This is a genomic window from Streptomyces tailanensis, assembly GCF_008386495.1.
Lineage (GTDB): Bacteria > Actinomycetota > Actinomycetes > Streptomycetales > Streptomycetaceae > Streptomyces > Streptomyces tailanensis.
In genome coordinates this window covers 36697-86913 of sequence record NZ_VTHJ01000041.1, presented here as the reverse complement: position 1 = coordinate 86913, position 50217 = coordinate 36697, and the positions used below count along the sequence as shown (strand labels likewise).

34 protein-coding genes, 1 tRNA gene, 1 rRNA gene and 5 pseudogenes are annotated in these 50217 nt (G+C 69.6%); 27 read left to right on the top strand and 14 right to left on the bottom strand.

What is annotated here, in order from left to right:
• From rrf to F3T56_RS29140, 3 genes are all read left to right on the top strand, one after another.
• Positions 1–66: ribosomal RNA gene (gene rrf, locus F3T56_RS50175) — 5S ribosomal RNA — on the top strand; the annotation flags it as partial.
• 114 nt (positions 67–180) lie between these two features.
• A complete protein-coding gene (locus F3T56_RS29145) occupies positions 181–843 on the top strand; it encodes a DegT/DnrJ/EryC1/StrS family aminotransferase (protein WP_149828358.1) in 663 nt (220 codons plus the stop codon).
• A gap of 106 nt (positions 844–949) precedes the next feature.
• Positions 950–1025: transfer RNA gene (locus F3T56_RS29140), tRNA-Thr, on the top strand.
• A gap of 56 nt (positions 1026–1081) precedes the next feature.
• On the opposite strand, the gene F3T56_RS29135 is transcribed toward F3T56_RS29140, so the two are convergent.
• Positions 1082–3826 carry a SpoIIE family protein phosphatase gene (locus tag F3T56_RS29135; protein WP_149828347.1) on the bottom strand — a complete coding sequence of 915 codons (2745 nt, stop codon included), beginning with the start codon at positions 3824–3826 and terminating at the stop codon, positions 1082–1084.
• Between the two features lie 407 nt (positions 3827–4233).
• On the opposite strand from F3T56_RS29135, the gene F3T56_RS29125 reads away from it, so the two are divergent.
• The 9 genes from F3T56_RS29125 to F3T56_RS29085 all read left to right on the top strand — a co-directional run bounded on the left by F3T56_RS29125 (position 4234) and on the right by F3T56_RS29085 (position 18955).
• On the top strand, positions 4234–9729 hold the full coding sequence (locus F3T56_RS29125; RefSeq protein WP_149828346.1) for a HAMP domain-containing protein: 5496 nt from the start codon (positions 4234–4236) through the stop codon (positions 9727–9729).
• A gap of 297 nt (positions 9730–10026) precedes the next feature.
• Positions 10027–10710: a response regulator gene (locus F3T56_RS29120; RefSeq protein ID WP_149828345.1), complete on the top strand. Its 684-nt coding sequence runs from the start codon at positions 10027–10029 to the stop codon at positions 10708–10710.
• 217 nt (positions 10711–10927) lie between these two features.
• Positions 10928–13654, top strand: coding sequence for a DNA translocase FtsK (locus tag F3T56_RS29115; protein WP_425473643.1), 2727 nt, complete (start codon positions 10928–10930; stop codon positions 13652–13654).
• Positions 13655–14011: 357 nt separating this feature from the next.
• Positions 14012–14878 (top strand): helix-turn-helix domain-containing protein, encoded by an 867-nt coding sequence (locus tag F3T56_RS29110; protein ID WP_149828343.1) that lies wholly within the window; start codon positions 14012–14014, stop codon positions 14876–14878.
• Positions 14879–14996: 118 nt separating this feature from the next.
• Positions 14997–16469 carry a 30S ribosomal protein S12 methylthiotransferase RimO gene (rimO, locus tag F3T56_RS29105; protein ID WP_149828342.1) on the top strand — a complete coding sequence of 491 codons (1473 nt, stop codon included), beginning with the start codon at positions 14997–14999 and terminating at the stop codon, positions 16467–16469.
• Positions 16466–17251: a CDP-diacylglycerol--glycerol-3-phosphate 3-phosphatidyltransferase gene (gene pgsA, locus F3T56_RS29100; protein ID WP_149828341.1), complete on the top strand. Its 786-nt coding sequence runs from the start codon at positions 16466–16468 to the stop codon at positions 17249–17251. Before rimO ends, pgsA begins: the two co-directional genes overlap by 4 nt.
• Entirely contained in the window at positions 17248–17793 is a 546-nt protein-coding gene (locus tag F3T56_RS29095) for a CinA family protein (RefSeq protein ID WP_149828340.1), read from the top strand. Before pgsA ends, F3T56_RS29095 begins: the two co-directional genes overlap by 4 nt.
• Before the next feature lie 109 nt (positions 17794–17902).
• Positions 17903–18280 (top strand): helix-turn-helix domain-containing protein, encoded by a 378-nt coding sequence (locus F3T56_RS29090; RefSeq protein ID WP_149828339.1) that lies wholly within the window; start codon positions 17903–17905, stop codon positions 18278–18280.
• A gap of 204 nt (positions 18281–18484) precedes the next feature.
• On the top strand, positions 18485–18955 hold the full coding sequence (locus F3T56_RS29085; RefSeq protein WP_149828357.1) for a Dps family protein: 471 nt from the start codon (positions 18485–18487) through the stop codon (positions 18953–18955).
• A 501-nt stretch (positions 18956–19456) separates the two neighbouring features.
• On the opposite strand, the gene F3T56_RS29075 is transcribed toward F3T56_RS29085, so the two are convergent.
• The 3 genes from F3T56_RS29075 to F3T56_RS29065 all read right to left on the bottom strand — a co-directional run bounded on the left by F3T56_RS29075 (position 19457) and on the right by F3T56_RS29065 (position 26185).
• Positions 19457–20221, bottom strand: a complete 765-nt coding sequence (locus tag F3T56_RS29075; RefSeq protein WP_149828337.1) for an SDR family NAD(P)-dependent oxidoreductase — start codon at positions 20219–20221, stop codon at positions 19457–19459.
• Between the two features lie 73 nt (positions 20222–20294).
• Positions 20295–21143: an Fpg/Nei family DNA glycosylase gene (locus F3T56_RS29070; protein WP_149828336.1), complete on the bottom strand. Its 849-nt coding sequence runs from the start codon at positions 21141–21143 to the stop codon at positions 20295–20297.
• Positions 21144–21325: 182 nt separating this feature from the next.
• Complete coding sequence (locus F3T56_RS29065; protein ID WP_149828335.1) at positions 21326–26185, bottom strand: ATP-dependent helicase; 4860 nt, start codon at positions 26183–26185, stop codon at positions 21326–21328.
• A gap of 153 nt (positions 26186–26338) precedes the next feature.
• Here F3T56_RS29065 and F3T56_RS29060 point away from each other — a divergent pair, with 153 nt between their 5' ends.
• The 3 genes from F3T56_RS29060 to F3T56_RS29050 are packed head-to-tail and all read left to right on the top strand — an operon-like array spanning position 26339 to position 28343.
• A complete protein-coding gene (locus F3T56_RS29060) occupies positions 26339–27379 on the top strand; it encodes an AraC family transcriptional regulator (RefSeq protein ID WP_246203978.1) in 1041 nt (346 codons plus the stop codon).
• Positions 27331–28038: an AzlC family ABC transporter permease gene (locus F3T56_RS29055; protein ID WP_246203981.1), complete on the top strand. Its 708-nt coding sequence runs from the start codon at positions 27331–27333 to the stop codon at positions 28036–28038. Before F3T56_RS29060 ends, F3T56_RS29055 begins: the two co-directional genes overlap by 49 nt.
• The gene (locus F3T56_RS29050; RefSeq protein WP_149828333.1) at positions 28035–28343 is read left to right on the top strand and encodes an AzlD domain-containing protein; all 309 of its coding nucleotides are present in this window, start codon (positions 28035–28037) and stop codon (positions 28341–28343) included. The genes F3T56_RS29055 and F3T56_RS29050 overlap by 4 nt, the downstream gene beginning before the upstream one ends.
• A gap of 95 nt (positions 28344–28438) precedes the next feature.
• On the opposite strand, the gene F3T56_RS29045 is transcribed toward F3T56_RS29050, so the two are convergent.
• The gene (locus F3T56_RS29045) at positions 28439–29401 is read right to left on the bottom strand and encodes a hypothetical protein (protein ID WP_149828332.1); all 963 of its coding nucleotides are present in this window, start codon (positions 29399–29401) and stop codon (positions 28439–28441) included.
• Positions 29402–29480: 79 nt separating this feature from the next.
• Between F3T56_RS29045 and F3T56_RS29040 the strand changes: the two genes are divergently transcribed.
• The 6 genes and pseudogenes from F3T56_RS29040 (at position 29481) to recX (ending at position 34675) form a co-directional block, all read left to right on the top strand.
• Complete coding sequence (locus F3T56_RS29040) at positions 29481–29675, top strand: DUF3046 domain-containing protein (protein WP_149828331.1); 195 nt, start codon at positions 29481–29483, stop codon at positions 29673–29675.
• Positions 29676–29876: 201 nt separating this feature from the next.
• On the top strand, positions 29877–31175 hold the full coding sequence (locus F3T56_RS29035; protein ID WP_149828356.1) for an AI-2E family transporter: 1299 nt from the start codon (positions 29877–29879) through the stop codon (positions 31173–31175).
• A 365-nt stretch (positions 31176–31540) separates the two neighbouring features.
• Positions 31541–32389: pseudogene (gene recA / locus F3T56_RS49445) on the top strand (recombinase RecA); the annotation flags it as partial.
• A 57-nt stretch (positions 32390–32446) separates the two neighbouring features.
• Positions 32447–33004: pseudogene (locus F3T56_RS50170) on the top strand (LAGLIDADG endonuclease); the annotation flags it as partial.
• A 123-nt stretch (positions 33005–33127) separates the two neighbouring features.
• Positions 33128–33760, top strand: a pseudogene (locus F3T56_RS49435) (intein-containing recombinase RecA); the annotation flags it as partial.
• A 3-nt stretch (positions 33761–33763) separates the two neighbouring features.
• On the top strand, positions 33764–34675 hold the full coding sequence (gene recX, locus F3T56_RS29025) for a recombination regulator RecX (RefSeq protein WP_149828329.1): 912 nt from the start codon (positions 33764–33766) through the stop codon (positions 34673–34675).
• 37 nt (positions 34676–34712) lie between these two features.
• Here the strand turns inward: recX and F3T56_RS29020 are convergent, their stop codons facing one another.
• Together F3T56_RS29020 and tnpA are read right to left on the bottom strand one after the other, a co-directional pair.
• Positions 34713–35252, bottom strand: a complete 540-nt coding sequence (locus tag F3T56_RS29020) for a cupin domain-containing protein (protein WP_149828328.1) — start codon at positions 35250–35252, stop codon at positions 34713–34715.
• Between the two features lie 226 nt (positions 35253–35478).
• Positions 35479–35907, bottom strand: a complete 429-nt coding sequence (gene tnpA, locus F3T56_RS29015; RefSeq protein ID WP_149828327.1) for an IS200/IS605 family transposase — start codon at positions 35905–35907, stop codon at positions 35479–35481.
• A 51-nt stretch (positions 35908–35958) separates the two neighbouring features.
• On the opposite strand from tnpA, the pseudogene F3T56_RS29010 reads away from it, so the two are divergent.
• Positions 35959–37172 (top strand): annotated as a pseudogene (locus F3T56_RS29010) (RNA-guided endonuclease InsQ/TnpB family protein).
• A gap of 172 nt (positions 37173–37344) precedes the next feature.
• Here F3T56_RS29010 and F3T56_RS29000 read toward each other — a convergent pair.
• The 5 genes from F3T56_RS29000 to F3T56_RS28980 form a co-directional block, all read right to left on the bottom strand.
• Entirely contained in the window at positions 37345–39036 is a 1692-nt protein-coding gene (locus tag F3T56_RS29000) for an FAD-dependent monooxygenase (RefSeq protein WP_149828325.1), read from the bottom strand.
• Between the two features lie 199 nt (positions 39037–39235).
• Positions 39236–40159, bottom strand: a complete 924-nt coding sequence (locus F3T56_RS28995; protein WP_149828324.1) for an amino acid ABC transporter permease — start codon at positions 40157–40159, stop codon at positions 39236–39238.
• Entirely contained in the window at positions 40156–40830 is a 675-nt protein-coding gene (locus F3T56_RS28990) for an amino acid ABC transporter permease (RefSeq protein WP_149828355.1), read from the bottom strand. Before F3T56_RS28990 ends, F3T56_RS28995 begins: the two co-directional genes overlap by 4 nt.
• Positions 40831–40952: 122 nt before the next feature.
• Positions 40953–41807: a glutamate ABC transporter substrate-binding protein gene (locus F3T56_RS28985; RefSeq protein ID WP_172639189.1), complete on the bottom strand. Its 855-nt coding sequence runs from the start codon at positions 41805–41807 to the stop codon at positions 40953–40955.
• 106 nt (positions 41808–41913) lie between these two features.
• Entirely contained in the window at positions 41914–42690 is a 777-nt protein-coding gene (locus F3T56_RS28980; protein WP_149828322.1) for an amino acid ABC transporter ATP-binding protein, read from the bottom strand.
• Positions 42691–43010: 320 nt separating this feature from the next.
• Between F3T56_RS28980 and F3T56_RS28975 the strand changes: the two genes are divergently transcribed.
• Both F3T56_RS28975 and F3T56_RS28970 read left to right on the top strand, forming a co-directional pair.
• Positions 43011–43697 (top strand): response regulator transcription factor, encoded by a 687-nt coding sequence (locus F3T56_RS28975; protein WP_149828321.1) that lies wholly within the window; start codon positions 43011–43013, stop codon positions 43695–43697.
• Between the two features lie 10 nt (positions 43698–43707).
• Complete coding sequence (locus tag F3T56_RS28970; RefSeq protein WP_149828320.1) at positions 43708–45123, top strand: HAMP domain-containing sensor histidine kinase; 1416 nt, start codon at positions 43708–43710, stop codon at positions 45121–45123.
• A 106-nt stretch (positions 45124–45229) separates the two neighbouring features.
• On the opposite strand, the gene F3T56_RS28965 is transcribed toward F3T56_RS28970, so the two are convergent.
• Together F3T56_RS28965 and F3T56_RS28960 are read right to left on the bottom strand one after the other, a co-directional pair.
• Complete coding sequence (locus tag F3T56_RS28965) at positions 45230–46228, bottom strand: TAXI family TRAP transporter solute-binding subunit (RefSeq protein WP_149828354.1); 999 nt, start codon at positions 46226–46228, stop codon at positions 45230–45232.
• A 150-nt stretch (positions 46229–46378) separates the two neighbouring features.
• The gene (locus F3T56_RS28960) at positions 46379–47518 is read right to left on the bottom strand and encodes a peptidoglycan recognition protein family protein (RefSeq protein ID WP_149828319.1); all 1140 of its coding nucleotides are present in this window, start codon (positions 47516–47518) and stop codon (positions 46379–46381) included.
• Positions 47519–47739: 221 nt separating this feature from the next.
• Between F3T56_RS28960 and F3T56_RS28955 the strand changes: the two genes are divergently transcribed.
• From F3T56_RS28955 to F3T56_RS28935, 3 genes and pseudogenes are all read left to right on the top strand, one after another.
• Complete coding sequence (locus F3T56_RS28955; protein ID WP_149828318.1) at positions 47740–48135, top strand: pyrophosphohydrolase domain-containing protein; 396 nt, start codon at positions 47740–47742, stop codon at positions 48133–48135.
• Between the two features lie 647 nt (positions 48136–48782).
• Positions 48783–49202, top strand: coding sequence for a DoxX family membrane protein (locus tag F3T56_RS28945; protein WP_149828317.1), 420 nt, complete (start codon positions 48783–48785; stop codon positions 49200–49202).
• 501 nt (positions 49203–49703) lie between these two features.
• Positions 49704–50123: pseudogene (locus F3T56_RS28935) on the top strand (redoxin domain-containing protein); the annotation flags it as partial.
• Positions 50124–50217: the final 94 nt, after the last annotated feature.

Below are 50217 nucleotides of genomic sequence, written 5' to 3'. Positions count from 1 at the left end.
GCTAAGCCTTACAGCGCCGATGGTACTGCAGGGGGGACCCTGTGGGAGAGTAGGACACCGCCGAACAATTATTGATAGAGCTGGTCCCTGAACTTCGGTTCGGGGACCAGCTCTTTTTTGTCGTGCGTCACTTGGCGTTCACGTTGCGCGACCATGATCCGAAGTATGAGTACTGTTGCAATGCTCAGGGCCGCAGGTGTCGGCGTCGGCGACGAGGTGGTCGTGCCGGCGTTCGGGAACGCCGAGGTCGCCCAGGCGGTGAGTCTGGCAGGGGCAGTACCGGTCTTCGCCGATATCGACCCGGTGACGTACTGCCTGGATGCCTCGGCCGTCGAGGCCGCAGTGACGTCTCGGACGGTGGCTGTCGTCGTCGTCCACCGGTTCGGTCGGTCGGCCGACATCGCCGGACTGCACCGGCTTGGGCAGCGGCATGGGTTGCTGGTGCTTGAGCAGGGTGAGTCGGAGGCGCCGTACAGCGAAGTCGGGGAGCGCAGGCAGCGGGCCGCGTATCTCAGGGCGAAGCTGAAGGGCGTGCGGACCCCTGACGGGGGCGACGGGCACACGTTTCAGCAGTACGTCGTGCGGGTGCCGGGCAATGGGCGGCCCGATCGGGACGCCTTCGCACGGGCCATACGGGCCAAGGGAGTTGAGTGCAGTGTGCCGGTGAAGACACCGGTGCACCGGATGCCAGGGTTCCGGCAGGACGTGTGCCTGCCGGAGACCGAGCGGGCCGCCGACGAGACGCTGGCTCTGCCCATCGCCGGTGCGATGTCGCGGCGGCAACTGCACCGGATGGTGTCCGCGTGCAACGCGCTCGGTGGCCTGCTGCAGCCGGCGTTCTAGGTCGACTCCGCTCTCGGCGCCTGTTCGCTCGGGTGGTTCGAGGCAGCCGCGGATTCGGGGTATGATCTATCCCGTTGCCGCGAGGGAAACCTCGAACAGGTAACAGGCCCCTATAGCTCAGTCGGCAGAGCGTCTCCATGGTAAGGAGAAGGTCAACGGTTCGATTCCGTTTGGGGGCTCCAGCCAAAAGGCCCCGCCCAATCGGGCGGGGCCTTTTTCGTGTCTTCAGGGTTCTCGCTCAGTCCTTGTGGAGGCCCGGGACGCGCATCGCCAGGATTGCCATGTCGTCGGACGGGGCGTCGGAGGCGAAGCGTTCGACCGCGCGCATCACGCGGGCCGCGACCGCGCCGGCCGTGAGGCCCGTGCAGGTCGTGAGGACCTCGGTGAGGCCGTCGTCGCCCAACATGCGGGTGCCTTCGCGGCGTTCGGTGACGCCGTCCGTGACACAGAGGAGGACGTCGCCCGGGTCGAGGGTGACCGTCTGCTCGTACAGCTCCAGGTCCTCCATCACGCCGAGGAGGGCCTGGGGCTCGGCGGCGGGCTCGACCGTGCCGTCCTGGCGCAGGCGCAGGGGGAGCGGGTGGCCGGCGCAGACGACCTTCAGCAGGGCGCTGCCGTCGTCCTGAGGCCACAACTCGCCGTACAGGAGCGTCAGGAAGCGGCTGCGGGCGCCCTCGTCGATGATCGCGGAGTTGAGGCGCTCCAGGACCGCGGGGCCGGCGTAGCCCTCGCGGGCCAGCAGGCGCAGGGCGTGGCGGGCCAGGCCGGTGACGGCGGCGGCCTCCGGGCCCGTGCCGCAGACGTCGCCGATGGCGAAGCCGTACGCGCCGTCGCGGATGGGGAAGACGTCGTAGAAGTCGCCGCCGACCTCGTTGCCCTCGCCGGCCGCGCGGTAGATGACTTCGACCTCGACGCCGTCGATCTGCGGGAGTTCGGGCGGGAGGAGGCTGCGCTGGAGGGACTGGCTGATGGCCATGCGCTCCGAGTACAGGCGGGCGTTGTCCAGGGCGAGGGCAGCCCTGCGGGAGAGGTCCTCGGCCAGTTCCAGGATCTCCTGGCGGAAGTGCTCGTCCGTCGGCTTGCCGAGGGTCAGCATGCCGATGACGCGGTTGCGGGCCACCAGTGGGAGGACGACCGTCTCGCCGCCCACCGCCGAGGCGGTCGCCAGGGTCGTGCCGATGCCCGAGCTGACCGTGGCGGGCTCGCCGAGGCCCAGGCTGCGCATGGAGGTGCGCAGGGCCGCGCGGTGGGCCGCCTCGGCCGGAGCCGTCCAGACACGGGCTCCCGGGGTCGGGATCGGCTCCGGTGGGGGGATCTTGGCGAGGAGTGCCTTGAGGCCGTCGATGAGGTCCTCGTCCTCGTGGAGGACGTAGGAGAGGTACGGGTCCGAGGCCTGGTCGGCGATCGTGTAGACCGCGCACCAGGTGGCGAGGGTCGGGATCGTCATCTGGGCCATCAGCGCCAGGGTCTGGTCGCGGTCCAGGGTGCCGGCGAGGAGGTCGGAGGCCTCGACGAGGAACGACAGGGAGCCTCGGCGCAGGCGTTCCAGCTCGCCCAGGCGGGCCGACTCGACGGCGAGCGCGATGCGGTCGGCGGCGAACTGGAGGCGCAGGGCCTCCTCGTTGGAGTAGCGGCCCGGGGCCTCGGCGGCGACGCCGAGGGAGCCGGTGAGGCGGCCCTCGACCTTCAGCGGGACCGTGACGACCGAACGCATGCCCGTGCCGCTCAGCAGCGGTACGGCGCCGGGGACGGCCGCGAGGTCGTCGTGGACGGCGGGCATGCGGGCAGAGCCGTAGCGGCCGGGGCCGGCCTCGACGGGGACGCGGGCGAAGCGCTGGCGGGCCGAGGGCAGGCCGGTGGAGGCCCGTACCTCCAGCTCGGTCTCGTCGTCGGTGGCCAGGAGCAGGAAGGCCGAGTCGCCGTCGAGCATGTCGCGGGCGCGCTCGACCGTGCGCTGGAGGAGGCCGTCGAGGTCGTCCGGGGCCGGGGAGCCGATGAAGACCTCGAAGGGGTCCGTGGCCTGGCCCTCGCCGGAGCCGGACGAGTCGCCGGACGGGACGCGGATCGGAGTCTGGAGGACGGCGCGCTCGTGGTCCCGTACGAGAAGGCAGACCGTCGAGGGGTCGCCGGTCGTGTCGCGTACCCGGAGGTGGGAGGCGTAGACCGGCGTCACACGGCCGTTGGCGCCGCGGATGCCGTAACTGCCCTCCCAGCGCGAGAGTTGGAGGGCCTCGGCGACGCCGGTGCTGGTGCCGGGGGTGTGGGGCCAGGCGGCGAGATCGGTGAGGGGTTTGCCGATGACCTGGTCGGGGGCGTATCCGAAGAGTTCCTCGGCGTCCTCGTTCCAGGCGCCGATCGCACCCGTGCGGTCGATCTGGACGACGGCGACGCGGACGCGGCCGTCGGCGAGCGGGAGCAGGTCGGCGGGGAGGGACGGGCCGGCCGTGCGGGTGCCCACCGGGCGGTCGGGGAGGTCGAGTTGGAACCAGACCTGCTTGTGGGTGGAGGTGTACTCGACGCCCCAGCGGGAGGCCATCGCCGCGCACAACTGGAGGCCGCGGCCGCCCTCGCGGTCGGGGTTGCCCATGTTGATGTGGTTGCCCTGGAGGGGAATCTCACGCTCGGGGTATCTGTCGGCGACCTCGATGCGGGCGCCGTCCTCCGTACGCAGACAGAGGACGTCGGCGGAGGTGCCCGCGTGGACGACCGCGTTGGTGACCAGTTCGCTGGTCAGGACCACGGCGTCGTCGACGATGTCGGCGAATCCCCAGCCCTGGAGAGTGTCGCGGACGAAACTGCGGGCGGTCGCGACGGATCGTGAGACGGGGTCGAAGCTGGCGGCCGCGCGCGCGGTGATCACAGAACTCCTTGTCCGGTTCTCGACGTGCGGGGACCTTCGGTCGACCTCCTGCCGTGGCAGAGCCTGGTTCTCCGTCGGCCTGGGGTCCCGGGGGGCTTCCCCAGGATGCAGTCCGGTGGTCATGGTGCGGCCGCCCCTCCGATGCCTGCCCGCTCGTGCTCGTGCGCCACCGCCCAGGCCGGACGGGACCGGCATGGCTGGACAGCCGCATGCAAGGTTACTTACCTTCGCCGTCCATGCGGATGCCGGTCGTCTGTGTTTCCGCCCGGAGGTGTGCGGACCGTGTGCGAAGCTGCCGAACTGTTATGGCCTGGTTCAGGCATGGTGAAACACTGGGCAGGCTTCCAGGAGAGCGTCTCGGCAGGCCGAGTACCTTCCGAGCGTGCCCGGGAGTGGCACCCGGTTCGGCGAGCATAAGTATCTGAGTACGAAGTAGTACGAGTGGTACGAGCAGTGCGAGGCGTCCGAGCACGGCGAAGTACGGCGAAATACGGCGAGCAGGAACGGTCGACCCTTGCGGGAGGGACACAGTGGAGTCTGGCGCAGCGACGCGGGGCACTAAAGCGCGCGCGAAAGGCGGACAGTCCCTGAACGATCAGCGCAAAACACGCAAACCGCGCAATGGGACCACCACCGTGGACACGGCTGCCCTGAACCGCCTGTTGGCGGCGTTGGAGGCGATGCGGGACGGCAACTTCCGCAAGCGTCTGACCGTTTCGGGTGACGGCGTGATGGCCGAGATCGCCGCCGTGTACAACGAGGTGGCGGACCGGAACCTGCATCTGACCGGTGAGTTGTCGCGGGTGCGGCGAGTGGTCGGGCGTGAGGGCAAGCTCACCGAGCGGCTGGAGACGGGAGCGACCGAGGGCTCCTGGGCGGCCGCGATCGATGCGTCGAACGCGCTGGTCGACGACCTCGTACGGCCTGTTTCCGAGGTCAGCCGGGTGCTGTCGGCCGTCGCGGAAGGTGATCTGTCGCCGCGTATGGAGCTGCGGACGCAGGGTCCGGACGGGACCGGGCATCCGCTGCGCGGGGAGTTCCTGAAGGTCGGGCGCACGGTCAACAACCTGGTCGACCAGCTGTCCACGTTCACCGACGAGGTCACCCGGGTGGCCAGCGAGGTGGGCACCGAGGGCAAGCTGGGCGGGCAGGCCAAGGTGCGCGGAATGTCCGGTTCTTGGAAGGATCTGACGGAGTCCGTCAACACCATGGCGCACCGGCTCACCGCACAGGTGAGGGATATCGCACTGGTGACGACCGCGGTCGCGAAGGGCGACTTGTCCCGGAAGGTCACGGTTCATGTGGCCGGCGAGATGCTGGAGCTGAAGGAAACCGTCAACACGATGGTGGACCAGCTCTCCGCGTTCTCCTCCGAGGTGACGCGAGTCGCCCGCGAGGTGGGCACCGACGGACAACTCGGTGGTCAGGCCGAGGTGCCGGGTGTGGCCGGTGTGTGGAAGGAGCTCACCGATTCGGTGAACACCATGGCCGGCAATCTCACCGCGCAGGTGCGGGGGATCGCCCAGGTCACCACCGCCGTCGCCAACGGTGATCTGTCGCAGAAGGTGACCGTTCCCGCACGTGGCGAGGTCGCGAAGCTCGCCGAGACCATCAACCAGATGACCGAGACGCTGCGGATCTTCGCCGACGAGGTCACCCGTGTGGCCAATGAGGTCGGTGCCGAGGGCCGGCTGGGTGGTCAGGCGCAGGTGCCGGGCGCGGCGGGAACGTGGAAGGACCTCACCGATTCGGTGAACACGGTCTTCCGGAACCTCACCATTCAGGTGAGGGACATCGCGGCGGTGACGACCGCCGTGGCCGACGGCGACCTCTCGCAGAAGGTCACCGTCGACGTGGCCGGCGAGATGCTGGAGCTGAAGAACACCGTCAACGGGATGGTCGACCAGCTCTCGTACTTCGGCGCCGAGGTCACCCGTGTGGCCAATGAGGTCGGTGCCGAGGGCCGGCTGGGTGGTCAGGCGCAGGTGCCGGGTGCGGCCGGTACGTGGAAGGACCTGACGGACTCCGTCAACACGGCGTTCCGGAATCTCACCGGACAGGTGAGGAACATCGCGGCGGTCACCACAGCCGTGGCCAACGGTGACCTCTCGCAGAAGGTCACCGTCGATGTCGCGGGCGAGATGCTCGAACTGAAGAACACCGTGAACACGATGGTCGACCAGCTGTCGTCCTTCGCCGACCAGGTGACGCGGATGGCCCGGGACGTGGGCACGGAGGGCCGCCTCGGCGGTCAGGCCCGCGTGGACGGTGTGTCCGGCACGTGGAAGGAGCTCACCGACTCCGTCAACTCGATGGCCGGCAACCTCACCTCGCAGGTGCGGAACATCGCGCAGGTGACGACCGCCGTGGCCCGCGGTGACCTCTCGCAGAAGATCGACGTCGACGCGCGCGGCGAGATCCTTGAGCTCAAGAACACCATCAACACGATGGTCGACCAGCTGTCGTCCTTCGCCGACCAGGTGACCCGCGTTGCCCGCGAGGTGGGTACGGAAGGGCGGCTGGGCGGTCAGGCGCAGGTGCCCGGTGTCGCCGGTGTGTGGCGCGACCTCACCGAGTCGGTGAACGGCATGGCCGGCAACCTGACCGGCCAGGTGCGGAACATCGCGCAGGTGGCGACCGCGGTGGCCCGGGGTGACCTGTCCCAGAAGATCACCGTGGACGCGCGCGGCGAGATCCTGGAGCTGAAGAACACGCTGAACACGATGGTGGACCAGCTGTCGTCGTTCGCGGAGGAGGTCACCAGGGTCGCCCGTGAGGTGGGTACGGAGGGCCAGCTCGGCGGTCAGGCCGAGGTGCAGGGCGTCTCCGGCACCTGGAAGGACCTCACGCAGTCGGTGAACTTCATGGCGAACAACCTGACGATCCAGGTGCGTCAGATCGCCGAGGTCACGACCGCCGTCGCCAAGGGCGACCTGTCGAAGAAGATCACCGTCGACGCCAAGGGCGAGATCCTCGAACTCGTCACCACCGTGAACACGATGGTCGACCAGCTGTCGTCCTTCGCCGAGCAGGTGACCCGGGTGGCCCGAGAGGTGGGCACCGAGGGCATCCTCGGCGGCCAGGCGCACGTGCCGGGCGTCACCGGCATCTGGAAGGACCTCAGCGGCAATGTGAACCTGATGGCCAAGAACCTGACCATGCAGGTGCGAAACATCTCCCAGGTCGCCGCGGCCGTCGCCAACGGCGACCTCACCCGTACGGTGACGATCGAAGCGCGCGGCGAGGTCGCGCAGCTCGCCGACACCTTCAACAGCATGGTGAAGACGCTGAGTTCGTTCGCCGACCAGGTCACCAAGGTGGCCCGTGAGGTGGGCACGGACGGCATCCTCGGCGGTCAGGCGCACGTCCCGGGCGTGGCCGGCACGTGGAAGGACCTCACCGAGTCCGTGAACTCGATGGCGTCCAACCTCACCGGACAGGTCCGCAACATCGCGATGGTCACGACCGCCATCGCCAAGGGTGACCTGACCAAGAAGATCGACATCGACGCGCGCGGCGAGATCCTGGAGCTCAAGACCACCATCAACACGATGGTCGACCAGCTCTCTTCCTTCGCCGAGGAGGTCACCCGCGTGGCCCGCGAGGTGGGCACCGAGGGGCAGTTGGGTGGTCTGGCACGTGTGCGTGACGTCGACGGCACCTGGCGCGACCTCACCGAGTCGGTGAACGAGATGGCCGGGAACCTGACCCGGCAGGTGCGCGCCATCGCGCGCGTGGCCACCGCGGTGACCCGGGGCGACCTGAACCTCAAGATCGACGTCGATGCGTCCGGCGAGATCAAGGAGCTGCAGGACTACATCAACAAGATGATCGCCAACCTGCGCGACACCACGATCGCCAACCAGGAGCAGGACTGGCTGAAGGGCAACCTCGCCCGTATCTCCGCGCTGATGCAGGGCCGCCGGGACCTCGACGACGTGGCCTCGCTGATCATGAGCGAGCTGACGCCGGTGGTCTCCGCCCAGCACGGCGCGTTCTTCCTGGCGATGCCGCTGGTCGACGGTCAGGATCTGGCCCCGAACAGCGAGGACCAGTACGAGCTGCGCATGCTCGGCTCGTACGGGTACTCGATGGGCTCCATGCCGACGTCGTTCCGGCCGGGGGAGGCGCTGGTCGGTACGGCCGCGAAGGAGAAGCGCACGATCCTGGTGGAGAACGCGCCGAGCGGCTATCTGAAGATCTCCTCCGGGCTCGGGGAGGCGCCCCCGGCACAGGTCATCGTGTTGCCGGTGCTCTTCGAGGGGAAGGTGCTGGGCGTCATCGAGCTGGCGTCGTTCAACTCGTTCACGCAGATCCAGAAGGACTTCCTGAACCAGATCGCCGAGATGATCGCGACGAGCGTCAACACCATCTCCGTCAACACCAAGACCGAGGTGCTGCTGAAGCAGTCGCAGGAGCTCACCGAGCAGTTGCGTGAGCGCTCGGACGAACTGGAGGTCCGGCAGAAGGCCCTGGAGGCCTCTAACACCGAACTGGGCGAGAAGGCCGAGCTGTTGGCCCGGCAGAACCGCGACATCGAGGTCAAGAACACCGAGATCGAGGAGGCGCGGCAGGTCCTGGAGGAGCGCGCCGAGCAACTCGCCGTCTCCATGCGCTACAAGAGCGAGTTCCTCGCCAACATGTCGCACGAGCTGCGCACCCCGCTCAACTCGCTGCTGATCCTCGCCAAGCTGCTCGCCGACAACGCCGAGTCGAACCTGACGCCCAAGCAGGTCGAGTTCGCCGAGACGATCCACGGGGCGGGTTCCGACCTGCTCCAGCTGATCAATGACATCCTGGACCTGTCGAAGGTCGAGGCGGGCAAGATGGACGTCTCGCCGACCCGGATCGCGCTCGTCCAGCTCGTCGACTATGTGGAGGCCACCTTCCGGCCGCTGACCGCGGAGAAGGGCCTCGACTTCTCCGTACGCGTGTCGCCGGAGCTGCCCGCCACGCTGCACACGGACGAGCAGCGCCTGTTGCAGGTGCTGCGGAACCTGCTGTCCAACGCGGTGAAGTTCACCGACTCCGGGGCTGTCGAGCTGGTCATCAGGCCGGCCGGGGCGGATGTGCCGGTGGCCATCCGGGAGCAGCTGCTGGAGGCGGGCTCGCTGAGCGACCCGGACGCCGACATGATCGCATTCTCGGTGACGGACACCGGGATCGGTATCGCGGCCAGCAAGATGCGGGTGATCTTCGAGGCGTTCAAGCAGGCGGACGGCACCACGAGCCGCAAGTACGGCGGTACGGGTCTGGGGTTGTCCATCTCAAGGGAGATCGCCCGCCTGCTGGGCGGCGAGATCCACGCCCAGAGCGAGCCGCGCCGCGGCTCCACCTTCACCCTGTATTTGCCGCTGCACCCGAGTGAACTGCCCCCGCAGGGCTACGCGCAGACCGCGCCCGCCCTGGAGGCAGGGGAGCTGCTGGCCTCCGAGAACGAGCTGGCCGAGCCCGCCGAGACGCCAGCCGAGGTGAAGTCGTACCGCGAGACCCAGAACGGGGCCGCCGCGCTGTTCAGGCGGCGCCGCAGGGGTATGTCGGCGGGTTCCCCGTCCGCCCTGCCCGGTCAGGGCAACGGGCAGGCACAGGAGCACTGGGCGCAGCAGGCCGCTCAGGAGGCGGCCTCGCAGTCGCGCCGGACGATCCGGTTCGAGGGCGAGAAGGTGCTCATCGTCGACGACGACATCCGTAATGTCTTCGCGCTCACCAGCGTCCTGGAGCAGCACGGCCTGTCCGTGCTGTACGCCGAGAACGGCCGGGAGGGCATCGAGGTGCTGGAACAGCACGACGACGTGACGGTCGTGCTGATGGACATCATGATGCCCGAGATGGACGGTTACGCGACGACCACGGCGATCCGCCGGATGCCCCAGTTCGCGGGACTGCCGATCATCGCGTTGACGGCCAAGGCGATGAAGGGCGACCGGGAGAAGGCGATCGACTCGGGCGCCTCCGACTATGTGACGAAGCCGGTTGATCCCGATCATCTGCTGTCGGTCATGGAGCAATGGATGCGGAGTGAGTGACGCGAGGGATGGCCTGTGGTCACAACCCGGAGCGCCGGACGCCGAGTTGCTGACAGAGTGTGGCCGGGGTCGTGTAGAAGTGCGGGATTCGGGGAACCTTCTGGTCCCCTGCCGCGTTTCTGCTACGAGCACAGTGACATCACGGTGACAGGGTGTGGCGACAGGCGGGGTGCGGCTACGATGACCGGCACAAGGACGGGCGGCGCAAGGGAGTCGTCCCCGGGGGTGGCTCCGCGTGGTGCCACCTCTGGTCCTGTGGACAGGGGAGGCCCCAAGCCGGGGCGAGGAGGGTGGGCCATGGTGCAGAAGGCCAAGATCCTCCTGGTCGATGACCGGCCGGAGAATCTGTTGGCGCTGGAGGCCATCCTCTCCGCGCTCGATCAGACGCTGGTGCGGGCATCGTCCGGGGAGGAAGCGCTCAAGGCGCTGTTGACGGACGACTTCGCGGTCATTCTGCTGGACGTCCAGATGCCGGGCATGGACGGATTCGAGACGGCCGCGCACATTAAGCGGCGCGAACGGACCCGGGACATCCCGATCATTTTCCTCACCGCCATCAACCACGGCCCGCATCACACGTTCCGTGGGTACGCGGCGGGTGCGGTCGACTACATCTCCAAGCCGTTCGACCCGTGGGTGCTGCGCGCGAAGGTCTCCGTTTTCGTCGAGCTGTACATGAAGAACTGCCAGCTCAGGGAGCAGGCGGCGCTGCTGCGGCTCCAGTTGGAGGGTGGCGGCAAGGGCGCGGCGGGCGGTTCCAAGGAGCCCTCCGGCGGCATCCTCGCCGAGCTCTCCGCGCGGCTCGCGGCCGTCGAGGAGCAGGCCGAGGCGCTCTCCAAGCAGCTCGACGACGAGTCCGCGGACGCCGCCGCGGTGGCGACGGCAGCCCATCTCGAACGCAAACTCACCGGCCTGCGCAGGGCGCTGGACGCGCTGGAGCCGGGCGCGGGCGGACCCACTGCGGTGCCGTCGCAGAACTGAACGCGTGCCGGCCGTCAGAACTCAGCGCGTGCCGGCCGCATGGCCGAGTGGGGCCGGGTCACCGAAGTGGTCGGGCCCCACGTCGAGTTGTCCTCGGCCCACATCGGGGGCGAAGGCCGTAAGGCCCGTCAGCTTTGGGACTTCAGGCATGCGACACGAACGGGTGAAGCAGTAGGCACACGTGTCCGCTGTGGCCTCCACCGGTAACCTCACACCCATGGCCTCACGTCAGTCCGCAGCGAAGAAGCCGCCCGCGAAGAAGGCGGCCGCTCCGACGAAGGCTCCGGCGAAGAAGGCCACCGCGAAGAAAGCCGCCGCCAAGAAGGCACCCGCCAAGAAGGCGACGGCGAAGAAGACGGCCCCTCCGAAGCCGGCGCCCAACCCCACCGGGGGCGTGTACAAGCTCGTACGCGCCATCTGGCTCGGTGCCGCGCACGCCGTCGGCGCCGTCTTCCGCGGCATAGGGCAAGGCGCGAAGAATCTCGACCCGGCGCACCGCAAGGACGGCATCGCCCTGCTGCTGCTCGCCTTCGCCCTGATCGTCGCCGCCGGCACCTGGTCCAATCTGCGCGGACCGGTCGGCGACCTCGTCGAGATGCTCGTGACCGGCGCCTTCGGCCGGCTCGATCTGCTCGTGCCGATCCTGCTCGCGGTCATCGCCGTACGGTTCATCCGGCACCCCGAGAAGCTCGACGCCAACGGCCGTATCGTCATCGGGCTGTCCGCGCTCGTCCTCGGTGTGCTCGGCCAGGTGCACATCGCCTGCGGGTCGCCCGCGCGCACCGAGGGCATGCAGGCGATAAGGGACGCCGGCGGGCTCATCGGCTGGGGCACGGCCACCCCGCTGACGTACACCATGGGCGAGGCTCTCGCCGTGGCGATGCTCGTCCTGCTTACGCTATTCGGGCTGCTCGTCGTCACCGCGACCCCGGTCAACGCGATTCCGCAACGGCTGCGGCTGCTCGGGCAGAAGCTCGGCATCGTCGCGGACGACGAGGAGTACAGCGAGGACGACGCGCGCTACGACGAACAGTGGCGTGAGTCGCTTCCGGTGCGCCCCCGCAGGCGCCGATCCGCCCCTCAGCAGTACGACCCCGACGGCGCCGAGCAGGAGGCGCTCTCCAAGCGCCGTCCCCGGCGCTCCGCCGTACGGCAGCCCGACCCGGACCGGCCCATGGACGCCGTGGACGTCGCCGCCGCGGCCGCCGCCGCGCTCGACGGGGCCGTGCTGCACGGGATGCCGCCCTCGCCGGTGGTCGCCGACCTCACCCAGGGGGTGAGTGTGGGGGACCGTGAGGAGACCACGCCCGTCCCGGCCGCGCGCAGCAAGGCACCCAAGCAGGAACCGACGGCCGTCAAGCCGCCCAAGGGGGCCAAGCAGGAAGCCCTGGTGCCGGACCTGACCAAGCAGGCCCCCGACGAGCCCCGCGACCTGCCGCCGCGTGCCGAACAGCTCCAGCTCTCCGGCGACATCACCTACGCCCTGCCCTCGCTCGACCTTCTGGAGCGCGGCGGCCCCGGCAAGACGCGCAGCGCCGCCAACGACGCGATCGTCGCCTCGCTCACCAACGTCTTCACCGAGTTCAAGGTCGACGCCTCCGTCACCGGCTTCACCCGCGGGCCGACGGTCACGCGCTACGAGGTCGAACTCGGCCCGGCGGTCAAGGTCGAGCGGATCACCGCGCTGACCAAGAACATCGCCTACGCCGTCGCCAGCCCGGACGTACGGATCATCAGCCCGATCCCCGGCAAGTCGGCCGTCGGCATCGAGATCCCCAACACCGACCGTGAGATGGTCAACCTCGGCGACGTGCTGCGGCTCGCGGACGCGGCCGAGGACGACCACCCGATGCTGGTCGCGCTCGGCAAGGACGTCGAGGGCGGCTATGTGATGGCCAACCTGGCGAAGATGCCGCATGTGCTCGTCGCAGGTGCGACCGGTTCGGGTAAATCGTCGTGCATCAACTGCCTGATCACGTCGATCATGGTGCGGGCGACCCCCGAGGACGTGCGCATGGTCCTCGTCGACCCCAAGCGCGTCGAGTTGACGGCCTACGAGGGCATCCCGCACCTGATCACGCCGATCATCACCAACCCCAAGCGGGCCGCCGAGGCACTGCAGTGGGTCGTGCGCGAGATGGACCTGCGCTACGACGACCTGGCGGCGTTCGGCTACCGGCACATCGACGACTTCAACGAGGCCATAAGGAACGGCAAGGTCAAGCTGCCCGACGGCAGTGAGCGCGAGCTCCAGCCGTACCCGTATCTGCTGGTCATCGTGGACGAGCTGGCCGACCTGATGATGGTCGCGCCGAGGGACGTCGAGGACGCGATCGTCCGCATCACCCAGCTCGCGCGTGCGGCCGGCATCCACCTGGTGCTCGCCACCCAGCGGCCGTCGGTGGACGTAGTTACCGGTCTGATCAAGGCGAACGTCCCCTCGCGGCTCGCGTTCGCCACGTCGTCCCTCGCCGACTCCCGCGTCATCCTCGACCAGCCCGGTGCGGAGAAGCTGATCGGCAAGGGCGACGGGTTGTTCCTGCCGATGGGGGCGAACAAACCGACGCGTATGCAGGGCGCGTTCGTGACCGAGGACGAGGTCGCGGCGATCGTCCAGCACTGCAAGGACCAGATGGCGCCCGTCTTCCGGGACGACGTCACCGTGGGCACCAAGCAGAAGAAGGAGATCGACGAGGAGATCGGCGACGACCTCGATCTGCTGTGCCAGGCGGCCGAACTCGTCGTCTCCACCCAGTTCGGGTCGACCTCCATGCTCCAGCGCAAGCTGCGCGTCGGTTTCGCCAAGGCCGGGCGGCTGATGGACCTCATGGAGTCCAGGGGCGTCGTGGGGCCGAGCGAGGGCTCCAAGGCGCGTGATGTCCTTGTGAAGCCCGATGAGCTGGACGGGGTGCTCGCGGTGATCCGGGGGGAGACCGAGGCATAGGAGGGGCGCGACGGGGGCGTGAGGCGGCCACGTCGCGTGAAATCCGGTTGCTCGGCGGGCGAAACACGGGTGGGATGGTGGAGGGAACGAGGGTGGACGGCGGGGGAACTGGGATGGCATTGAGGCGCCCGGGTATTCGAACGTGACTCACCCGTAAGGAATTCGTGAGCAACCGTTTCCCTTTGGCGTACGTCAAGTTGGAGGAGGGGACAATCTCTTCCCCCACCATCACCATCAGCAGGATGACCGGCCATTCTGATGGCGTACAAAGTCCCACCGCCCGGTTGCCCCACCCTTTCGTACCCCCCCTAGACTGAACTTCCAGCACAGGTGGCTACACGCTCGAAAGGCGCCCCCGTGTCCATCGGCAACTCCCCTGACGGCAACTTCCCCGAAGACGAGCGTCCGTTCGAAGACGACCGTGACGAACGCTCGGCGGAACGCCCCTCGATCGGCCGTGCCCTCCAACAGGCACGCATCGATGCCGGGCTGACCGTCGACGACGTCAGCAACGCCACCCGGGTCCGCATCGCCATCGTGCACGCGATCGAGCAGGACGACTTCGCCGCCTGCGGCGGGGACGTCTACGCGCGCGGTCACATCCGCACCCTCGCGCGCGCGGTGCGCATCGATCCCGCACCGCTGCTCGAACAGTTCGCGGACGCCCACGGCGGGCGCCCCGCGCCGACGCCGGCGGCCCCGCTGTTCGAGGCGGAACGGATCCGCCCCGAGCGCCGCGGCCCCAACTGGACCGCCGCCATGGTCGCCGCGATCGTCGCGGTGATCGGTTTCGTCGGCTTCACCGCGTTCAACGGCGGCGACGAGGACGGCGACAGCACGCAGGTCGCCGAGGGCTCCACGCCGACCACCAGCAAGCCCGGCTCGCCCACCCCGAAGAACGACAAGCCCGACGTCGACCCCAAGCCGGAGCCGTCCGACAGCGCCATCGCGGCCGCGCCCCGTGACAAGGTGACCGTCCAGGTCAGCGCCGCCGACGGCCGCAGCTGGATCTCCGCCAAGGACCACAACGGCCAGCTTCTGTGGGACGGCCTCCTCAAGCAGGGCCAGACCAAGACCTTCCAGGACAGTTCCAAGATCGACCTCGTCCTCGGCGACGCCGGAGCCATCCAGCTCTACGTCAACGGCAAGAAGATCGAGGATGACTTCCAGCCCGGCCAGGTCGAACGCCTCACGTACACGAAGGGCGACCCCGAAGTCGGATAGACGGTGCCGGGCGGGCATACGCACAGGCACCGCAAAGGAAAACGAACGCACGGGGTTGGCCAAGATCGGCCAACCCCGTCGACGTGGGCTGTCAGTGGGACGAAGTAGTCTTGAGCCCATGCCTGAACGCCGTACCGTCGCACTCGTCACTCTTGGCTGCGCCCGTAACGAGGTGGACTCGGAGGAGCTCGCAGGCCGCTTGGAGGCGGACGGCTGGGAGCTCGTCGAGGACGCCGAGGAAGCGGACGTCGCGGTCGTCAACACCTGTGGCTTCGTCGAAGCCGCCAAGAAGGACTCCGTCGACGCGCTCCTGGAGGCCAACGACCTCAAGGGACACGGCAGAACCCAGGCCGTCGTGGCGGTCGGGTGCATGGCCGAGCGGTACGGCAAGGAGCTGGCGGAGGCGCTTCCCGAGGCCGACGGCGTGCTCGGCTTCGACGACTACGCGGACATCTCCGACCGCCTCCAGACCATTCTGAACGGAGGCATCCACGCTTCGCACACCCCGCGCGACCGGCGCAAGCTGCTGCCGATCAGCCCGGCCGAGCGGCAGGAATCCGCGGCCGAGGTCGCGCTTCCGGGGCACGCCCCCGTCGATCTTCCGGACGGCCTCGCTCCGGCTTCCGGGCCGCGCTCGCCGCTGCGCCGCCGCCTCGACGGCTCACCCGTCGCCTCGGTGAAACTCGCCTCCGGCTGCGACCGCCGCTGCTCCTTCTGCGCCATCCCCTCCTTCCGCGGCTCTTTCATCTCGCGCCGCCCCTCGGACGTACTGAACGAGACGCGCTGGCTGGCCGAGCAGGGCGTCAAGGAGATCATGCTGGTCTCCGAGAACAACACCTCCTACGGCAAGGACCTGGGCGACATCCGGCTGCTGGAGTCGCTGCTGCCCGAGCTCGCCGAAGTCGACGGCATCGATCGGGTGCGGGTGAGCTATCTGCAGCCCGCCGAGATGCGGCCCGGCCTCATCGACGTGCTCACCTCCACGCCCAAGGTCGTGCCCTACTTCGATCTGTCCTTCCAGCACTCCGCGCCCGCCGTGCTGCGCTCGATGCGCCGCTTCGGCGACACCGACCGCTTCCTGGAACTGCTCGACACCATCCGCTCCAAGGCCCCCGAGGCCGGCGTGCGGTCCAACTTCATCGTGGGATTCCCCGGCGAGACCGAGGACGACCTCGCCGAGCTGGAGAGGTTCCTGAACGGCGCGCGACTGGACGCCATCGGTGTCTTCGGGTACTCCGACGAGGAGGGCACCGAGGCGGCGACGTACGAGAACAAGCTGGACGAGGACGTGGTCGCCGAGCGGCTCGCACGCGTCTCGCGGCTGGCCGAGGAACTGGTCTCGCAGCGCGCCGAGGAGCGCGTCGGGCAGACCGTGCAGGTGCTGGTCGAGTCGGTCGACGGCGACGAGGGCGCGTACGGGCGTGCCGCGCACCAGGCGCCCGAGACGGACGGCCAGGTGCTGTTCACGAGCGGTCAGGATCTGAGCGTCGGCCTTGTGGTCGAGGCGAAGGTGATCGGCACGGAAGGCGTCGACCTGGTGGCCGAGGTGCTTCCGGGGTCGCTCGCATGTACCGAGGAGGCGGCCAGATGACCGGAGTCCCGGCATCCGCGGCGGGCGGCTCCTCCGGCGCCAAGAGCGCCACGAATGCCAAGAGCGCCACGAATGCCCAGGGCGCTGTGGGTGCTCAGGACGTCGCGAGAGCCTCCGGCGATTCCGGCACTCCCGGCGTTCCTGAAGGTGCGCGGCCCGTGCGCGGAGGGAAGCTGGGCGCTGCCGCCGTCAACCAGGCCAGCCTCTGGAACATCGCGAACATCCTGACCATGATCCGCCTGGTCCTGGTCCCGGGCTTCGTCGTGCTGATGCTCATGGACGGCGGGTACGACCCGGCCTGGCGGGCCTGGGCCTGGGCCGCCTTCGCCGTCGCCATGATCACCGACATCTTCGACGGCCACCTGGCGCGGACGTACGACCTCGTCACCGACTTCGGGAAGATCGCAGATCCCATCGCCGACAAGGCGATCATGGGAGCCGCGCTGATCTGCCTGTCCTCCCTGGGCGATCTGCCGTGGTGGGTGACCGGAGTCATCCTCGGGCGGGAACTCGGGATCACGCTCCTGCGTTTCATCGTCATCCGGTACGGAGTGATCCCGGCGAGCCGCGGCGGCAAGCTGAAGACGCTCGCCCAGGGCACCGCCGTCGGGATGTACGTCCTGGTGCTGGAGGGGCCCCTGGCCACCCTGAGATGGTGGGTGATGGCTGTGGCGGTCGTCCTCACCGTCGTCACCGGACTCGACTATGTGAGACAGGCCATTGTGCTGCGCCGACGCGGAATCGCCGAGCGCGAGGCCGCGACGGAGGGAGCGGAAGGGTGACGTCCACCGCCGCCGACGTGCTGCGACTACTGAGGGTGAGGGGCGAGACGCTCGCCGTCGCCGAGTCGCTGACCGGTGGTCTGGTCGCGGCCGCGATCACCGCGGCCCCGGGCTCCTCCAAGTCGTTCCGGGGCTCGGTGACGGCGTACGCCACTGACCTGAAGCACCAGTTGCTCGGCGTCGACGCCACTCTCCTGGATCAGCGCGGAGCGGTGGACCCGCAGGTCGCGGCCCAGATGGCGGACGGCGTACGCAAGGCGCTCGGCGCCGACTGGGGAATTTCGACCACCGGCGTCGCGGGCCCGGAAGAGCAGGACGGCCAGCCCGTCGGCACGGTCTACGTGGCCGTCGCCGGGCCCTCCGCAGCGGATTCGGGCGTCTCGGGTGGCGGGAAAGTGGCGTCGTTGAGGTTGAACGGCGCCCGGACGGAAATCCGTATGGAGAGTGTACGGAGCGTACTCGCACTGCTCCTCGAGGAGCTCGCGGGCGAACAGACCGGGAATGAGCGGGCACAGAATACGGAACAGAACGGGGGGACTTGATGTTTGCAGCCCTGAGTGAACACAACAGCGCTCCCCGCACGGCCGCAGCGCAAGGCGGTACGGTGGGGCGTGAAGGATGCGGCTACACGGTCCGAGGAGGGAGCCACCGATGATTCTGCTCCGTCGCCTGCTGGGTGACGTGCTGCGTCGGCAGCGCCAGCGCCAGGGCCGTACTCTGCGCGAAGTCTCCTCGTCCGCCCGAGTCTCACTCGGCTATCTCTCCGAGGTGGAGCGGGGGCAGAAGGAGGCTTCCTCCGAGCTGCTCTCCGCCATTTGCGACGCGCTGGACGTACGGATGTCCGAGCTCATGCGGGAAGTGAGTGACGAGCTCGCCCTTGCCGAGCTGGCCCAGTCCGCAGCGGCCACCGAGCCGGTGCCAGCACCAGTGCGTCGAACCATGCTCAACTCCGTGTCGGTGGCCGGTGTGCCGCCGGAGCGGGTCACGATCAAGGCGCCCACGGAAGCGGTGGACGTCGTGGCGGCGTGACGATCACGACCACGCTTGCGTGCGTGAGGTTCGGCACGCGCCGATGAAGTGAAGCGAAGCCCCGGGCTGGGGCCTCCAGGGAGACCTGGGGGTGCCGGCCCGGGGCTTTCGCATGGGCCCGGGCCTGCTGGGGGCGTCCCCGTTTGCCGGGGTGGTGGCGTGCGGTCATGGTGGAGGGGTCGTATCAAGAACCGGAGCGTGCTGATGTACGTGGTGAAGAGCCCGCTGTCCGAGGCTGGTCTCAAGACCGTTTCCGAGGCGCTGCAGGGTGCCCTGGTCGATCTTGTCGACCTCTCCCTCGCGGCCAAGCAGATCCACTGGAACGTGGTCGGGCCGCGCTTCCGCTCCGTCCACCTTCAGCTCGACGAGGTCGTGGACACCGCGCGACTGCACTCCGACACGGTCGCCGAACGCGCCGCCACCCTCGGCGTCTCACCGGACGGGCGGGCCGCGACGGTCGCCGGGAGCAGCGGCATCGGCAAGGTCCCCGACGGCTGGGTCAAGGACACGGACGCCGTGGGGACACTCGTGGACGCGCTCGGCGCGGTGATCACACGGATGCGGGCGCGGGTGGAGAGCACTGCGGAGGCGGATCCGGTGAGTCAGGACATCTTCATCGGGATCACTGCGGATCTTGAGAAGCACCATTGGATGTTCCAGGCGGAGAACGGGTAGCGCGGGCGATCGTCGTGGCTGGTGGCTGGTGGCTGGTGGCGGTCGGTGGGTGCGCCGGGGGCGTGGTGAGGGCGGGGTGGTGCCGCGGGGCGCGCAGGGTGTCGTGTGCGTGCGGGCTTCGTGAGTGAGCCGTGCGTCTCTGTGCCGGTGGTGCGCCCTGCCTGGCCGTGTCGAGGGCCGTCTAGCGTCGTTCTTGGGGGCCCGAAGGCCTGGAGGTGGCGGCTATGCGGATAGTGCGCTGGGGGGCGGCTCTGGGATTCGGTGCGCTGTGGTGGTGGGGAGTGCTGCGGCTCGCGCTGGCGCCGGATGCCGGTGCGGTGGAGGGGGCGGTCGCGGCCGGGGGGTGGGGGCTGAGTCTCCTGCCCGTGCACTGCGTGCCGAAGGGATCGGGATCGGGGTGGGGCGCGGGGGTGTTCAGGGGGCGCACGGCTGGTCCGGTTCGGGGGAATGCGGTCGATACGGGGAGCGCCGCGGCATCCGGTACGGGTGGTAGTACGGGGATCACCACGGCATCGCCACCCCGCCGTTCGGGCGGATGATCTGGCCCGTGGTGAACGCCGAGGCGTCGGAGGCCAGGTGCAGCACGGCGTGCGCGATGTCGTCGGGCTCGCCGACCCGGCCCAGCGGTGAGAGACGGGCCATGAAGGACTCCGTCCGCTCCTGTGCCGCACTGTCGTGGCGGTCGGTCATGGGCGTACGGATCCATCCCGGTGCCACCGCGTTGACGCGGATGCCGTGTGGGCCGGCCTCGGTCGCCAGGGTCTTCGTCAGCTGGACCACGGCCGCTTTCGTCACGCCGTAGCAGAGGAGTCCGGGGCCGCCGGTGTCGACGGCGCCGGAGGCCATGGTGACGATGCTGCCCCGTGTCCCGTCGGCGATCATCCGGCGGGCGGCCTCCTGGCAGGCGTACAGCACGCCCTTGAAGTTGACGCTCCACACCCGGTCGAGATCCTCGTCCAGGGTCTCCAGTACCGAGCTGCTGTACATGATCCCGGCGATCGCCGCCATGACGTGGAGGGACTCACATGCGGCCACCGCTTGCGCCAGTTGAGCGCGGTCGGTGACGTCGAGATGGTGGGTGTGGGCGGTGCCGCCGGTGGATTTGATCAGCGTCGCGGTCTCGTGCAGGCCCTGCGCGTCGCGGTCCGCGCAGTGCACGGTGGCGCCCGCCTCGGCGAGCAGCACGGCCGACGCACGGCCGATACCGCCGGCGGCGCCGGTGACGAACGCGGTGTGGCCGGTGAGGTCGTACGCCGTCATGGGCATGAGTCGACGGTACGGGCGTTTCTGACGGGTCGTCAATTGTTCGGCGGCGGTGAGGGTGGAGGTGGGCTGGGAGTCAGTTGGGTGCACGGCGGCCGGGGCGCGGGCGTGCTGTGCGGGGTGTGCCGGGGGCCGGGGCTGCGCCTGTTTGGCAGGTTGGACACCAGTAGGTGGGGCGTTCGCGGGATCCTTCGCCCTGGTCGGCTGCGCGGACGGGGGTGTGGCAGCGCAGGCAGGGGCGGGGTGCGCGGCCGTACACGAAGAGGTCGTATTGGCGGTGGCCCGTCGTGCTGCGGATCGGGCGGTCGCGGTTGGCTTCGAGGAGCCGTTTGGCGAGGGCCGGGAGCCGGGCGGCGGTGTCCTGCGGCAGGGTACCGATGGGCAGCCAGGGGGTGACCCGGAGGAGGAAGCAGAGCTCGCTTTTGTAGACGTTGCCGATGCCGGCGAGATTGCGCTGGTCCAGGAGGGCCTCGCCGAGGGGGCGGGCGGGGTCGCTCAGGAGGTTGGCGAGCGCCTGGTCGGGGTCCCAGTCCGGGCCGAGGAGGTCGGGGCCCAGGTGACCGACGACTCGGTGCTCGTCGGTCGTGCGGAGCAGCTCCAGTACGGGGAGTCGGTAGCCGACGGCTGTGCGGTCGGCGGTGCCGAGGATCGCGCGGATCTGGTGTGCCGGGCCGCCGCGCCAGCGCTCGCCGTTGCCGTACACCTTCCAGGACCCGTCCATCTGCAGGTGCGAGTGGAGTGTCAGGCCGCCCTCGATGCGGGTGAGTAGGTGTTTGCCTCGTGGGGTGGCGTCCAGGACGGTACGGCCGGTGAGGTCGGCCGTGGCGTATTTCGGGACGCGTAGGTCGGAGCGGGACAGCACGCTGCCGGCGAGGGCCGTGTGCAGCCGTTTCGCTGTCTGCCAGACGGTGTCGCCTTCGGGCATGGGTCAAGGGTGGCATGGGTTTGGGGGTATGGGTTTGTCGGTGGTGGCTGGGGGAGGTGGTCGGTGGCGCCTGAGGGTGCGGGTGGTGCGGTTGGTTCGGCGGGTGCTGGTGTGGTGTGGCTGGTCGCGCAGTTCCCCGCGCCCCTATTGGGCGCAGCCCTGGTTTGGAGGCGCTGCCTCGGTCAGGCGCGGATGCGTAGGCCGCGAGGGGTTGCTATGAAGCCTGCTCCTTCCAGGAGGGTGCCGTAGGGGGAGGTGAGGGCTGAGGTGCCGTTCACGCGTTCCACGGTGACTGTGCCGAGGGAACCCGCGCGGGCGGCTGCGGCGAGGGCTTCGGCGGCTGGGCGGAGGCGTGGGTCGTCCGTGAGGGCGCCGTCTTGGTCGGTGGGCCAGGCCAGCAGTGTCTTGCCGCCGCGCTCCATATAGAGGGTCAGCTCGCCGTCTACGAGGACGACCAGAGAGCCCGCCTTGCGGCCCGGTTTGTGTCCGGCCTCGGTCGGTGGGTCGGGCCAGGGGAGGGCGGCGCCATAGGCGTTCGCGGGGTCGGCGGCGGCCAGGACCACGGCTCGGGGGGACGTGGCGGAGCGGCGGGTGCGGTGTGGGGGACCGCCTCGGCTGTACGGGCCTTGGCCACCGTCGACGAAGGGGGCGATCTCGTCGGGTGCGGCTCCGAATGGGGTGTCGAAGCCGGCGTCGAAGTCGGCGGCGGGCGGGGCATCGAATCCGGTGGGGTCGTAGGGGGTGCGGGTGAAGCCGTCCCCCTGGGGCGGAGTCGAGCCGGGGCCGGGGAGGGCCTCGCCCCTCTCGCGGGCGTTGGACACGGCGCGCAGCCGGTCCACCGCGCCGTCCATCGCGAACTGTGCCGCGCCCAGCCCCTCGACCACATAGCCGCGCCGGGCCTGGCCGCTCTCCTCGAAGACGGACAGGACACGGTACGTCGCGGAGAAGCCGCCCTCGACGCCCTCGGCGGCCACGGCGCCCCGGGTCACCACGCCGTGCCGGTCGAGGAGGGTGCGGGCGAGGGCGTGGGCGCGGACGGTGGGGTCGGGCTCGTGGGCGGGGAGGAGGGACCAGCGGCCCGCGACCGTGGGTGGGCCCGTACGGGACTGGGGGCGTGCGGCGGCGGTCAGGGAGCCGTACCGGCCGCGCGGGACGGCGCGCTTGGCGCGGTGGGCCGTGGAGCCTGCCGTGCGGCCGGAGCCAAGCAGGGAGCGCATGGGGGCGAGGGTGTCGTTGGTGAGCCGGCCCGACCAGGCCAGGTCCCAGATGGCGTCGGCCAGTTGGGGATCGGTGGTGTCGGGGTGGGTCGTGGCGCGGACCTGGTCGGCGATCTGGCGGAAGAACAGGCCGTAGCCGCCTGAGAGGGCATCGAGGACGGACTGGTGGAGCGCCGTCAGTTCCAGGGGGTGCGGGGGCGGGAGGAGGAGCGGGGCCGTGTCCGCCAGGTACAGCGAGACCCAGCCGTCCTTGCCGGGAAGGGCCCCGGCGCCCGCCCATACGACTTCGCCGGCCGCGGTGAGTTCGTCGAGCATCGCCGGGGTGTAGTTGGCGACCCGGGACGGCAGGACCAGCTTCTCCAGGGCGGAGGCGGGCACGGAGGCGCCCTGCAACTGTTCGATCGCGCGCACGAGGCCGTCGATGCCGCGCAATCCGTGGCCGCCGCCCACGTGCTGCCACTGCGGCAGGAACTGCGCGAGCGCCGCGGGCGGAACCGGCTCCAGCTCGTGCCGCAGGGCCGCCAGCGAGCGGCGGCGCAGACGGCGCAGCACGGTTGCGTCGCACCACTCCTGGCCGATGCCCGCCGGGTGGAACTCGCCCTGCACGACCCGGCCGTTCGCCGCCAGCCGATGGAGCGCACCGTCCGTCACGGCCACGCCGAGGCCGAAGCGGGCGGCTGCCGTGGCCGAGGTGAACGGGCCGTGGGTGCGCGCGTACCGGGCGAGGAGGTCGCCGAGCGGGTCCTTGACCGGTTCGGTGAACGCCTCCGGGACACCGACGGGCAGGGCTGTGCCGAGTGCGTCGCGCAGGCGGCCCGCGTCCTCGATCGCCGCCCAGTGGTCGGTGCCGGCGATCCGGACCCGGATGGCACGGCGGGCCCCGGCCAGCTCCGGCGCCCACTGCGGCTCGGCGCCGCGCTCCGCCAACTCGGCGTCCGTGAGCGGGCCGAGGAGCCGGAGCAGGTCGGCGACGCCTTCGGCGTCCTTGACGCGTCGATCCTCGGTGAGCCACTGGAGCTCCCGCTCCAGCTCGACGAGTACCTCGGCGTCGAGCAGCTCGCGCAGCTCCGCCTGGCCCAGCAGCTCCGCGAGCAGGCGTGAGTCCAGCGACAGGGCGGCGGCGCGGCGCTCGGCGAGCGGGGAGTCGCCCTCGTACAGGAACTGGGCGACGTATCCGAAGAGCAGGGAGCGCGCGAAAGGTGAGGGTTCCGGAGTGGTGACCTCGACGAGGCGGACCTTGCGGGACTCGATGTCGCCCATCAGCTCGGCGAGCCCGGGGACGTCGAAGACGTCCTGGAGGCATTCGCGGACGGCCTCCAGGACGATCGGGAACGAGCCGAACTCGCTTGCCACCTGGAGCAGTTGGGCGGCGCGCTGCCGCTGCTGCCACAGCGGGGTGCGCTTGCCGGGGTTGCGGCGGGGCAGCAGGAGCGCGCGGGCGGCGCATTCGCGGAAGCGGGACGCGAACAGCGCCGAGCCGCCCACCTGGTCGGTGACGATCTGGTCGACCTCGCCCTTGTCGAAGGAGACGTCCGCGGCGCCGATGGGCGCCTGCTCGGCGTCGTACTCGGTGCCCGCCTTCATGGGTTCTTGGTCGAGCAGGTCCAGGCCCATCAGATCGTTGTCGGGCAGACGCAGCACGATGCCGTCGTCGGCGTGCATGACCTGGGCGTCCATGCCGTACCGTTCGGTGAGCTTCGCGCCGAGGGCGAGGGCCCAGGGGGCGTGGACCTGGGCGCCGAAGGGGGAGTGGACGACGACCCGCCAGTCACCCAGCTCGTCCCGGAAACGCTCGACGACGATGGTGCGGTCGTCCGGGACGTGGCCGCAGGCCTCGCGTTGTTCGGCGAGGTAGGAGAGCACGTTGTCTGCGGCCCAGGCGTCGAGTCCCGCGGCCAGCAGGCGGAGCCGGGCGTCCTCCTGGGACAGGGAGCCCACCTCGCGCAGGAACGCGCCCACCGCGCGGCCCAGTTCGAGCGGGCGGCCGAGTTGGTCGCCCTTCCAGAAGGGCAGGCGGCCCGGGACGCCCGGGGCGGGGGAGACCAGCACCCGGTCGCGCGTGATGTCCTCGATGCGCCAGGAGCTGGTGCCGAGGGTGAACACGTCCCCGACCCGGGACTCGTACACCATCTCCTCGTCGAGCTCGCCGACCCGGCCGCCACCCTTCTTGGGATCGGCGCCCGCGAGGAAGACCCCGAAGAGGCCGCGGTCCGGGATAGTCCCGCCGGAGGTGACCGCGAGGCGCTGGGCGCCGGGACGACCCGTGATCGTACCGGCGACCCGGTCCCACACCACGCGCGGGCGCAGCTCCGCGAAGGCGTCGGACGGATAGCGGCCCGCGAGCATGTCGAGGACCGCCGTGAACGCGGACTCCGGGAGTGCGGCGAAGGGGGCGGCGCGGCGGACCGTGGCGAGGAGGTCGTCGACCTGCCAGGTGTCCATCGACGTCATGGCGACGAGCTGCTGCGCCAGGACGTCCAGGGGGTTGCCGGGGATCCTCAGGGACTCGATGGAGCCGCTGCGCATCCGCTCGGTGACCACGGCGGCCTGGACGAGGTCGCCCCGGTACTTGGGAAAGACCACGCCGGTGGAGACGGCGCCCACCTGGTGTCCCGCGCGGCCGACGCGCTGCAGGCCGGAGGCGACCGAAGGGGGCGACTCCACCTGGACGACGAGGTCCACCGCGCCCATGTCGATGCCCAGTTCGAGGCTCGAGGTGGCGACCACGGCCGGCAGTCGGCCCGCCTTCAGGTCCTCCTCGACGAGGGCACGCTGCTCCTTGGAGACCGAGCCGTGATGGGCCCGAGCGAGCACCGGGGGCGCCCCTTGGGCCGCACCCGAGCCGCCCATCAGCTCGGCCGGGGCATGGTGCTCGTCCAAGGACTCACCAGTGGCCCGCTCGTACGCGATCTCGTTGAGCCGGTTGCACAGCCGCTCCGCGAGGCGGCGGGAGTTGGCGAACACGATCGTGGAGCGGTGGGCCTGGACCAGATCGGCGATGCGCTCCTCGACGTGCGGCCAGATCGACGGCCGCTCCGCGCCCTCGTTGCCGTCGGCCACCGGGGAGCCGCCCAGTTCGCCCAGGTCCTCGACCGGGACGACCACGGAGAGGTCGAACTCCTTGCCGGACGGCGGCTGGACGATCTCCACCCTGCGGTGCGGGGAGAGGTAACGCGCGACCTCGTCGACAGGGCGCACGGTGGCCGAGAGACCGATCCGGCGTGCAGGCTTGGGCAGCAGCTCGTCGAGCCGCTCCAAGGACAGCGCGAGGTGGGCGCCGCGCTTGGTGCCCGCGACCGCGTGCACCTCGTCCAGGATCACCGTCTCCACGCCCGTGAGCGCGTCGCGCGTGGCCGACGTCAGCATGAGGAACAGGGACTCGGGGGTGGTGATCAGGATGTCCGGCGGGCGCGTGGACAGGGCGCGGCGCTCGGCGGCCGGGGTGTCGCCGGAGCGGATGCCCACCCTCATCTCGGGCTCGGGCAGCCCCAGGCGCACGGATTCCTGACGGATACCGGTCAGCGGACTGCGCAGGTTCCGCTCCACGTCCACCGCGAGGGCCTTCAGCGGTGACACGTACAGCACCCGGCAGCGCTTCCTGGGGTCGGCCGGGGGCGGGCTCGACGTCAGCTGGTCCAGCGCGGCCAGGAACGCGGCCAGGGTCTTGCCGGAGCCGGTCGGGGCGACCACCAGCACGTCCGAGCCCTCGCCGATCGCCCGCCACGCCCCGGCCTGGGCCGCGGTGGGCGCGGAGAAGGCCCCCGTGAACCAGCCGCGAGTCGCGGGGGAGAAGCCGTCGAGGGCTCGATGTGCGGAGCTGACCATGCCCCCATCCTGCACCCGCCCACTGACAACGGCCCGGACCTGCGGAAACGGCTCCGCCGCGAACGGGGAGAACCGCCGGGGACCGCCGGTGCGTACTCCGGCCACCTCGTTGCACGGCTCACGACGCACGGCTCACGACGCAGAATGAGGGGTATGGCAGGTTCGGCGGAGCGGGCGCGGCACTGGCGGTATGCGGAACTCCCCGGTGTCGACCTGTTGCGGGCCCGCTACGTCGAGAAGAAGTTCGTACGGCACACCCACGAGAACTTCGTGATCGCCGCCATAGCCGACGGCGTCGAGGTCTTCCACCATGGCGGAGCCGACCAGTACGCGGGTCCCGGCACCCTGGCCCTGGTCAACCCCGACACCCCGCACACGGGCCGGGCGGGCGTGCCGGAAGGCTGGCGGTACGGCGCGGTCTACCCGTCGCCGGATGTGGTGGCCGAGATCGCCGCCGAGACCACCACGATCCGCGGCACCCCCGGCTTCACCAGCCCCGTACTCGACGATCCGTACGCCGTCGGCCTCGTCCACCAGGTGCTGCGGGCCGCGGACGAGGGCAACGCGCTCGCCGCCGACACCCTGCTACGGGTCGCGGTGACCCGGCTGCTGCGCCTCAACGGCGGGCCGCTTCCCCAGCGCGCCGTTCGCACGGCCGGCACCCTCGTCGCGGCACGCGCGCGTGCCGTGCTGGAGGACCGGATGGCCGACCCGCCGACTCTGGAACGGCTCGCCGCCGACCTCGGGACCAGCCCCTTCGCCCTGCTGCGGGCCTTCCGCACCGCCTACGGCATGCCACCGCACACCTGGCTGACGGACGCCCGCGTCCGCCGGGCCCGGAGCCTGCTCGACGCGGGCACGGCTCCCGCGGAGGCCGCCGTCGCCGTCGGCTTCACGGACCAGCCCCACCTCAACCGCCACTTCAGCCGGATCGTGGGCGTGCCCCCGGGCGCGTACCAGCGGGAACGCAGGGGCGGCCAGAACGGCGTGAGCGAGCCCCAGGACGACGTACACGAGCGCAAGAACGTACAAGACCCACAAGGGCGGCTGCTCCTACCGTCCGAGGCGTGGCAGAACAGACAGCTCTCGCAGACACACACGACGCGGACGAAGCCAAGCCGGACCGAGCCGTCGTCCGGGACGCCCTGGGAGTCGGGGTCGCCGTCGGACTGTCCGGGTTCGCCTTCGGGGTGACCTCGGCCGGCAGCGGGCTCAGCCTCGCCCAGACCTGCGTGCTGAGCCTCCTGGTGTTCACCGGAGCTTCCCAGTTCGCCCTGGTGGGCGCGCTCGCGGCCGGCGGCAACCCGTTCACGGCGGCCGCCGGGGCCTTCTTCCTCGGCGTGCGCAACGCGTTCTACGGGCTGCGTCTGTCGCAGTTGCTGGCCCTCCCGCGCGCGGTACGGCCCTTCGCCGCGCAGTGGGTCATCGACGAGACCACGGTCGTCGCCCTCGCCCAGCCCACCCGCCGTGCCGCCCGGATCGGTTTCACCGTCACCGGGCTCCCCCTCTACGTGCTGTGGAATCTCACCACGCTCCTCGGTGCGCTCGGCGCCGAGGCCATCGGTGACACCGACGCCTGGGGGCTCGACGCGGCCGGGCCCGCCGTCTTCCTGGCACTCCTTGCGCCGATGCTGAAGACGACCAGGGAGCGGGCCGTGGCGGGCATCGCCATCATCCTCGGGCTTGCTCTGCTGCCCGTGCTGCCCGCCGGGGTTCCGGTCCTGGTGGCCGCGGCGGCCGCCCCGGTCGTCCTCTGGGCGGAAGGCCGCCGGAAGACCGACGAGCGACGGGACGGCCGGAGGAACGACCGGCAGAACGACCGACAGGACGGCGAACAGGAGGCGGCCCGATGAACGTCTGGATCGCGATCACCGTGACCGCCATCGGCTGCTACGCCGTCAAGCTCATCGGCCTGCTGGTCCCCGAGGGCGTACTGGAACGGCCCCTCGTGCAGCGCCTCGCCGCCCTGCTCCCCGTGGCCCTCCTTGCCGCCCTCACGGCCCAGCAGACCTTCGCCGACGGACGCCTCCTCATACTGGACGCGAGGGCCGCAGGGCTCGCCGCAGCCGCCGTAGCCCTCCTCCTGCGCGCCCCCTTCCTGCTCGTCGTGGCCGTGGCGGTGATCGTCACGGCGGGGGTGCGGGCGATGACGGGTTGACGCCGCCGCACGGCACGCGCGCGTGTACCCGCGTTCGCATCGCACGCACGCGTGCCCGCTCCGCGCAACCCCCCGCCGGCCCTCGCCCCGGCTCCTCAGCCGATCGACCGACCGTACGCCCGCAACGTACGCAGCGCCTCGATCGTCACGATCGGACGGCTCTCCAGGGCGGTTCCCGGCGCCCACCGCCGCCAGCGGATTGGCCAGCCGCCGTCCTCCTGCTGCTCGCTCGCCAGGGAATCGAGTGAGCGGGCCATCTCCTCGTCGGTGAACCACGCGCGCGAGAGCGACTCCGGAGTACGCGCGAAGTCGTGCGGGAAGTGGTGCTCGCCCGGGGCGTAACCGGCCGGGACCGGGTACTCCTCCAGTCGCTCCGGGTCCAGCACGGCGAGCCGGTGTTCACGCACCAGGCGGCCCAGCCGGTCGGCGGCGGCCTGCGCGCGCGGGCGGTCGGGCACGGAGTCCAGGAACGTCACGGCGGCCTGCACCTCGTAGGGGTGCGACTTCTCCATGGACTCGATCGTCTGCCAGCAGAAGTCGGTGGCCCGGAACAGCCACGCGTGCCACACCTGGTTGCGGTGCAGCAGACCCACCACGGGCCCGGTGGCCAGCAGATCACTGGGCGGGTCGTCGACGATCGGCACGAAAGGGGCCGCCGGATAACCCCGCTGACTGGGATGCACCGCGGGAAGGGCGCCGTCCGGAGTCGACACCGCGGTCAGATAGCGGCACACACGCTCCACCCGCTGCCCGCCGCAACGCCCGATCGAGTCCAGGACCCGCAGCGCGTGCCCGGTGTGCAGCGGCTGGCTCACGGGCCCGCGCAGATCGGGCTCGAGCGCGTGGCCGTACCCCTCGTCGGCGTTGCGGTAGGCGGCCAGCGCGGTCTCCACCGCGTCGGCGCTCTCATCGGTCCCATCGGTCCCGCCGAGGAAGTGGTACGCGAAGCGGCGCTGCTCCAGTACACGCGCGGTCAGCCAGATGAACTGCTCGGCGCGGCCCAGTGGGGTGTGCGCCGGGGGTGTCGGGGGGAGTGGGGATGCTCCAGTTTCGGCCATGGGTCAGACCGTAGGACGGAAAGCGGTCTCGGCAAGCCCTCCCGGCCAGGCCCACCCCCTGGGGCGGGATACTGGAGTCATGCGGTTGACGGTCTTCTGGCAGCGGATGGCGGATCACTTCGGTGAGGGATACGCCGAAACCTTTGCGCGCGATCATGTGATGTCCGAACTCGGCGGGCGCACGGTGAACGAGGCCCTGGACGTCGGCTGGGAGGCCAAGGACGTGTGGCGCGTGGTGTGCACGACCATGGGCGTTCCGGCTGAAAACCGCTGAAACGTCACGGACTTCGAAGGCGGCCGTCGGTCACCGGGCGGGAAGATCCGGGGGCGGGGTCTGATTGTCGGTGGAGTGGGCCAGACTTGCTCCGTGGCCCCCACAGACGAGACCGCGCAGGTCCAGAACGAGGCATCCCCGCTCGGTACGACGCCGCCCATCCGGCCCCAGGCTGGTCCCGGCGCCGCGCCGAGCGCGCGCATGCCGCGCTGGCTGCCGCGCGCCATGGTGCTGGCGCTCGCGCTCGTCGCCGTCTTCCAGTTGGGCAGTTGGGCGTTCCACCAGCTCATCGGGCTGCTGATCAACATCCTCATCGCGTTCTTCCTGGCGCTCGCGATCGAGCCCGCGGTGAGCTGGATGGCTTCCAAGGGCCTGCGCAGGGGCTTCGCCACCTTCCTCGTCTTCCTGATCACCCTGGTCACGGCCGCCGGCTTCGTCACGCTGCTCGGCTCGATGCTCGCCGGACAGATCATCAAGATGGTCGAAGACTTCCCGGCGTACCTCGACTCCGTCATCAGCTGGATCAACACCACCTTCCACACCGAGCTGAGGCGCGTCGACATCCAGGAGGGGCTGCTCCGCTCCGACTGGCTGCAGAGATACGTGCAGAACAGCGCAACCGGGGTGCTGGACATCTCCACGCAGGTCCTGGGTGGTCTCTTTCGACTGCTGACGATCGCGCTGTTCTCGTTCTACTTCGCCGCCGACGGCCCGCGACTGAGACGCGCGCTGTGCTCCGTGCTGCCGCCCGCCAGACAGGCGGAGGTGCTGCGCGCGTGGGAGATCGCCGTCGACAAGACCGGTGGCTATTTGTACTCGCGCGGTCTGATGGCGCTGATATCCGGCATAGCGCACTACATCCTGCTGGAGTATCTCGACGTGCCCTATGCGCCCGCGCTCGCCGTCTGGGTCGGTCTGGTATCGCAGTTCATCCCCACCATCGGCACCTACCTGGCGGGTGCCCTGCCGATGCTGATCGCCTTCACGGTCGACCCGTGGTACGCGCTGTGGGTGCTCGTCTTCGTCGTCATCTATCAGCAGTTCGAGAACTATGTGCTGCAGCCCAAGCTGACCGCGAAGACCGTGGACATCCACCCGGCGGTCGCCTTCGGATCGGTCGTCGCGGGCACCGCGCTCCTCGGTGCCGTCGGCGCGCTCATAGCCATCCCCGCCATCGCCACCCTGCAGGCGTTCCTCGGGGCCTACGTGAAGCGGTACGACGTCACGGACGACCCCCGCGTGCACGGGCACCGCAGGCGTGGCTCGGTCAACATCCTCGCGCGCCTGAGCCGGTCACACCGGCCGCGTGAGGAAGGCCGGGCCGACGGAGACGTCCTCACGCGCGTGCGCAAGCGGCTGGAGGACAAGTGGGGCCCGAAGCGGTCGGCGGACGACTCCACCGCCGCGCAGCGGGACGACGACACCGGGCGACGGGACACGGGGTCCGAGGACGGCGCAGGGATCGACGACAGTGCCGAACCTCAGGGCGGCGCCTCGTAAGACGGCTGTCGCCATAGCCTGGCAGAGCACTGTCACCGGAGGTCGCTTCATCATGGAAGCACGGCAACCGGACAAAGGAGACAGTGACCCGGCGCCCACCTCCCAGACGATCTACGACGTCGTCCGGCACGCGTAGACAGCGCTCCCGGAACTTCCCGGCGGTCACGTGGTGCGCTTGACACAAAAATCGAACATCCATTCTTATGGAGGCTCCGGCGAGGCCTGAGGTGGGCGTTTCGAGAGGGTTTTCGTGGAGAAGTGCCCGAGTTATCCACAGGCGGGGCGGGCGTCGGGGCCCATTGTCAGTGGCAGGCGTTAGCGTCTTTCACGTGAAGCGATCGACTCAAGCAAATCGGGTGGAACCCATGGCAGGAACCGACCGCGAGAAGGCGCTCGACGCCGCGCTCGCACAAATTGAACGGCAGTTCGGCAAGGGCGCGGTGATGCGCCTGGGCGAGCGGCCGAACGAGCCCATCGAGGTCATCCCCACCGGGTCGACCGCACTCGACGTCGCCCTCGGTGTCGGCGGCCTGCCGCGCGGCCGAGTGGTGGAGGTATACGGCCCGGAGTCCTCCGGCAAGACGACCCTGACCCTGCACGCGGTGGCCAACGCGCAGAAGGCCGGCGGCCAGGTGGCCTTCGTGGACGCGGAGCACGCCCTCGACCCTGAGTACGCCAAGAAGCTCGGCGTCGACATCGACAACCTGATCCTCTCCCAGCCGGACAACGGCGAGCAGGCCCTGGAGATCGTGGACATGCTGGTCCGCTCCGGCGCCCTCGACCTCATCGTCATCGACTCCGTCGCCGCGCTCGTCCCGCGCGCGGAGATCGAGGGCGAGATGGGCGACAGCCACGTGGGTCTGCAGGCCCGACTGATGAGCCAGGCCCTGCGGAAGATCACCAGCGCGCTCAACCAGTCCAAGACCACCGCGATCTTCATCAACCAGCTCCGCGAGAAGATCGGCGTGATGTTCGGGTGCTTCAACTACTCGACTCGGGTCACGCTCGCCGACGGCACGCAGGAGAAGATCGGCAAGATCGTCAACCAGCGGATGGATGTGGAGGTCCTCTCCTACGACCCCGAGACCGACGAGATCGTCCCTCGGCGCATCACCAACTGGTTCGACAACGGCAACGCTGAGCGGTTCCTCCAATTCACCGTGGCCAAGTCCGGGAAGAACGGCAAGGCGCAGTTCGCCGCGACGGAGAACCACTTGATCCGAACTCCCGGCGGCTGGCGCGAGGCGGGTGAGCTGATCGCCGGGGATCGTGTGCTCATCAGCGAGAAGAAGGCACTGAGCGCACAGCAGGAGCAGGTCGTCCTCGGGGCACTAATGGGTGACGGCAGCCTTTCCCCGAACCGGAAGGGCCGCACCGGCGTCCGCTTCCGTATGGGACACGGTGCCAAACAGGCCGAGTACCTGGACTGGAAGGTCTCGCTGCTCGGAAACATCGGATGCTCTAGGACGCAGAACGAGAAGGGAGCGGTCTTCGCGGACTTCTCTCCGCTGCCAGAGCTGGACGAGCTGAGGGAAGTCGTCTACTTCGGCGGAGACAAGAAGCACATCACTTGGGAGCACCTCAAGGCGATGACTCCGCTGGCCTTGGCCGTCTGGTACATGGACGACGGCTGCTTCACGGTGCGTTCTCAGGGACTTCAGGAACGTACGGAAGGCGGCTCGGGCCGGATCGAGATCTGTGTCGAGGCCATGAGTGAAGGCTCAAGGGAGCGCATTGTCGACTACCTGCGAGACACACACGGCTTGGACGTGAGGCTGCGGCTCGCGGGTGAGCGGCAGATGGCCGTGCTGCAGTTCAGCACGGACTCGTCAGCGCGTTTCCAGGAGATGGTGGCTCCCTTCGTGCACCCCTCCATGGGGTACAAGCTCCTTCCGCGTTTCCGCGGTCGATTCGGTGTCGAGCCGGAGTTCATCGAGGAGACACAGCGCCTGGTGGCCTCGGAGATCCTCGACGTCCACGTCAAGCCGCCGACGCGTTCCATGAAGAAGTTCGACATCGAGGTCGAGGGCACGCACAACTACTTCGTGGACGGAGTCATGGTCCACAACAGCCCGGAGACCACGACCGGTGGCCGCGCGCTGAAGTTCTACGCCTCGGTGCGTATCGACATCCGCCGCATCGAGACACTGAAGGACGGCACGGAGGCGGTCGGCAACCGCACCCGCTGCAAGGTCGTCAAGAACAAGGTCGCGCCGCCCTTCAAGCAGGCCGAGTTCGACATCCTGTACGGCCAGGGCATCAGCCGCGAGGGCGGCCTGATCGACATGGGCGTGGAGCACGGCTTCGTCCGCAAGGCCGGCGCCTGGTACACGTACGAGGGCGACCAGCTCGGCCAGGGCAAGGAGAACGCCCGCAACTTCCTCAAGGACAACCCCGACCTGGCCAACGAGATCGAGAAGAAGATCAAGGAGAAGCTGGGCGTCGGAGTGCGGCCGGAGGAGCCCGCCGCCGAGCCCGGCGTAGACGCGGCAGCCTCGGCCACACCCACGGACGACACTGCGAAGGCGGTGCCAGCCCCCGCTGCCAAGGCCGCCAAGACCAAGGCCGCGACGGCGAAAAGCTAGTCCGTGACACGCAGAACGGACTGGGGCGAGTACGCATACCCCAGTGCCCCTGAGAGCCGGGGGCGCGGGGGTACCGGGGGATCCGCCGCAGAGGGGTTCGGACCGTACGACGACGGGGCGTCGTACGGCATGCCCGGCCCCTACGACGGCGAGCCGCATGACGCCGAACCGTACGGCGACGGCGGTGATGTCGGCCTACCGTACGACGGTGCGCGCGCCGGCGGCGGCGCGCCCGGCGGTGCCCGTCGGCGCGGTGGCGTTGCCGGGCGAGGTGCGGGCGGCGACGAGCGTGGCAGGCGCGGCCGTGGTGGTCGTCGGCGTGGCTTCGGGGAGCCGGCCGACGGCCCGGAGGACGGGGGAACTCAGAACGAGGGCTCGTCTCTCTCGTCGAGGGCCGAGAGAGCGGAGTCCTCAGGGGACCCGGCTGAGCGGGCGCGCGCGATCTGCCTGCACCTGCTCACCGGGACCCCGCGCACACGGAAGCAACTCGCCGACGCCCTGCACAAAAGAGAGATCCCCGACGACGTGGCGGACGAGGTGCTGTCGCGGTTCGAGGAGGTCGGCCTCATCAACGACAGCGCGTTCGCGGACGCCTGGGTGGAGTCCCGCCACCACGGCAGGGGACTCGCCCGACGAGCCCTCGCCCGGGAATTGCGCACCAAGGGCGTCGACTCGGCGCTGATCGACGAGGCCGTCGCCCAACTCGACTCCGAGCAGGAGGAGGCCACCGCGCGCGAACTCGTCGCCCGCAAGCTGCGCTCCACCCGAGGCCTCGACCGCGACAAACGCCTCCGCCGCCTCGCGGGCATGCTCGCCCGCAAGGGCTATCCCGAGGGCATGGCCCTTCGCGTGGTCCGACAGGCGCTGGAGGAGGAGGGGGAGGACACGGAGGGGTTGGAGGACGAGGGGTACTGAGCGAGGATGACGCCCACCGGCCGTCAGGGCCTCGCGCTCACTGCCAGTCCTCCGGCCGCTCGACCTGCTCCAGGCGCAGCACCTGTCCCGTACGGCTGTAGCGGCGGATGCGGGGCAGCGGCGGGTAGTAGGCGTGGACGGAGACGGCGTGTGCCGCGGTGGACTCGTTGAGGACCTCGTGTACATGGTGGCGCCCGAAGGAACGGCCCTCGCCGGCGGGCAACTGCCGCTCGCGGTCGACGTCTTCGGTGAGTTCGAGGGTTTTCCAGCCGTCGGTTGGCAGCCGGGCGGCGAGGGAGTTCTCCTTGAGTCGGCCCGCGGCGGTCACGAAGGCGCCGACCGAGTCGGCGTGGTCGTGCCAGCCGGTCCCGGTGCCGGGCGGCCAGCCGATGAGCCATGCCTCGCTGCCGCCGGGGCCGTCGAGCCGCACCCAGGTGCGGCCCTCGGGGTCGAGCGGCAACAAGGCGATCAACTCGGCGTCGGCGGCGGTCCGGCGCGCGAAGTCGAGCAGTTCGGCCTGCGTGGGGGTGGAGACCGCCGGCGCGGAGGCGCCAGAAGCAGTGGGGAAGACAGACATGCGTACCGTCCTGAAGAAGTGCGTTCGCATGGAAGCGCGCGGCAGCACACGCGCGGAGGAAGAGAAGAAGGCGAATTCAGCAGGACGGACGACACACGCACCCCGCATAGCGGGCGAGGTCCATCCCTTGATCTTCGCAGGGAATCCCGGCCTTCAGGCCGGGCGGGAACGCGATTCTCGGCCCGGAGCGCGCAGCGCCGGAGTTCCCTGCGTCTCGGGGCGGCAGTCAGGTAGGCCGCTTCTGGTTCTCGATGTAGTCCTTGACGATGCTCAGCGGTGCGCCGCCACACGACCCCACGAAGTACGAGGGTGCCCAGAACACCGACCTCATGCCGATGCTGTTGATCCGCCCGGTGTACTCGGCGCGCAGGTAGCGGGAGCTGACACCTTTGAGGCTGTTGACCAGCTTGGACAGGGCGATCTTCGGTGGGTAGTGCACCAGGAGGTGGGTGTGATCGCCTTCGCCGTTGAACTCGACCAGCTCCGCGCCGAAGCTCTCGCACACGTCCCGCATGATCGCCTCACAGCGCGTCAGCATCTCGTCGTTGAAGACCTCACGCCGGTACTTGGTGACGAATACCAAGTGAGCATGCAGGTTGTGGACGACGTGATTTCCCCGGCGGATATAGGGGTCTGGTTCCCAGCGTGGCGACATCCGCCAAGTTTATTGTGGGCAGGCGAACTCAACCGAAGGGGGGTGGGCCGGATGATCCGTGCGTACAAGTTCCTCATGCGGCCCACCGTGGGCCAGCAGGCCGCGCTCGGCGAGATGCTGCGCGATCACTGCTCCCTCTACAACGGAGCCTTGCAGGAACGCCGCGACGCCTACCGGCATGCCTCGAAGACGAGCATCACGTACGGGCAGCAGTCCGCGCAGCTCAAGGAGATCCGGGCATTCGACCCGGAGCGGCAGGGCCGCTGGTCGTTCAGCTCGCAGCAGCCACACTTCGCCGTCTGGAGAAGGCGTTCGCCGCGTTCTTCCGCCGGCTCAGGTCCGGTGAGAGCCCCGGCTACCCGCGCTTTCGCGGGGTGAACTGGTTCGACACGGTGGACTTCCCCAAGGACGGCGACGGCTGTCGCTGGAACTCCACCCCGCACGACCCCGTGACCCGCGTCCGTTTCCAGGGTGTCGGGCACATCAAGGTCAACCAGCATCGTCCGGTGGCCGGCACGGTCAAGACCGTGAGCGTCAAGCGTGAGGGCAGGCGCTGGTACGTCGTGCTGACCGCAGAACAGGCACAGCCGCAGCCGCTGCCGCCGACTGGCAGCGTGGTCGGCATCGACATGGGCGTAGCCAACTTCCTTGCCGACTCGCGCGGCGAGTTCGTGCCCAGTCCCCGGCACGGACGGCGCGCCGCCGCGAAGCTCGAAGCCGCACAGCAGGCACTGTCCCGCTTCCCCCGGGTCCGCCGGGACGAGCGCACCGCCAACCACCAGCGTGCCGTGGACAAGGTCGCCGGACTCCACCGCAAGGTACGTCTGAAGCGGCTCGACCACGCACACAAGACAGCCCTCGATCTGGTCCGCAAGCACGACGTCATCGCGCACGAAGACCTCAAGATCCGCAACATGGTCAAGGCCCCCGCGCCGAAGCCGGACCCCGACCGGCCCGGCGGCTTCCTGCCCAACGGCGCCGCCGCGAAGGCAGGGCTGAACCACTCGATCTCGGATGCCGGATGGGGGGTGTTCCTGACGATCCTGCACGCCAAGGCTGAAAGCGCCGGACGAGAAGTGATCGCCGTGGACCCCCGCAACACCTCCAAGACCTGCCCCACCTGCGGGCACGTCTCAGCGGAGAACCGGCCCACCCAGGAAAAGTTCCACTGCGTCTCGTGCGGCCACAGGGCGCACGCGGACACGGTGGGCGCCCTGAACGTTCTACGGGCCGGGCTGGCCCGTCGCGATGCCCAACCGGCATAGCGAGAAGCCCCGGCGTTCACGCCGGGGAGGAGTCACATGGACCCTCCGCCACAGGTGCAGGTGCACGCAGGTGTCGGTCACGGACCGGAGTACACCATGAGGGCGCGGACCGGTCAACCGAACGTCACTATGTGGACACACAGTGACGCTCGGCCCGGAGAGCCAGGGGACATCAGCGCGAACGCGCACCCGCCCTGGTGGTCTCGGCCTGCTGCTCCGCCCCGCCCAGCGTCGCCTCCGCCGCCGCGTACAGGTCGGCCGGGCGTACCCCGCTCAGCGCGGTGACGAGGTGTCCGTCGGGGCGGAGGAGGAGCACGGTGTGGGCGGCCGCGCCCGGGTAGCTCTCGGCGACCAGCAGCTCGGCGGGGCGCGGCAGGGCGGTCACGGCGGCCGCGAGCCGGGGCATGATCCCGGCACTTACCCAGTGCTTGCGCTCCCACACCCCCGTACCCGGCGCGACCAGCACCACCAACAGCGCCCCGCGCCCGAGCCGATCCCGCAGCCGTACGAACGAGCCGTCCTCTGCGGTCACTTCTACGTCGACGACCTGGGCGCCCGGCAGGGTGTCGACCGGTGTCTCGGAGGCGGCGCGTGGAGGCATGAGCGGCGAGTTGGTGTACGCCCCCGGCGCACCCAGCGGTCCGCGCCCCAAGTGGCCGTCCGCGAGCAGCGCGTCGTGGCCGCGGGACGAGCCGGGGACGTACGACCGCAGCCCCTTGCCGCCGCGCAGCAGCGGCAGCACCTGGTCGGCGGCGCGCAGCCGGGCTGCGACGACCGCGCGCCGTTCCGCCTGATAGCTGTTGAGCAGCGCCTCGTGCGGGCCGTGGTGCCAGGCCAGCGCCAGCTTCCAGGCGAGGTTGTCGGCGTCCCGCAGCCCCTCGTCCAGGCCCTGGGTGCCGAGCGCCCCGAGCAGATGGGCGGCGTCCCCGGCGAGGAAGACCCGCCCGACCCGCCACCGCCTCGCCAGCCGGTGGTGCACGGTGTGTACACCGGTGTCCAGCAGGTCGTACGGAGGTGTGGAACCGCCCGTCCAGCCCGCGAGCGTCTCCCGGACGCGGGCCACGAGGAGTTCGGGCGTGACCAGGTCCTTGCCCGGCGGCAGCAGCCAGTCCAGGCGCCAGAGCCCCTCGTCGAGCGGACGCGCGGTCACCTCACCGCCGGAAGGACCCGACGTCCGCCACGGCGGCATCCGGTGCAGCAACGCTTCTCCTGGCCACGGGAGTTCCGCGCGCAGCGCCGCGACAGCGTGCCGCTCCACTGCCGTACGCCCCGGAAAGCGGATGTCCTGCAACTTGCGCACCGTCGAGCGCGGCCCGTCGCACCCCACGAGGTAACTGCCCCGCCACCATGTGCTCTTGGGCCCGCGTGTGTGCGCCGTGACGCCGGACGCCTCCTGCTCGATGGCGTCCACCCGGCTCTCCACGGCGACCTTGACGAGCCGCTCGCCGGCGATCGCGTCGCGCAGGGCGGCGGTGAGGACGTGCTGGGCGATGTGGAGCGGGGGGAGGTCGGCGGAGCCCTCGACGACATCATCCGGGCCGCCGCGGGCGCCCTTCGAACCCTCCCGGGGCGGGACGTCCGTCTCGTCGAAGTCGGCCTCCCCGAACCGGACCTGACGCATCACCTGCTTGCGCCGCAGAGACCGCCATCCGGCCCAGCGGAACCCGGCCTCGGCGAGCGGGACGCCGGACAACCGTTCCAGCAGAGCCGCCGTGTCCTCGTGCAGCACGACCGTCCGAGCGAGCCGCTGTTCGTCCTTCCCCGGCCCCTCGTCCAGAACCACGGAGGGCACCTCCTGACGCGCCAACGCCAGGGCGAGCGTGAGCCCCACGGGCCCCGCTCCGACGATGATCACCGGGTCCACGACGCGGCGCCCCCTGCCCGCAGCGGCGTCCTGGCGGACGTATGTGAACAGGAAGTTGGAGCAGGGTGCACGATCACAGAACGTATGCAACCCATTGCCGGGGTTTGCGTCAAGTGACGGAGGGCAGTGGCGATCATGCCACTGCCCTCCAGGGAACTGATTTGGGGGACACCCAGGGCGGATGTCACCTGATCATTCGTCAGGTGTCACTCTTTTGGACGTAGGTCTGGAGGCCGGGCAGACCGCCGCCTTCCCCGCCGGTGGCCGTCGAGCCTCCGATCGCCGCCGCCGGAATCACTGCGCCGGTCGACTTCTTGCGGCGCCTCAGCCGCTGCTCCAGCCAGCTCGCGAAGCTCGTGATGATGAAGTTCACGATGATGTAGATGATGGCCACCACGATGAAGCTCGGGATGACGTTGGCGTAGAACGCCGCGAGCGTTGCGCGTCCGTTGAGCAGTTCCGTGAACCCGATCATCACGCCGCCGAGCGCGGTGTCCTTCACGATGACCACGAGCTGGCTGACGATGGCCGGCAGCATCACAGTGACGGCCTGCGGCAGCAGGATGGTGCCCATCGTCTGGCCCTTGCGCAGACCGATCGCCTTGGCGGCCTCTGTCTGTCCCTTGGGGAGGGCCAGGATGCCGGCGCGTACGACCTCGGCGAGGACCGATGCGTTGTAGAGCACGAGGCCGGTGACCACCGCATAGAGCGGTCGGTCCTCGCTGCTGACCGCCGTGTAGCGGTCGTAGAACTCGTTGGCGAACAGCATCAACAGCAGTACGGGGATGGCGCGGAAGAACTCGACCACCGCACCGGCCGGAATCCGGACCCACAGGTGGTCGGACAGACGTGAGATGCCGAACAGCGCGCCCAGCGGAAGGGCGATCACCATGGCGAGCCCTGCGGCCTTCAGCGTATTGGCGAGGCCGGGCAACAGATAGGTGGTCCAGGCCTGGGAGGTGGTGAACGGCTCCCAGAGCTTCCACTCCCACTGGTTCTTGTCATCCATCAGCTTCCACACCCACCACAGGAGCAGGGAAAGCAGGACGACGAAGACCACAGTGAGGATCACATTGCGCCGTTTGGCCCGGGGGCCGGGGGCGTCGTAGAGAACGGAACTCATCGCTTCACCGCCAGTCGCTTGCTCAGCCAGCCGAGGAACAGGCCGGTGGGCAGGGTCAGTACCACGAACCCGAAGGCGAAGATCGCGCCGATGAGCAGCGTCTGTGCCTCCTTCTCGATCATGCCCTTCATGAGGTAGGCGGCCTCTGTCACACCGATCGCGGCTGCCACGGTCGTGTTCTTGGTCAGCGCGATCAGCACGTTGGCCAGCGGGCCGATGACCGAACGGAACGCTTGCGGCAGCACGATGAGCCTGAGGACCTGGCTGAAGCTCAGACCGATGGCGCGTGCTGCCTCGGCCTGGCCGACGGGCACGGTGTTGATGCCGGAGCGAAGCGCCTCGCAGACGAAGGCCGCGGTATAGGCGACGAAACCCAGGATGGACAGGCGGAAGGCCTGGAGCTTGACGTCGTCGGCGCCCATGGTCCAAAGGAAGATGTCGGCGAGGCCGAGCGAGGTGAAGACGATGATGACGGTCAGCGGGATGTTCCGTACGACGTTCACGTAGACGGTGCCGAAGCCGCGCATCAGAGGTACAGGGCTGACGCGCATGGCGGCCAGCAGGGTTCCCAAGACCAGGGAACCGAGGGCTGAGAACAGGGTGAGCTGGATCGTCACCCAGAAGGCGCCCAACAGAGTTGGGTCGTCATATTCTGAAAGAAAGTCGAACACTGTCTCCCGCACTTCCGGGTGTGTGGCGTACGTGGCAGGCGCGGCACGCCGCCGCCCTCACCGAGCCTTGCGGCGGGCGGCGGCGTGCCTGCGAATTCCCGCGCGGGTCGCGGATACCCGTCTTACTTGACGATGTCGCCGATCTTCGGGGCGGGCTCGTTCTTGTAGTTGGCCGGGCCGAAGTTGTCCTTGACCGCGGTCTCCCAGGCCTTTTCGCTGACCATCTTCTCCAGCGCGGCGTTGATCTTGTCCAAGGTCGCGGTGTCGCCCTTCTTGACACCGATGCCGTAGTTCTCGTTGCTGAGCTTCAGGCCCGCGAGCTTGAACTGGCCCTTGTAGTTCTCCTGGGAGGCGAAGCCGGCCAGGATGGAATCGTCGGTGGTCACGGCGTCCACGGCGCCGCTCTGCAGGCCGGCGATGCACTCCGAGTAGCCGCCGTACTCCTTCAGCTGGGCATCCGGGGCGATCTCCTTCTTGACGTTCTCCGCCGAGGTAGACCCGGTCACCGAGCAGAGCGTCTTGCCGTTGAGGTCCGTGCCCTTGGTGATGTCCGAGTCCGCCTTGACCAGCAGGTCCTGGTGGGCCAGCAGGTAAGGGCCGGCGAAGTCGACCAGCTTGGCGCGCTCGTCGTTGATCGAGTAGGTGGCTGCGATGAACTTGACGTCTTCGCGTTCCAGCGCGTTCTCGCGGTCGGCGCTCTTCGTCTCGACGAACTCGATCTGGTCGGCCTCGTAGCCGAGCTCCTTGGCCACGTACGTCGCCACGTCCACGTCGAAGCCGGAGAAGGTGCCGTCGGGCTCCTTCAGACCGAGACCGGGCTGGTCGTACTTGATGCCGACCTTGATCTTGTCGCCGCCGGAGGTGGAGCCGCCGTCGGAACCGGAGTCGCCGTCGCCGTTGTCGCCACCACACGCGGTGGCCGTAAGAGCGAGGACGAGGGCGGTGGCCGCCGCGGCGGAGACCTTGCGAAGCTTCATGGTGAACATCCTTTGCTGGTGAAGAGATGCGGGCCGTTCGGATGCGGGTGGCGTGGGCCGTTGGCGGCCCTGTGCGGTGAGTCGGCGGTATACGGCACAGGCGCCGTCAGTGGTGAAGGATCTTCGACAGGAAGTCCTTGGCCCGGTCGCTGCGGGGGTTGCTGAAGAACTGGTCCGGCACGGCCTCTTCGACGATGCGGCCGTCAGCCATGAATACAACCCGGTTGGCAGCCGAACGGGCGAAGCCCATCTCGTGGGTGACCACGACCATGGTCATGCCGTCGCGGGCGAGTTGCTGCATGACCTCCAGGACCTCGTTGATCATCTCGGGGTCGAGCGCGGAGGTCGGCTCGTCGAAGAGCATGACCTTCGGGTCCATCGCCAGTGCCCGCGCGATCGCGACACGCTGCTGCTGGCCGCCCGAGAGCTGAGCGGGGTACTTGTCCGCCTGGCTGCCCACGCCGACCCGGTCCAGCAGATTCCGGGCCTTCTCCTCGGCCTTCTTCTTGTCGGACTTGCGGACCTTGATCTGTCCGAGCATCACGTTCTCGAGCACGGTCTTGTGCGCGAAGAGATTGAACGACTGGAACACCATGCCGACATCGGCCCGCAGTCGCGCGAGCGCCTTGCCCTCCGCGGGCAGCGGCTTGCCGTCGATCAGGATGTCGCCGGAGTCGATCGACTCCAGGCGGTTGATGGTGCGGCACAGGGTGGACTTACCGGACCCGGAGGGCCCGATCACCACGACGACCTCGCCCCTGGCGATGGTCAGATCGATGTCCTGGAGCACGTGCAACGCGCCGAAGTGCTTGTTGACGCTCTTCAGGACGACCAGATCATCGGTCGCGGCCACAGCGTCCTTGGCCACCGAAACTTCGGTCATCGCTTTATGGCTCCGTCCTCCTCGGTTTCGGAGGACAGTAGTGACCCGTGACGACCAGCGTCATTACATCTGAGGGGAAATTGAGCATAACGATCTGGTAGCCAGACGGCCACTGCCCGTAGCAGGCCCGCGCGAGGCGTTTCGGCTGGGTAACGGAACCCCCGGGGAACCCGGTACGGCCTTGACGGCGTCCTCACTCATCAGTCTGACTGCGAAGGGCCCGGCGCGCGTGCCCACCGTTCGCGTGCGCGTACTGTGTGCCAGTCGAGACCGTACGTATGACCGAACGTTTACGACCGACCGAACCGGAGGGGGCCGGAATGAGGCTGCTCCTCGTCGAGGACGACAACCACGTCGCCGCCGCCCTGTCCGCGGTACTGGCCAGGCACGGCTTCGACGTCACGCATGCCCGTAGCGGCGAGGAGGCCCTCCAGGCGCTCGTCCCGGAGGGGAACGGCTTCGGCGTCGTCCTGCTCGACCTCGGCCTGCCCGACCAGGACGGCTACGAGGTCTGCGGCAAGATCCGCAAGCGCACCAGCACCCCGGTGATCATGGTGACGGCCCGCTCCGACGTACGCTCCCGGATCCACGGCCTCAACCTCGGGGCCGACGACTACGTGGTCAAGCCGTACGACACCGGCGAGCTGCTCGCCCGTATCCACGCCGTAGCCCGGCGCAGGGCCCCCGACGAGGCCGTGGTTCCCGGCGAGACGGGGCTGCGCCTCGGGCCCGTGCTCATCGAGCTGCCCACGCGCCAGGTCAGTGTGGACGGTTCGGTCGTCCAGCTGACCCGCAAGGAGTTCGATCTGCTGGCGCTGCTGGCCCAGCGGCCCGGGGTGGTGTTCCGCCGGGAACAGATCATCAGCGAGGTGTGGCGCACCAGCTGGGAGGGGACCGGGCGCACCCTCGAAGTGCATGTCGCCTCGTTGCGGTCCAAGCTGCGTATGCCCGCCCTGATCGAGACGGTGCGCGGGGTCGGCTACCGGCTGGTGGCCCCGACGCCGTAGCGTTCGGCGCGTGCGCACTCGTCTTCTTCCGCTGCTCATCGTCCTGATGGCCGCCGTGCTGCTGGCACTCGGCATGCCACTGGCGGTGAGTCTGGCGGCGGCGCGGCAGCAGGAGGTGGTCGTCGACCGTATCGACGACACGGCGCGCTTCGCGGCCCTCGCGCAGTTCGTCACCGACTCACCCAGTGGCTCGCGGACGGACGACACGACCGACGGCCGCCAGGCGACCCTGCAACGGGAACTCGATCAGTACTTCCGTGTGTACGGCATCAAGGCCGGCGTCTTCTACCGCGCCGAGGACCGGCCGCCCATGGCCAACGCGCCCTACGACTGGGGGGTGCCCACGGAGGGCGAGGGCAAGGACGCGTTCGTGGAGGCGCTGCTGGGGCGCCGGCCGCACGACCCGGAACAGGTGTGGCCCTGGCAGGACGGCCGTCTCGTCGTGGCGTCCCCGGTCATCCATGACGGTGACGTCGTCGCGGTCGTCGTCACCGACTCGCCCACCGACCAGATGCGCTCGAAGATCCTGCGCGGCTGGCTGGTCATCGGCGCGGGCGAGATCGCCGCGATGCTGCTCGCCGTCGGTGCCGCGCTGCGGCTGACGGGCTGGGTCCTCAAGCCGGTCCGCGTGCTCGACACCACCACCCACGCAATCGCCTCCGGCCGGCTGAAGTCCCGGGTCGCGGTGGCCAGTGGTCCGCCGGAACTCCGGCGCCTTGCCCGGTCGTTCAACGAGATGGCCGACAACGTCGAGGACGTACTGGAGCAGCAGCGCGCCTTCGTCGCGGACGCCTCGCATCAGTTGCGCAACCCCCTCGCCGCCCTGCTGCTGCGCATCGACCTCCTCGCCCTCGAACTGCCCGAGGGCAACGCGGAGATCGCCTCCGTACGCACCGAGGGCAAGCGCCTCGGCCAGGTCCTCGACGATCTGCTCGACCTGGCGCTCGCCGAGCACGCCGAGTCCGACCTGCGCCTCACCGATGTGGGCGAGTTGGCCGCCGAGCGCGTCGCCTCCTGGTCGCCGGTCGCCGACGCCAAGGGCGTGACGCTGGTCGGCACCTGCCCGGCCACCACGGCCTGGGCCGACCCGGTCGCCCTGTCCAGCGCCCTGGACGCGGTGATCGACAACGCGCTGAAGTTCACGCCCCCCGGCGAGACCGTCGAGGTCGAGGTCGCCCCGAACGGCGACGTCTGCACGGTCGTCGTCACCGACGGCGGCCCCGGTCTCAGCGACGAGGAACTGGAACGCGTCGGCGACCGCTTCTGGCGCAGCACCGCCCACCAGAACATCAAGGGCTCGGGCCTCGGGCTCTCCATCTCGCGGGCCCTGATAGCGGCGGGCGGCGGCTCCGTCTCGTACGCCCACCACGAGCCGCACGGGCTGAAGGTGACCGTGACGGTGCCCAGGTCGCGTCCGGCGGCCTGAGAGGCCTTCTGCAGAGGCCTTCTGCGGCCTGAGAGGCATTCTGGCTACGTCGAGCTTCTTCCGGCTGCTTTCAGTTGTTCCCGGCTCCGGCATGACCGGCCGTTGGTCATGGCTTGACCGACGTGTAGTACCGCCGCGCGCCCTCGTGCAGCCGCAGCGGGTCCGTGTAGATCGCGGTGCGCAGGTCCACCACCTGGGCCGCGTGGACCTCCTGGCCGATCGTGTCCCGGCTCTTGATGACCATGCGGGTCAGCCACTCCGTCAGCCGGGGGTCCATGTCGTCGCGCGTGATGAGCAGGTTCGCCACGGTGAGGGTGGGCACGGTGGAGCCGTCGAGGATGTCTGGGTAGGCGTCGGCGGGCATCACGGACGCCCGGTAGTGGGTGAAGACCCCGCCCTGGTCGTGCAGCTTCGCCACGAGGCTGTCGCTGATAGGGAGGAACCGGAATTCGTAGCCGTCATCCGCGAGGTCGGTGAGGCCCCTCGTGGGCAGGCCGCCCGACCAGATGAAGGCATCGATCCTGCCGTCGCGGAGTGCGCCGGGGCTCGTGCCGATGGTGTCGTCCTGCGGGTCGATGTCCTTGTCGATGTCCAGGCCGGCCGCCGCCAGCAGACGTTCGGATATCAGCCGCACTCCGGAGCCCTCGGGCCCCACGGCCACCCGCTTGTCCTTGAGGTCCGCGATGCTCTGGATGGGCGAGGTGGCGGGGACGACGACCTGCACGTAGTCGTCGTACAGCCGTGCCAGGCCGCGCAGTCTGCTGGCGCCGGGCTTGCCGTCGTCCAGGTACGCCTGTACGGCGTCGGCCGCGGTGATGGCGAAGTCGGCCTGTCCTGTGGCCACCAGGCGGACGTTCTCCTGGGAGCCGTTGCTGGGCTCCAGGTCGATCTTCAGGCGCGGCATGTCGTCGGCGATCGCCGTCCGCAGTCGCGTGCCGTACTCCTGGTAAACGCCGCGCTCGGCTCCCGTGCTGAGCGTGACCGTCCCGCCCGGGGGCTCCTCATGCGGCCAGAGCCACCACGCCAGCAGCCCGAGGACCACCAGCAAGGCCGCCGAGCCCAGTAGCGCGCGACGCCCGCCGATGCGGGGGAGTACCTGGACCATGCCGAGATCCTGCCAGGTCATGTTGAGGGGCGGCCAGGACCGGTCCCATCCGGTGCGAGCTCGTGACACGGGGGTGATGTCGGACGGGCCGCACGCGCGCGTGCACTGCGTGGTCTCCGGCGCACGCGCGCGTACGGCGGTGGAGAAAGGTCAGCGGCCGCCCGCCACGGCCGTGCGAAGCCGGTCCAGCTCCTGGTACATGACCTCGCCCGGGCACTCCGTCGACATCCAGTCCCGGTGACCGCTGATCTCCGAGACCTCCTTCTGCGTGCCGTTGACGGGGTTCGTGTACGTCACGCGGGCCTGCGGGTCGACGCCGTGCAGCCGGACCAGGACGCGGACCAGCCGGGTGAGCGCCTGGCGGGCCGCCTCCTTCGGGCCCTGCTCGGTGAAGGTGCCGAGCAGGGCGATACCGAGGTTCCCGGAGTTGAAGCCGCCCACGTGGAAGGCGGTGACGACCTTGCCGTCGGCGTCGTGCGCGGGCATCCCGTCGTCACCGGAGTAGCGGCCCTCGTAGATGCGGCCCGCCTCGTCGATGAGGAAGTGGTAGCCGATGTCGCCCCAGTCGTTGGTGACGGCGTGCAGCTGGTAGATGGCGCGGACCGTCGCGGCCGGGTCGGGGTCGTCGTTGGTCATGGCCGTGTGGTGCACGGTGATGGTCTGGAACGGGTAGAACGCGGTCGGCGAGTTCTCCGACCCGTCCGGCTTGAACCGCAGCGACTCGTCGGCGCCCCAGGCCGCCCGGGAGAGGTACTGGACACCTCGGACGCGGGTGGGGTCGCTCGGGACCTTGACCTTCCGGTCCGGCCCGTGCGTGCAGTCGAGCGCCACCGAACGCAGCCCGGTGGCCCCGTCGGGCGCCTTCAGCTCGTAGCCCGAGGCATGGTCGGCCGCGATCAGCAGGCCGCCGCCGTTGGCCACCGAGCAGCCGCCGTCGCCGAGCGACTTCCAGGCGCTCTGGCCGCCGTCGGCGTCCCGCAGCCGGATGCCGCCGCCGGTGGTCTCCTCGGTGCCGCCCCAGCGGACGCCCACGTAGCCGATGGGGAAGGCGGTCTCTACGGGCGCCTGGCCGGTCGCGGTCTCGGCGCGGGTCTTCGGGAAGGTCTCGGTCGTCGTACCGGCCTTGGTGTCGTCCGTCCCGGCCGCTGCGGGCTCGGAGTCGTTCGTCGTGGCCATCACGGTCGGCGTGATCACGGCACCGGCGGCGACCGCGCCGGCGGCGCCGATCACGGTGCGGCGGGTCACGCGGGACTTGGCCCGGTGCGTGGGGGAAGTGGGGGGAACTGTCACGGTGGGTCCTCAATCGTTCGGGGTCGTACTTGAAGACTCAATGGAGATTACGGACCCCGGTCACCGCCGCTGATGGCGGCCCCCTGCTACTGACGAGGCATCAGAGCCGCACGGGACAAAAGGGGTTGGGAGTGACAGGACCGTACGAGGACGACAGGGCTGTCGGGGCGCCGCCGGGCTCTCGATACGGCAGCCGCATTGGGCCTCGATAGGGTCGCCGTATGCGTCCCTCCCCCGCCCACCTCGTCCGTGAGTTCCACCTGGCCTTCGGGCTCGACGCCCGCACCGCGCCGACCGAGGTCTCGCCCGAACTGGCCGCCCACCGCGGCGAGTTGCTGGCAGAGGAGGCAGCGGAAGTCGCCGAGGTCGCCGTCGAGGGCCCGCTGGACCGGCTGGCGCACGAGCTGGCCGACGTCGTGTACGTGGCGTACGGCACCGCCCTCGTTCACGGCATCGACCTCGACGAGGTGATCGCCGAGATCCACCGCTCCAACATGACCAAGCTGGGCCCCGACGGCCGCGTCGCCCGCCGGGCCGACGGCAAGGTGCTCAAGGGGGACCACTACCGGGCGCCCGACGTCTCCGGGGTGCTGCGCGAGCAGGGGTGGACCGGCTGAGGCGGGCGTGGACGGGGTAAAGGGGCGGGACGTACTCCGGGGACCGCCTACCCTGGTTGCATGGCCAGCAGCGACCGGAGCCAGGCAGCGGACGTCAAGACATACGAAGTGCGCACCTACGGGTGCTGACTTCCACAAACGCTCTGAACCCGTCCCGCGGCACCCCGGCGAACCACCTGGGCATGAGATCCCCTGGGGCTGACGTCCTCGAAGCGGGTCCGCAGCGGGGTGAGGTCACTGAGCGTCTCGTTCACCTCGAAGACCAGGGTCCGCTGATCCCGGAAGCTGTTGTCGGGCATGTCTTCCTCCCGTCATCCGCGGGCCGGCCGCCTCGTGCGGTCGGCGCCCCACATCAACAGTCAGGCTGCTACGTCATCCCGCGAGTGGGTGCGTTGCGGGCAGGTCCGGGCCGGTGCGTGCGAAGTGGTTGAAGTAGTCGGTGCGGAGGTTCACGGCGACGCGCGCGAACGCCTCGGTGAACTGTTCTCGCGTCCAGCCGGCCGCTGGGGGTGGCGTCCCAGGGCTGTGCTCGGGAGGAGCGGGAGGGGGACACCGACGATCATCGCCAAGGGTGCGTTCTACTGGTTGAGGGTACTTTGGACCCAAGTGGTTCCGGCTTCAACACCATTCCGCGCCCGGAGGCCACCATGGATGTCCTGGTGCTCATCGGCCGCATCCTCTTCGCGGTGCTCTTCCTCGGCTCAGCCCTCGGTCACCTCACGAAAACAAAGGTGATGGCCGGGTACGCCGCGTCCCGAGGCGTACCCGCCGCCGTACCGGCGACCGCTGGCGGGGGTGTCCTGCTCCTCGTCGGCGGACTGAGCGTCCTGCTCGGTGCGTGGGCTGACCTGGGAGCCCTGCTGCTCGTCGTTTTCCTGGTCCCGACCGCGCTGCTGATGCACGCCTTCTGGAAGGAGAGCGACGCGCAGGCGCGCCAGATGGAAATGATCCAGTTCCAGAAGGACATGGCGCTGGCCGGTGCCGCGCTGATGATGGTCGCGCTCATTGCCCACGCCGGTTCCGACCTGAGACTGACAATCACCGGGCCGCTCTTCGACATCGGCTGACCGACTTCAGCGGAGCAGACGCTGATCCGTAACGGGATCGTTCCGGGCCCGTCAGTGGTCGATGGCCCGCCGCGCCGCCCGGATTCCCCGGGGGACGGAGCCGTCGTGCCGCTCACCGGCCGCAGCGGTCAGCAGGAGCAGCCAAGCCCGGCGGCGGCCGGTGCGAGCCGCAACAGGGCGGATCCGGGTTCGCGCAGCCCCCGAGCCACGCGTGGGCGAGCGTGGCGGGCACGCTGCCGAGGGCGGTGCCCGCACGAAGGCGTGACCGCTCCGGCCTTGTCGCTGACGACCGAGGTGGGGTGAGAAGTGGCTGTGTGATGGGAGGCGGCCGTCGTCGGATCGCCTGCCCGGTCAAGGAGGAGGCGGAGCGCAGGGCTGGGGCGGACCGGTGTGCGACGTCAGGACGCCGCGCGGCCGCGGAGCGAGGCAAGTGCCGCGCTCACCGTCCTGCCGAGTTCACTCCCGTCGACTCCGGCGCGGGAGCGCAGGTTGACGCCGTAGGCCCTGCGCGTCCTCCAGCAGCACCACGACGCCATCACCGCATGCGGCGCCCGCCTGGTGGCCGTCTCGCCCCAGATCCCCGACGAGTCCCTCACCTTGACCGAGAAGCACGCCCTCTCCTTCGACGTGCTCAGCGACCTCGGCTCTGACATCGCCCAGCAGTACGGCCTCGCCTTCGACCTCCCCGACGACCTGGCCGCCGTCTACGGCAAGCTCGGCTTCGACCTTCAGCGCGTCAACGCCGGCCACCCGCGCACCCTGCCGCTGCCCGCCACGTATGTCATCGACCGCGACGGCGCGATCCGCTGGGCCTTCGTCAACGCCGACTACACCACCCGCGCCGAATCGGCTGACATCCTCGCCGCGCTCGACTCCCTGGGGGCTGACCTACCACGGCGGCGGTCATCAGCACGAGCATGAGCGGACAGAGTTCGGCCGCCTCGCGGCCGCGCGAAACTCGCTGAGCAGGTCGTCAACACGAGGGGTTCAGTGCAGCGAAACGATTCCTGCTCGG

Coding starts and splice junctions, on each gene's coding strand:
- F3T56_RS29145 (WP_149828358.1), top strand. CDS start 181: ATGCTCAGGGCCGCAGGTGTCGGCGTCGGCGACGAGGTGGTCGTGCCG.
- F3T56_RS29135 (WP_149828347.1), bottom strand. CDS start 3,826: ATGACCACCGGACTGCATCCTGGGGAAGCCCCCCGGGACCCCAGGCCG.
- F3T56_RS29120 (WP_149828345.1), top strand. CDS start 10,027: ATGGTGCAGAAGGCCAAGATCCTCCTGGTCGATGACCGGCCGGAGAAT.
- F3T56_RS29115 (WP_425473643.1), top strand. CDS start 10,928: ATGGCCTCACGTCAGTCCGCAGCGAAGAAGCCGCCCGCGAAGAAGGCG.
- rimO (WP_149828342.1), top strand. CDS start 14,997: ATGCCTGAACGCCGTACCGTCGCACTCGTCACTCTTGGCTGCGCCCGT.
- pgsA (WP_149828341.1), top strand. CDS start 16,466: ATGACCGGAGTCCCGGCATCCGCGGCGGGCGGCTCCTCCGGCGCCAAG.
- F3T56_RS29090 (WP_149828339.1), top strand. CDS start 17,903: ATGATTCTGCTCCGTCGCCTGCTGGGTGACGTGCTGCGTCGGCAGCGC.
- F3T56_RS29085 (WP_149828357.1), top strand. CDS start 18,485: ATGTACGTGGTGAAGAGCCCGCTGTCCGAGGCTGGTCTCAAGACCGTT.
- F3T56_RS29075 (WP_149828337.1), bottom strand. CDS start 20,221: ATGCCCATGACGGCGTACGACCTCACCGGCCACACCGCGTTCGTCACC.
- F3T56_RS29070 (WP_149828336.1), bottom strand. CDS start 21,143: ATGCCCGAAGGCGACACCGTCTGGCAGACAGCGAAACGGCTGCACACG.
- F3T56_RS29065 (WP_149828335.1), bottom strand. CDS start 26,185: ATGGTCAGCTCCGCACATCGAGCCCTCGACGGCTTCTCCCCCGCGACT.
- F3T56_RS29060 (WP_246203978.1), top strand. CDS start 26,339: ATGGCAGGTTCGGCGGAGCGGGCGCGGCACTGGCGGTATGCGGAACTC.
- F3T56_RS29050 (WP_149828333.1), top strand. CDS start 28,035: ATGAACGTCTGGATCGCGATCACCGTGACCGCCATCGGCTGCTACGCC.
- F3T56_RS29045 (WP_149828332.1), bottom strand. CDS start 29,401: ATGGCCGAAACTGGAGCATCCCCACTCCCCCCGACACCCCCGGCGCAC.
- F3T56_RS29040 (WP_149828331.1), top strand. CDS start 29,481: ATGCGGTTGACGGTCTTCTGGCAGCGGATGGCGGATCACTTCGGTGAG.
- F3T56_RS29035 (WP_149828356.1), top strand. CDS start 29,877: ATGCCGCGCTGGCTGCCGCGCGCCATGGTGCTGGCGCTCGCGCTCGTC.
- F3T56_RS29020 (WP_149828328.1), bottom strand. CDS start 35,252: ATGTCTGTCTTCCCCACTGCTTCTGGCGCCTCCGCGCCGGCGGTCTCC.
- tnpA (WP_149828327.1), bottom strand. CDS start 35,907: ATGTCGCCACGCTGGGAACCAGACCCCTATATCCGCCGGGGAAATCAC.
- F3T56_RS28995 (WP_149828324.1), bottom strand. CDS start 40,159: ATGAGTTCCGTTCTCTACGACGCCCCCGGCCCCCGGGCCAAACGGCGC.
- F3T56_RS28985 (WP_172639189.1), bottom strand. CDS start 41,807: ATGAAGCTTCGCAAGGTCTCCGCCGCGGCGGCCACCGCCCTCGTCCTC.
- F3T56_RS28980 (WP_149828322.1), bottom strand. CDS start 42,690: ATGACCGAAGTTTCGGTGGCCAAGGACGCTGTGGCCGCGACCGATGAT.
- F3T56_RS28975 (WP_149828321.1), top strand. CDS start 43,011: ATGAGGCTGCTCCTCGTCGAGGACGACAACCACGTCGCCGCCGCCCTG.
- F3T56_RS28965 (WP_149828354.1), bottom strand. CDS start 46,228: ATGGTCCAGGTACTCCCCCGCATCGGCGGGCGTCGCGCGCTACTGGGC.
- F3T56_RS28955 (WP_149828318.1), top strand. CDS start 47,740: ATGCGTCCCTCCCCCGCCCACCTCGTCCGTGAGTTCCACCTGGCCTTC.
- F3T56_RS28945 (WP_149828317.1), top strand. CDS start 48,783: ATGGATGTCCTGGTGCTCATCGGCCGCATCCTCTTCGCGGTGCTCTTC.